We start from the raw sequence: 56,089 nt of genomic DNA on the forward strand, positions 1-56,089 counted from the left end.
CTGGATGACCCGGACGCGGCTTCGATCAACGCGGTGACCCGCCCGGCGCTGCTCAGAGATACATGCCGGTGCGCTCGCCGGCGACCTGCTTGGGAGCGTCGTTCTCACCGAAGAAGCGCTTGCCGCCGAACTCACCCTGCAGGCGGTCGTCGAGCTCGTCCGCGAGGCCGGTCATCACCTGCACGGCGAGCATGAGGTGCGTCGCCTGGAAGTCCCGGCCGAACACCGGCACCGACGCCCACACCGTGTCGTTGGTGCAGTACAGGCGGCCGATCGGCATCCGGTTCGTGAGCTCGGACAGCTTCACGTACAGCCGCTCGGTCGGCTCGATCTCGGTCAGGATCGGCGAGAACACGTCCACCAGCGGCGGGTTGTCCCGCACCCGCACGAACACCATCGCCGACCCGGACCGGATGCCGATGTCACCGTCCGGGTCGATCGTCAGCTCCTCAGGCGTCGTCTTCATCAGCCGCGCCACGACCGTGATCACCTTGTCGTGCAGCGGCAGGTCGTCCTGATCGTCGCCGACCGGACCGGGCTTGGCCCGCACCACGGCGACCGGCCCTTCCCCGTCGGTGTCCACGATCGACGCGAGCGACCGTGCCACCCCGAGTGCCGGCAACGCCGCCACCAGCCCCTGCGCATCGTGCGCGAGGTACGTCAGGAACGCCGGATGCGGCGTGCCGTAAATGTCCCGCAGTGTCCGCATGATCAGCCGGCTGAGCTGCACCGCGTCGCTCTTCGGCACCCGCACGCCGAACGCCTCGCCCGAGCCGGGCACCACCCCCGGCGGCGACCACCCGAGCGCCACGACCTGCGCGATGACCGTGCGCCCCAGCCGGTACTCCGCGGGCAGGTCAGCGTTGCCGACCGCGGTCGCGGCGAGCATGTCGCCGTCCTCCCCGGTCACCTGTACTGAATAAATAGCGTCCCCGGTGCCGGACGCGGTGGGGTCGAGCGTCAGGTCGAGCGTCGTGCCCGGGTCGAGCTGCCGCAGCGCATCGACCAGGTGGCGCGCGAAGTCGCGCCAGGCCTCGGCAACCTTCTCCTTGAGGTCCCCGCCGATGGGATCCTCGTCGTCGAACAGCGCTGCCTCGTAGTCCTGATCATCCGCCATGACCGCCTCCAATCCCCCCGGGCCTCACCCTATCCAGACGACGCGCCCTTCGGACCCCTGGGGCAGTCCGGCACTCACGTCCGCGTTGGTCTCCGCGCCACCGGGCGTCCGGTCTCGGTTGGTTTCCGGGCCGCCGGGGCGGCCGGTGTCGGCAGGGTTCCCCGGGCCAGCCACGGTTCCGGGTTCGGCTGGGCTCCGGGCCAGCGGCGGTCAGGTTCGGCCGGGCTCCAGACTGCCTGGGCGTTCGGTGTCGGCAGGGCTGCCGGGCCAGCCGCGGCTCCGGGTTCGGCTGGGCTCCGGGTTCGGCTGGGCTCCGGGTTCGGCTGGGCTCCGGGCCAGCGGCGCGTCAGGGTTCGGCCGGTCCCTGCGTCAGCGCTCGTTCACCAACGCGACCAGCCGCGCCCGGGTCGCCTCCAGGTCCGCGCCCCGCCCCACTGCCACCCCCAGCAGGAACGCGGTCAACGGCGCCCCGGGCCGGGCAACGTTGTGCGCCACGTCCCGTGCGAGGTCGAGGATCGCGGCCTGCTCCGCCGTCGTCAACGGCGCCAGCCCGAGTTCCTCACATGCCTGCGCGATCCAGCCCGTCAGCTCATCGCTTCCGCTCATCACCACTCCGCTTCTCCGGCGCACCGGCACCGGTCCGTCTCGCTTGCTGCTGCTCGGCACGCCGGAGGTCCTCGTCGGTGTCGCAGTCAAAATACGGAACGACCCCGCCACGCTCCCACCCGACTTCAGCAACGACCAACCCCTCGAACACCGCCCGCATCGGCTTCCCCACGGGATCTCCGAGCCGCTCGACCCCACCCCGCAGCGCCCCCGCCCGCCACACCCCACAGAGCAGCTGCCGCTTCCCCCGCCCGTCGACGAACACAGCCCCGTCAACCCCGTCAACCCCGTCACCAACCGCCGCGACCAGCACCCCGACCGCCTCGGCCGTGAGATGAGGCAGATCAGCCGCGAACACCCCGATCAACGCAGCCGGACCCGGGCCACCACCGACGGACGGAACGAGTCCCCGACCGGCAGACACAGACGAACCCTCGACAGCAGACGGGATCGAGGTGCCGCCGACGGAGCCGAGTGGAGCGCCGCCCGACGGCGGGAGGGCTCCATGGGTGGCTGACGCGGTCGAAGCTTCGGTGGCAGGCGGAGGCAAGGCGCCGGCTGCGGACACGGTCGAAGCGTCGGCGCCAGGAGGGTTCAAGGCGTCGGCCGCAGGCGGGATGACGGCGAGCGCGGCAGCGGTCGCGGCGGCCGGGCCTGCGCCTGGTGGGTCTTCACGGACGGTGACCACATCGGCGGGCAGTCCGGGCCGCGGCGGGCCGACGACGATCCGGAGGTCGGCGCCGGCCAGCGCGGCGAGCACGCGGTCCAGCATGGACACGCCCGCGACGGGAAGAGCCGGCTTGTCACGGCCGCCGAGGCGGGTGGCGCCGCCGCCGGCGAGGATCACCGCCGTCAGTCCTGGCCGTCCGGTAGCTGCCCGCATGAGCAGAACGTACCGTCGAGCAGGCAACCACCGGAAAACAACGCTCGCACCTGGAGGCCCGGCCATGGGACGCGTCACGCAACGGCGCACGATCACCCGGGTCACCGTCGTCCGGCCCACCGCCGCCGCCAACCCCGCGACCACCACCACCACCGCCCCCGCGGCCAGCACCATCACCCCCGCGCCAAGCACACCCGCGGCCCCCACCACCACCGCCCCCGCGGCCAGCACCATCGCCCCCGCGCCAAGCACCGCAGCGCCAAGCACCGCAGCGCCGAGTGCCGACGCGGCCAGCATCACGGCCAGCCCCGACGCAGGGCACGCGGCCAGCGCAAACGCGGACGGGGTCGTGGTCAAAGTAGGGCCGGACACGCTGGTGGCCGAGGAGCCGCTGGAGATCAGGGTCGGGGTGGTGGGCACGCCGCGGCCGCCGCTGGCGGTGACCATGCGGACGCCCGGGGATGACCTGGACCTGGCGATCGGGTTCCTGCTGACCGAAGGCATCATCACGGCGGCCGGCGACGTCCGCACGGCGCAGCTGTGCGCCGGAGATCAGGAAGCGAACACGTACAACGTCGTGGACGTGACGCTGACGGCCGGGGTGCCGACGCCGCAGGTCGATCCGGCCAGGAACTTCTACACCACCTCCTCGTGCGGGGTCTGCGGGAAAGCGAGCATCGACGCGGTGCGCACCCGGTCGCGCTTCGACCTGGCCGCCGACGACGTGCGGATCGCGCCGGCCGTGCTGGCGGCGCTGCCTGAAGCGCTGCGGGAGGGGCAGCGGGCCTTCAACACGACGGGCGGATTGCACGCGGCGGGGCTCTTCACCGCCGACGGGCGGCTGGTCTGCCTGCGGGAAGACGTGGGCCGGCACAACGCCGTCGACAAGGTCGTCGGGTGGGCGGTGCGGCAGGGCCGGCTCCCGCTCGCCGGGCACGTGCTGATGGTGAGCGGCCGGGCGAGCTTCGAGCTGTGCCAGAAGGCCTGGATGGCCGGCATCCCGGTGCTGGCGGCGGTGTCGGCGCCGAGCACGCTCGCCGTGGACCTCGCGGCGGAGGCCGGGCTGACCCTCGTCGGCTTCCTGCGCGGGCAGACCTTCAACGTTTACGCCGGCGGGCAACGCGTCGCCGGGCTGGGGCAGGACGCCGGACCGGCCGCACGAGCGGCGGCAGCGACTCCGGCGACAGCCCTCGGTCCAGGACCTCGCCCATGAGCTTGGCCGCGCGATAGGCCGGGTCGGCGTCCAGGGCCCGGTCCAGCGCGATGCGGGCACGCACCCCGTTGCCGGAGCGCCATGCCGCATACGCGACCAGCATCGCGGCGGGTGCGGCGAACGCCGGAACGCACCGGCGCACCACGTCGCTCCACAGGCGCTCGTGCAGCTCGAGGCCGGGCTCGCCGTCGCGGTCGATGCGCATCCAAGCCTCGTCGCGCAGCGGCAGGCTGTGGACGAGGAACGCGACCCAGGCGACCTCCTCGTCGGACAGCCGGTCCCCGGCGCGGGTGCGGCGCAGCGCCGCGTCGAGGGCGGCGACGCCGTCCGCCGGTGCGCCGTCGGAGCCGGCGAGACGGGCCTGGGCGTGCCGGGCGGCGCGCTCGGCCGCGTCGAGGGCGGCGCCGGTCGGCGCGGCGAGGGTGTGGACGAGTGCGGCGCGGTCGGGCAGCGCGACCATCCCGATGAGCGTGGCGGTCGCCGCGACCGCGGAGGCGGTGACGTCATAGGGCATGCCTTCGGCCGGGCAGCAGGCGGCCGAGTCGCAGATGAGGGACCGATACCGCCCGTCGTGCGCCCACAGCATCTCGCGCACGGCGACGCCGCGGCGGCGCATCGCGGCGCTGGTGGCGTGCAGGATCGGCTCGACGCGCCCGGGCGGGCCATAGCCGATCAGCACGGCGTGGTCGACGGGCTGGCGCTGGAACATGGCGGCATAGCTCTCGGCGAGGAGGTCGAGGTCCTCACCGGGGTCCGGCAGGTCGTCGCGCATGTGGAAGCGCAGCTGGCGGCCGCGCACGCCGAGGGCGACCAGGCTGTCTGACGGATGGAACCCGAACAGATAGGGAGTGCCGGCCAGGATGTCGTCGGGTGTGCGCAGGCGCAGTCTGGGCTGGGCGATGGTGGAGGTCGCGGTCGTCATGTCCCCGAGCCTGGCGGTCGCCGCCCCGCGCGGGGAACTAGCGGTTTTCGGCTGTGGACAACGTCCGTTTCGGTCCACAGCCTGAACACAGCACTTGACAGCGCCGGCTCAGTACCGGAAACGCTGCTCGTGCAGATCGATGCTGTCCCGCCAGTCCTGCCGGCCCGGGTGCAGGTCGATGGAGAGTGTCACCCTGGCCAGCGCGTCGTAGCCGGCCGCGTGCAGGCACCGGATCGCGTCGAGGTTGCGCGCCGCCGGTGAGATGCTCAGCTGGCCGAGCCCGCGCCGCCTGGCCTGCTCGGCGACGTGCTCCAGCAGCGCCCGCCCGATCCCCTCACCGCGCCGGGCCGACGCCACGACCAGCGGCTCGACCTGGCCACCGCGGCCGTCGAGGATGAGCCCGACCATGCCGACCACGCCGACGCCCAGGATCTCGGCGACCCACATGCCGGACAGGTCGAGCCGGGTGAGGTACTCCTCGAACGCGGCACCCGGATCACCGTTCACGGGTGGCGTGGCGGGGTACAGGTGCTGATGCTCCTCGGTCAGCTCCGCCCACAGTTGGCGGCACTCCCGATGGTCTGTCGGTCGGTATGCACGGATCGTCGGCTGCAGCGTCGCGACGCCGCCGCCCACGCCGCTATCTGCGCGAACAGTCACCATGTACCCATGCTTACTCCGGTGCGACGCCGCGCGACACCCACATCGCGGTATTGCACCCGAGGCGTCCGCCCCCTGACCGTTTAGCGCCTTTTGCTGCATCATGCGGATCGCGACCAGACAGTTACCGATCCGCGCAGTCAGCGATAGCATCAGAAATGGCTCGCAGCTAAACGGCGAAGGGACCGCCTGGTCGGGACGGTCCCTTCGCTGTTCGCTCAGATTTGGTTACGGCAGGCGGAATTCGCCGTCCGTGTCGACGGCCGCGATGAAGGTCTCCCATTCGGCGCGGGTGAACCGCACCGATCCGGCGTCGGGGGCGTTGGAGTTGCGGACTTCGACGACGCCGTCGACGAACCGCGCTTCGACGCACTGTCCGTTGTTACCGCTTCGGGTGGGCTTGTGCCACCGCTCGTTCAGCGCAGCCATCTGCGCACTCCTTCGTTTGTCAGGCCGTCCCAGCGATCGCGGACTCGATCAGCTTGATCGATTCGAATGGGCTGAGGGCGGCGGCTCGCAGACTTTCGAACACGTCGTGATACCGCTGGACGTCTCCGGCTTCCTGGTAGATGTCGCCGGCCATGGCTTCGGCATACACGACGCTTGGTGCACCTTGGAACTTGAGGATCGCGAAAGATCCAGCCATGCCGGCATAGGCCCCTCCGCTGAACGGAAGGATCTGGACCGTCACGTTCCTCGCCCGGCCCATGTCGGCCAGGTGCTTGAGCTGCGACCGCATGACGTCGGGCCCGCCGATGAGGCGCCGGATGACGCTCTCGTCGAGGACCGCGATGAACTGCAATGGATCGGCCTTCGTGAGCAGCTCCTGGCGCTCACGGCGGGCGTTGACGTGCGCCTGGACGGCGTCTTCCGACTCACCCGACGGGGAGGCTGCGGCGAGCAGCGCCCGCGTGTACTCCTCCGTCTGCAGCAGGCCGGGCACCACCAGCGCCTCGTAGTCCCGCATCTCGATCGCGTTGGACTCGAGGCCGATGTACCGGGAGTAGTGGCTGGGCAGGTCGCCGAAGCGGGCGAACCAGCCACGCGTCTTGCCTTCCTTCGCGAGCGCGATCAATGTCTCCGTGAGATCGCGATCATCAACGTCGTAAATCTTGAGCAACTGCTCGAGGGTGCTCCGGCGGATCCCGACCTTCCCGCCTTCCATACGGCTGATGGTGCTGGGCGAACAATCGAGTTGCAGGCCGACGTCCTCCGTCGTGAGCCTTGCCTGCTCCCTCAGTCGCCGAAGCTGTTTGCCCAACTGGAAGCGCGGAAACGTGGGGCTGTGCGCGTGGGACACCGCTCACCTCCATTACTCAAGACGAGTGTGTCCGTTACCGGGGTGTCGCGCAAGCACGTGCGTCAGTGAGCGATCGGGTTGCTCTACTCAACTTCGACGCGACGTATTGCCCCCGGAAACCTGCACATGCATTCTGAGGCGGTCAGATGGTTCCTCTGCCGGAGGGAGATCCGTCGTGATCGAAGACGACGTGATGCTGCTCGAAGGGGCGCCGCGGCTCTTCGGCATTGTCGCTGATCCCTTCGACGATGATCATCCTCAGGTCGTCGCGTGGGGCCACGAGCTGCCGGATCAGGCCGTGCTCACGTGGCGCCTGGGCAATGGGAAATCCGAGATCGCCGTCTTCCAGTCCGCGGAGGCCGCGCTCGCGACCGCCCAGCTGCTGTACCCTGCGCGCATCCTGTGGACCGCGCCCGCGGCGCAGGGGTTCTGATGGCCGTCATCTACGACCACGCCGTGACCGATGCCCGCCGCCTCGTGGCACGTCACCAGCCGGTGCGGATCCAGCAGGTCACACGCTGCGCGGCCGGCTGCGCGCACTGGCCCTGCAAGCCGTTCTCCACCGCGTGGGCAATGGTGACCCGCAACTCCAACACGCGCGCCGGCCGCTGACCCGCGCACACACCGCACCGCAATCACGCCCGTACACACCGCATCGAAACACCGATCAAGCGCATGACCAAAGGCCCGTCAGATCGACGACGAGCAGTCCGTTAGGTCTGACTGATCGGCCGACCCCGTTCGGGATCGATGACCGCCGTGGCGCCGCACCGCCTCCGGCTTTCCCTTGAGCCTGTCGTCCCAGCCCGGCCACGCCCTGTTCTGGATGGGTTCGACCACGGGCGACGGCTTCGGCGGCTTGGCGGCCGGCGGCGGGGTCGTGGTCACCGGCGCCGTGGCCGGAGGCGCCTCGGCCTCGGGAGCAGCCGCCTTGGTCGGCGTTTTCCCGGCGGTACCGATGGCGACGCCACCACCCGATCCACCCGGCGGACGGACGGTGGCATGCGACTTGGCCGCGGTGACGGGCGGCAGCGGCGCGGTCGGCTCGGCCGCCAGCGACGGCCCGCCGGTGCCGCGCAGCCCGCTGCTGGGCGTCGGCGTGAGCACCAGCGGACCGGGCGGGGGCTCCGCGACGATCGGCGTGCGGACCGGCGGCGCCGTGTCCAGCGAGGCACTGCCGGCGGCGACCACGATCAGGGTCGGCACCGAGGTGAGGGCCACCAGCAGCGCGGAAATCAGCAGCGGCCGCCGGTTCGGCGACAGTATGCGGTGGGTACGGACATCGGATTCCAACGAGCGCTCCAGTGTGCGGGGGAATGCAGTACGAAGCTCATAGGACTAACTGCCCCGCACCGGACGAGGATCTGCCCGTTCTGGAGGGATTTTTCGACCTCGGTGCTAGGGGGAACCCCAACTCCATGGTGTCGATCCACACGCCTTCTGCGATGCTGGACACACACCGGCAACGGGGCTGTAGCGTCCGCATACCCTGCGACTGAGCCTCTGAGCCGGCTCCCGGGCGTGATCCACTCACACCCACCGCGACGCGGCCGGCCTCAACAGGGCCACCGCGTAGCAGCCACCCCCGCTGCGCGGCAGGGTTACCCCCGCTGCCGACGTGAGAGACGACAGGGAGAAACGGATGGCGAAGGGCGAAGCAAAGGCCCGGACGTCAGGAACACGGGCCGCGCCTGAACCCGCGTTCGTGCAGCTGCTCACCCCCGAGGGAGACCGGGTCGAACACCCCGACTACACGGTCGACTTCACCGACGAGGAATACCGCTCGCTCTACCACGACCTCGTCGTGGTCCGGAAGCTCGACGCCGAGGCGACCGCCCTGCAGCGCCAGGGTGAGCTGGGCATCTGGGCGAGCCTGCTGGGCCAGGAGGCGGCGCAGGTCGGCTCGGGCCGGGCGCTGCGCGCGCAGGACATGGCGTTCCCCACCTACCGCGAGCACGGCGTGCTCTATTGCCGCGGCGTCGACCCGATCGCCCCGCTGTCGCTGTTCCGCGGGGTCGACCAGGGCGCCTGGGATCCGGACGAGTTCAAGTTCGGCATGTACACGATCGTCATCGGCGCGCAGACCCTCCACGCGACCGGATACGCGATGGGCGTCAGCAAGGACGGCAAGGTCGGCTCCGACGACGGCGAGGCCGTCATCGCGTACTTCGGCGACGGCGCCACCAGCCAGGGCGACGTCAACGAGGCGTTCATCTGGGCCTCGGTGTTCAACGCGCCGCTGGTGTTCTTCTGCCAGAACAACCAGTACGCGATCTCCGAACCGCTCGAGCGGCAGACGCGCGTCCCGCTGTACCACCGTGCCAGCGGCTTCGGCTTCCCCGGCCTGCGGGTGGACGGCAACGACGTGCTCGCCTGCTACGCGGTCACCCGCAAGGCGCTGGATGACGCCCGGCACGGGCAGGGCCCGTCGCTGATCGAGGCGTACACGTACCGGATGGGCGCCCACACCACGTCGGACGACCCGACCCGCTACCGCATCGCCAGCGAGGTCGAGGCCTGGCAGGCGAAGGACCCGATCAAGCGGCTGCGGGCGTTCCTGGAGAAGCAGCGCATCGCCGGCGACGACTTCTTCGCCGCGATCGACGAGGAGGCCCGGGTCGCCGCCGCCGACCTGCGCGAGCGCGTGCTCGACATGCCGGACCCGGACCCGCGCGGCCTGTTCGACCACGTCTATCCGCACGGCTCGCCGGAGCTCGACCAGCAGCGGGAGCAGTTCGACAAGTACCTGTCGTCGTTCGAGGGGAGTGGGCACTGATGGCCGAGACCCTGACGATCGGTAAGGCGCTCAACACCGGCCTGCGCCGGGCGATGGAGCGTGACCCGAAGGTCCTCATCATGGGCGAGGACGTCGGCAAGCTCGGCGGCGTCTTCCGCATCACCGACGGCCTGCAGAAGGACTTCGGCGACGAGCGCGTCATCGACACGCCGCTGGCCGAGTCCGGCATCATCGGCACCGCCGTCGGCCTCGCGATCCGCGGCTACCGGCCGGTGTGCGAGATCCAGTTCGACGGGTTCGTCTACCCCGCGTACGACCAGATCGTGTCGCAGGTCGCGAAGATGCACTACCGCTCCCAGGGCAAGGTCAGCCTGCCCATCGTCATCCGGATCCCCTTCGGCGGCGGCATCGGCGCGGTCGAGCACCACTCGGAGTCCCCCGAGGCCTACTTCGCGCACACCGCGGGCCTCAAGGTCGTCTCCTGCTCCAACCCCGACGACGCGTACTGGATGATCCAGCAGTCGATCGAGTCCGACGACCCGATCATCTTCATGGAGCCCAAGCGCCGATACTGGGAGAAGGGCCAGGTCAACGTCGACACCGCGAGCGCGCCGCTGCACGTGTCGCGGGTCGTGCGGCCCGGCGCCGACGGCACGCTGCTCGCCTACGGCCCGATGGTCCGCACCGCGCTGGACGCGGCGACCGCCGCCGCCGAGGACGGGCGCGAGCTGGAGGTCATCGACCTGCGGACGCTCTCCCCGCTCGACATGGCGCCGGTGTACGAGTCGGTGCGGCGCACCGGCCGCGCGATCGTCGTCCACGAGGCGCCCGGCAACCTGGGCCTGGGCTCGGAGATCGCCGCCCGGATCACCGAGGAGTGCTTCTACTCCCTCGAGGCGCCGGTCCTGCGCGTCACCGGGTTCGACACGCCGTACCCGGCCGCCCGCGTCGAGGAGGAATACCTGCCCGACCTCGACCGGGTGCTCGACGCCGTCGACCGCTCGTTCGGGTTCTAGGGGGGCGCGCCGTGACGGTCAAGGAGTTCAACCTTCCCGACCTGGGCGAAGGCCTCACCGAGGGCGAGATCCTCAAGTGGCTGGTACAGGTGGGCGACACCATCGAGCTCAACCAGCCGATCGTCGAGGTCGAGACCGCCAAGGCCGCGGTCGAGATCCCCGCGAAGTGGGCCGGCAAGGTCGACAAGATCTTCCACCCCGAGGGCACCACGGTCGAGGTCGGCGTCCCGATCATCGCGATCAACACCGACCCGTCCGGCGCCACGGCCGCGCCCACGCCGTCCGCGGCGTCGCTGGCCGCGGTCGAGATCGCCGGTGACGCGCCGGTCGAGCCGGGCATGATCGGCGGCCCCGCGCCGGGTGGCCGCACCGCCGTGCTCGTCGGCTACGGCCCGAAGACGACCGCCGCGAAGCGGCGGCCAAGAGCAACCGCGGCCACGGTACCGACGCAGCCTCCCGCAACGCCCGTCGCGCCGGCTCCCGTCGAAGTGGCCGCCGTCGAGGTGGCACCCGCCGCCCCGCCGCGACCCGTGCAGGGCAGCGTGCTGGCCAAGCCCCCGGTCCGCAAGCTCGCCAGGGATCTCGGCGTCGACCTCGCCGGCATCGCCGGCACCGGCCCCAACGGCTCGATCACGCGGGACGACGTGCTGTCCGTGTCGGCCGCTCCCACCGCGCCGGCGCCCGTGACAGCGACCATGACAGGGCCGGCGGCCGCGCCGCGGGTCGGCCGGGAGGAGCGGATCCCGGTCAAGGGTGTGCGGAAGCTGACCGCCGAGAACATGGTGGCCAGCGCGTTCACCGCGCCGCACGTCACCGAGTTCCTCACGGTCGACGTCACCCGCTCGATGAAGGCCCTCGAACGGCTCAAGACCAAGCGCGACTGGCGCGACGTGCGGGTCTCCCCGCTGCTCATGGTCGCCAAGGCCGCGCTGGTCGCGCTCAAGCGCCACCCGATGGTCAACTCCTCGTGGCAGGCCACGTCCGCGGGCGCCGCCGAGATCGTGGTCAAGCACTACGTCAACCTCGGCATCGCCGCGGCGACCGAGCGCGGCCTGATCGTGCCCAACGTCAAGGACGCCGACGCGCTCACCACGCGGGAGCTCGCCGACGCCCTCAACGCCCTGGTGGCCACCGCCCGGGAGGGCAAGACGTCTCCGGCGGCGATGAGCGGCGGCACGTTCACGATCACCAGCGTCGGCGTGTTCGGCGTCGACACCGGCACGCCGATCCTGCCCCCGGGCGAGTCGGCGATCCTGGTGTTCGGTGCCATCCGCGACACCCCCTGGGTGCACAAGGGCAAGATCAAGATCCGGCAGGTGACGACGCTCGGCCTGTCGTTCGACCACCGGATCATCGACGGCGAGCTGGGCTCGAAGTTCCTGCGCGACGTCGGCGCCTTCCTGGAGGACCCGGAAGGCTCGCTGCTCGCCTGGAGCTAGCAGTCCAATTCACGGCAGGTGGCCCGGCGCGGGAGTGCCGGGCCACTGTCATATCGCCGACGAACAGGGCGTTTATCGAGGCAGCGACCCTACGAATCGTCGGCGGGTGCGCCGCATCACTTGCTATTCGCTGGCTAAGGATCTTCTGCTGGGCGTGTAATGGATGGGAAGCAAGCTTCGTCCTTACACACTCTGCCGAGGAGCCAGCCGTGAGCACCTTCATGGAGCGTTACCGCGCCCGCCGCAACGCCGCCCGCCGCCGTGACGCCATCGAGCGCGCCATCGCCAAGAACCCGTCGACCGCCCTGCGCGACGAACTCCACGCCATGCTCAGCCGAAGTTAGTCCTGCGCTCGGCGCCGTCAGCCACACTCTCAGCCGCCCTGGTCCGACCCTCCCCGGACCGGGGCGGCTGCTCGTTGTTCACCTATTCTGGGGGCGCTTGCCGACGAACCTGAGCCTCCTCTCTGCCATGTACGGTTCGGGTCGACTACGGTCGCAAGGGTCTGACCACAGGAGGCACGATGACGTCCGACCAGCCCCACCCGTCCGAAGCGGACGAGAGTGCGGCGAGCGCGCCGAACTCACCCCCGCCCGGCACGGCACCGGCCGGCACCGTGCGAGCCACCGCGTCGGTCCCCATGCCGACCAGGCCTCCTGCCCAGCCGATCGCGCCGGCCACGCCTCCGACACCGGGCACGTACGGCTCACCGGTCTCCGGTGGTTCTCCGGTTTCCGGGGGTGCGCCGGTCTCCGGCGGCGCTCCGGTCTCCGGTGGTTCTCCGGTTTCCGGGGGTGCGCCGGTCTCCGGTGCTGGACAGGGTTCCGGTGGGGGCGGGGCGTCGGCGGGTCAGGACGAGCCGCCGGCCCGGCCCGGGCCGTTCCCGCCGGCCGGACCGTTCGCGCCGCCGGCCGGACCGTTCGCGCCGCCGGCCGGACCGTTCACTCCCAGCGCCGCACAGGCTTCGGCGCCGCCCGCCGGGCCATTCGCTTCCGGCGCGCAGGCTTCGGTGCCGCCCGCCGCGACGCCTCCCGCCGCCGTGCCCCCGGCCGCCGCCACGTCGCCGGCCGCACCACCCGCCGTCAGTTCCCCTGCCGCGCCTCCTGCCGCGCCCTCGGCCGCGCCCCTTGCCGCCGCGCCGCCTCCGCCGCTGCCGGCCCGCGTCCCGCCGCCGGTCACGCCGTCCGGGCCGCCCGGGAGTTTCCCCGGCTTCACACCCGCGTCCCAGGTCGCCGACGCCTCCGGCCCGCCGCCCGCCCCTGCCGCGCCGCAGGCCGTCCCCGGCCCGGCGACACACCCGGTGCCCGGCCCGGCAACGCACCCGGTGCCCGGCCCGGCCACCTATCCCGTGCCCGCCCCGGCCACCCACCCGGTGCCGCCGGCCTCCTCGGCCATGCACCAGGTGCCCCCGCCTGCCGCGGCCGCCGGCAGTGCGCAGGTGCCCGTGTCGGGTGTGCCGGCCCCGGGTCACGTGTCCGGCGGCCCCACGTCCGGTTCGGCGCAGGTGCCCGGCGCGCAGTACGGCAACGCACCCGTGTCCGCCGCCCCAGTCTCCGGCAGCGCCCGCACCTACGGCACCGCGCAGGTCTCCGGCAGCGCCCAGGTCCCGGGTGCCGTGCACCCGCCCGTGTCCGGCGCGCCGCTGTCGCCTGTCCAGCCGGCCTCGTACGGCACCGCCCAGGTCCCCACCTCAGCCCCACCCGTGTCGAGCGCCCCGCCCGTGTCGAGCGCCCCGCCGGTGTCGAGCGCCCCTCCCGTGTGGAGCGCGCCGCCCGCCACCTACGGCGCCTCCGCCTCCGCGCCGCCCGCCAACACCTACGGCACCGCGCCAGCCTCCGCTCCCCCAGCGACGTACGGCACGGCCCCGGCCTCCGCTCCCCCAGCGACGTACGGCACGGCCCCGGCCTCCGCGCCGCCCGCCAACACCTACGGCACCGCACCGGCGTCCGCGCCACCGGCCAGCACATACGGCACGGCCCCGGCGTCCGCGCCGCCGGCCAACGCCTACGGCGAAGGCGCCCAGCCCGGAGGACCGGTGCCGGCGGCGCCGAGCCTCGGCAAGATCCCGCAGGCGGGGTCGTACGCGGCCCGGGCCCAGGTCTCCGTCCCGCCCGCCACCGGCCCGACCTCCGCCCCACCGGCGACCGGCATCTACCAGGCCGCACCTCCGCCGGCCACCGGCGTGTACCAGGCCTCCGTCCCCAGCGGCGCCGGCTCGCAGCCCACCGGTCCGCACTACAGCGACCTGGTCACCATGCCGGGCGATGCCCCGCCGCAGACGTCGCCGACGGGCGGGGATCCGGGCGTACCGACGCCGGCCGCGGCCCAGAAGAGCAAGCGCAGCCTGGTCATCGGCCTCGTGGTCGTGGTGGTCGTGTTCCTGCTCGCGGTCGCGGGCACCGGCATCGTGGTGGCGCTCAACAACGCCGGCAGCACCAGCTTCGCGGTCAACTCGTGCGTCAAGCAGGACGGCGACTCGGCGAAGAAGGCCAGCTGCTCCGACAAGGACGCGTTCACCATCGTGCAGAAGGTCGAGAAGCCGGAGAGCTGCTCAGACGCCAGCCAGCCGTACGTGGTGCTGCAGCACAAGGGCCAGAAGGACGAGGTGCTCTGCCTGCGCCCCGCCGCCCAGAAGTGACGTAGCCGCCCTGGTCCGGGAGCGGATCAGGGCGCTCGGGCAGACTTAGGGTCATGACCGACCCGGCGCAGTCGCCACTGCTCAAGGCCCGCGTCCGCGCTCCCGAACTGCGGGGGCGCGGATGGTTGAACACCGACGGACTCACCCTGTCCGACTTGCGCGGCAAAATCGTCCTGCTCGACTTCTGGACCTTCTGCTGCATCAACTGCCTGCATGTCCTGGACGAGCTGCGGCCGCTGGAGGAGCGCTTCGCCGACGTGCTGGTGACCATCGGCGTGCACTCGCCGAAGTTCGAGCACGAGAAGGACGCGGCGGCGCTCGCGGCGGCGGTCGAGCGGTACGGGGTCGACCACCCCGTGCTGGACGACCCCGAGATGGACATGTGGCAGCAGTACGCGGCGAAGGCCTGGCCGACGCTGACCGTCATCGACCCCGAGGGTTACGTCGTGGCCACGATGGCCGGCGAGGGTCACGCCGAAGGGCTGGCGCGGCTGGTCGAGGAGCTGGTCCGGGTCCACGAGGCGCGCGGAACGCTGCGGCGCGGGGACGCCCCGCACAGCGCGCCGAAGTCCGGCGACGCGACGGTGCTGCGCTTCCCGGGCAAGGCGCTCGCCCTGGCCGACGGGCATTTCCTGGTCGCGGACTCGACGCACCAGTCGCTGGTCGAGCTCGACGCCGACAACGAGACGCTGATCCGCCGCATCGGCACCGGGCAGCGCGGGCGCAAGGACGGCACGGATCCCGAGTTCTCCGAGCCGGGCGGACTGTGCCTGCTGCCCCCGCACGTGGCCGGGGTCGCCGGGTACGACGTCGTCATCGCCGACACCGTCAACCACCTGCTGCGCGGCCTCAATCTGTCCACGGGCGAGGTGACCACGGTCGCGGGCAGCGGACGGCAGTGGCGCGGCACCGTGGACTTCGACGCGCACGACTCCCTCGCCGTCGACCTCTCTTCGCCGTGGGATGTCGCCTGGTACGACGACCGCGTGGTGATCGCGATGGCCGGCATTCACCAGCTGTGGTGGTTCAACCCGGTGCAGCGCACCGCGGGCGTGTACGCGGGCACGACCGTTGAGGCGCTGCGCGACGGGCTGCTGCACGAGGTCTGGATGGCGCAGCCGTCGGGGCTGTCGACCACGCCTGACGGTGCGAGGCTGTGGATCGCCGACAGCGAGTCGAGCGCGGTCCGCTGGATCGAGGACGGCCGGATGTCGACCGCGGCCGGGCAGGGCCTGTTCGATTTCGGTCACGTGGACGGCCCGGCCGACCAGGCGCTGCTGCAGCACCCGCTCGGCCTGCTCGCGCTGGCCGACGGCAGTGTGCTCGTCGCCGACACGTACAACGGCGCCGTTCGCAAGATCGCCGACGGTGCGGTGACGACCGTGGTCGACGGGCTCAAAGAGCCGAGTGATCTGGTACTGACGGCGACGGGCGACATCGTCGTCGTGGAGTCCGGCGCGCACCGGCTCGTCCGGCTGGCGCCCGGCACGCTGGCCGCGGCGGGCGTCGACGTCGCCGGGGTGCGGCACCGCACCGAGCGGCCGTCCACGATGCTGGCGCCGGGCGAGGTGGAGCTGGACCTGATCTTCGAGCCGGCGCCGGGGCAGAAGCTGGACGAGTCGTTCGGCCCGTCGACCCGCCTGGAGGTGTCGGCCTCGCCGCCGGAGCTGCTGCTGGAGGGGGCGGGGGTGACGCAGAGCCTGCGCCGCCGGCTGGTCCTGTCCCCCGACGTCACCGAGGGCGTACTGCAGGTGGTGGCGCAGGCGGCGACGTGCGACATCGACGCGGAGTTCCCCGCCTGCCACCTCACGCGGCAGGACTGGGGCGTGCCGATCCGGGTGGCCGGCGACGGCGCCACCCGGCTGCCGCTGGTGCTGCGCGGCCTCGACCAGGCGACCTGAGCCCCCGCACCACAAGCGAAAGCGCGACGGGACGTCAGGCGAACGGCATCGGCTGGATCCCCGCGGCCACCAGTGCCGCACGGACCGCCGACGCCATCGCCACCGCGCCCGGGGTGTCGCCGTGCACGCACAGCGACTCGAACGGCAGCGTGACCAGGCTGCCGTCGACGGCGACGACCTCACCGGTACGGGCCATGCGGACGGCCCGCTCGGTGACGGCGTCGACATCGGTGAGCACCGCGCCGTCGGTGCCGCGCGGGACGAGCCGGCCGTCGGGAAGGTACCCGCGGTCGACGAAGCCCTCCGCGACGACCCGCAGCCCGGCCTCGGCCGCCAGCTCGGCCAGGACCGAGCCGGGCTGACACAGCACCGGAAGGTCCCGCGACCGCGCGGCGGCGACGACGGCGGAGGCGTGGCCCGGGTCGGCGGCGGTGGTGTGGTACAGCGCGCCGTGCGGCTTGACGTAGGCGATCGGGCCGAACGCGGAGAGCGCGCCGATCTGGTACCGCAGCTCGTCGGTCAGGGTCGCGGCGTCGATGTCGACCCGGCGGCGGCCGAAGCCGGCCAGGTCGTTGTAGCTGACCTGGGCGCCGATCCGGACGCCGAGATCGACGGCGCGGGCGCAGACCCGGCGCATCGTGCTCGGGTCGCCGGCGTGGAAGCCGCAGGCCACGTTGGCGCTGGTGACGATCTCCAGCAGCGCCTCGTCGTCGCCGAGGGTCCAGATGCCGAAGCCTTCGCCGAGGTCACTGTTGAGGTCCACGGAACCGAACGGTATCGCCCGGGCGCGCCTGCGCGAGCAGCGGCAGGTCGGCGGGGTCGACGACGGCGACGACGGGGTATCCGCCGGTGGTGGGGTGGTCGGCGAGGAAGATCAGCGGCTGACCGGACGCGGGCACCTGCACGGCGCCGAGGACGATGCCTTCGCTGGGCAGTTCGCGCTGGTGGGCGCGGGTGAGTGCGGGCCCGGCGAGGCGCGCGCCGACCCTGTTGCTGTCGTTGCTGATGGTGTACGAGCCCGCGAGCAGCTCGCCGGGGTGCGTGAAGTACTCGTGGCGGGGCCCCCAGGTGAGGCCGAGCGTGATCGGCCCGCCGACCGCGGGGCGGGGTGCCACGTCGACGGTGGACGGGTCGCCGGTCGGTTCGCCCAGCGCGAGCAGGTCGCCGGCCCGGACAACGGGTGGTCCGAGCGCCGAGAGCGTATCGGTCGCGCGGCTGCCCAGTACCGGCGGCGCGGCGAACCCACCGGAGACGGTGAGGTAACCGCGCAGCCCCGCGACGGCCCGCCCGATCTCGACGCGGTCGCCGGGCCGGAAGGCGACGGGGGCGTTGATCGGCGCGGGGCGCCCGCCGACGCGCAGGGTCGCCGCGGCGCCGGTCAGCGCCAGGGTGCCGGCGCGGGGCAGCGTGGCGGCGAACGGCCCGAACGTGATCTCCAGGGCGGCGCTGGTCGGGGGGTTGCCGACGAGCCGGTTGCCGAGCAGGAGGGCCGGCTGGTCGAGGGCACCGGAGCGCGGGACGCCGAGGTGCGCGTACCCGGGCCGGCCGAGGTCCTGCAGCGTCGTGAGCGGCCCAGCAATCTCCACCCGCAGCGAATCGGTCATGCCGTCACCTCCGCTGCGCTCCGGCGCCGCCCTGACCTCGAAACTGCGCCCATGATGCCCGGCCCTCCGCTGCGCTCCGGGCCGGTCATGCCACCACGAACCTGACGGTGCGGCCGGGGGTGAGCAGGGCCGGCGGGGTCCCGTCGATGTCGAACAGGGCGACGTCGGTGCGGCCGACGAGCTGCCAGCCGCCGGGCGACGCAGTCGGGTAGACGCCGGCATATTCGGCGGCGAGCGCGACCGACCCGGCGGGCACCCGTGGGCGTGGATTTTCCAGCCGCGGCACGGACCAGGGCAGGCCGCTGAGATACGCGAACCCGGGTGCGAATCCGCCGAACGCCACCCGGAACGCCGTGCCGGTCAGGTCCGCGACGACGGCCTCCGGGGAGCGGCTGACATGCGCCGCCACCTGGGCAAGATCGGGCCCGTCGAAGGTGACCGGGAGGTCGAGGTCGTCGCCGGCGGCGGACGCGGCGGCGGGCGGCGGCCAGGCGCGCAGCGCCGCGGTGAGGGCGGTGACCGAGGGCACCCCGTCGAGCAGCACGGTCCGGGCACCGGGGACGATGTCCGTGACGTCGAGCCGCCCGGCGGCCCGTGCGGCGTCCAGCGTGGCGAACCATGCGAGCGGGTCGTCGACCTCGATCATGAGAGCCGAGGCGCCGACGGCGCGGATCTGCATGACCGTCACCATAGACAACAAACACCAGAACTGTACTTGCCAGTAACCTACGGTACCGTAACCTGGAGGGCGTGACCGTGAAGACCAAGACCCGCCTCCGCCCTGTCGATCTCGGGAAACCCAGGATGCGGGGCTGGCTGCACACCTACGCGTTCGGCGCCGCGATCGTCTGCGGCATCGTGCTGTGCTCCCTCGCGGCTGCCCGGCCGGGCTGGTCGCCGTTCGTGAGCTGCCTGGTCTACAGCTTGACCGTGTGCGCACTGTTCGGCACGAGCGCGCTCTACCACCGCCGGGTCTGGTCGCCCAAGGGCTACAAGCTCATGCGCCGCCTGGACCACTCGATGATCTTCGTGTTCATCGCCGGCACGTACACACCCTTCAGCGTGCTGCTGCTGGAGGGCCGCACGGGGGACGTGATCCTCGCCGTGGTCTGGGGCGGGGCCCTGCTCGGCGTCGGCATGAAGATGATCTGGCCGCACGCGCCGCGCTGGCTGTCGGCGCCGCTCTACATCGCGCTGGGCTGGGTCGCGGTCGTGGTCCTGCCGGACATCCTGCACTCGGGCGGGGTGACCGCCCTGGTGCTGACGATCGTCGGCGGCGCGTTCTACACGATCGGCGCGGTCTTCTACGCCCTGCGCCGGCCCAACCCGTGGCCGACGGTGTTCGGACACCACGAGTTCTTCCATGCGTGCACGCTGGTTGCGGCGATTCTGCACCACATCGCCATCTACTTCGCGTTGTACGCAAAGTAGATGGCGCCAGGGTCGTTGGCTCAGTAGGTGCGGCGACGCCGCTCTTCGATGATCTCATCCGAGGTCGGCGGGATCGCGGTGCCACCGACCGCCGTCGGCGGGGCCTGCCGCACCACGGTGCGCCGGCGGCTGTTCCAGAAGTACAGCGTGAGAAGCAGCCCGACCAGGCCCGCCAGCTGCAGGATCCAGCCGATGGTGTCGAGGTTGAACGGACCGAGGTCAGTGTCGTCCAGGCCGAACGTCAGGATCGCGCCGACGACGATCAGAAGAATGCTGCCGCCGATACCCATCGATGGCCTCCAGGCGTTGGTTTGGTGAACGTCTCTACGTCTGGTTTACCCACGGACGGCACCGGTCAATCGGCCCGCTCCGGCGGGCCGGATCGGGCACTCTTGACGGCATGACCGAGCGCACGCTGATCCTGCTCCGGCACGCAAAGTCGGTGGACCCGGATCCGTACCCGACCGACCTCGAGCGCCCGCTGAGCCCGCGCGGCCGCCGGGACGCCGCCGCGGCCGGCGAATGGCTGCGCGAGCAGGGCCTCCTGCCCGATCTGGTGCTCTGCTCGACGGCCGTGCGCACCCGCGAGACCCTGGAGGGCCTGCAGCTCGCCGCCCTTCCGGTGATGTTCGAGCACCGCCTGTACCTGGGCCCCGCGCACGACACGCTCGACCTGATCCGCGACGGCGCGCCGGACGTGTCGACGCTGCTCGTGATCGGCCACAACCCGACCCTGTCGATGCTGTCGGACCTGCTGGCCCCGGACGCGCTGCCCGATGAGGGCCTGCCGACGAGCGGGATCGCGGTCCACACGGTGCCCGGCGCCTGGCGCGACCTCGACACGGCCGCGCTGCGGACGCACCACACCGCCCGCGGCTGACCCGGGAGCCGGCCCAGCGGCACAGAAATGGCGGGAGGGCGCCATTGCCCTCCCGCCAGCTTCTCTGTGGTGCGGTTACGCCAGGAAACCTAGAACGCGTCCTCCGACAGCTCCATCGCGTCCAGCGTCGTGCCCTCGACGATCCGGCGGTCCGAGCCGATGCGGGGCAGGACCTCGCGGGCGAAGAACTTCGCGGCGGCGACCTTGCCCTCGTAGAAGGCGGTCTCGGTGGTGCCGGCGGCCAGGGCCTTCAGGGCGACCTCGGCTTGCCGCTGCAGGAGCCAGCCGACCACGACGTCGCCGAGGGCGAGCAGGAAGCGGCGGGTGTTGAGGCCGACCTTGTACAGGGCCTGGGCGTCGCCGGCCTGCGCCTCGCCGAGCCAGCCGGTGAAGATGCCGAGCATGGTCTGGGTCTCGGTGAGGGCCTTGCCCAGCGCGACGCGCTCGACCTTGAGCTGGCCGTTGCCGCCCTCGGCCGCCAGGAACTGCTGGATCTCGGCGGCGACGGTGAGCAGCGCCTTGCCCTGGTCCTTCACGATCTTGCGGAAGACGAGGTCGAGGCTCTGGATCGCGGTCGTGCCCTCGTAGAGAGTGTCGATCTTCGAGTCGCGGACGTACTGCTCCAGCGGGTAGTCCTGCAGGAAGCCGGAGCCGCCGAAGGTCTGCAGCGCCTCGTGGCCGAGCAGCTCGTAGGCCCGCTCCGAGCCGACGCCCTTGACCAGCGGAAGCAGCAGGTCGTTGACCCGCTTGGCGATCTTCGCGGCCTTCTCGTCGCCGGCGGCCTCGGCGAGGGCCACCTTGTCCTGCCAGGAGGCGGTGTACAGCACGAGCGCGCGCAGGCCTTCGGCGTAGGACTTCTGCAGCAGCAGCGAGCGGCGCACGTCGGGGTGGTGGGTGATCGTGACCCGGGGCGCGGCCTTGTCGTTGCTGGCGAGGTCGGCGCCCTGGACGCGGCTCTTGGCGTATTCGAGCGCGTTGAGGTAGCCGGTCGACAGGGTGGCGATCGCCTTCGTGCCGACCATCATCCGCGCGTACTCGATGATGAGGAACATCTGGCGGATGCCTTCGTGCACGTCGCCGAGCAGCCAGCCCTTGGCGGGGACGCCGTGACCGCCGAACGTGACCTCGCACGTGGTGGAGACCTTGAGGCCCATCTTGTGCTCGACGTTGGTGACGAAGACGCCGTTGCGGTCCTTGAGCTCTCCGGTCTCGCCGTCGAAGTGGAACTTCGGCACGACGAAGAGCGAGAGGCCCTTGGTGCCGGGGCCGCCGGCGCCGGGCGTGTCGACCGGCCGGGCCAGCACGTAGTGGACGATGTTCTCGGTGAGGTCGTGCTCGCCGCTGGTGATGAAGCGCTTGACGCCCTCGATGTGCCAGGAGCCGTCGGCCTGCGGGATCGCCTTGGTGCGGCCGGCGCCGACGTCGGAGCCCGCGTCGGGCTCGGTCAGCACCATCGTGGAGCCCCACTGGCGTTCGACGAAGAGCTTCGCCCACTTCTTCTGCTCTTCGGTGCCCTCGATCCGCAGCGTGTTGGCGAACGAGGGGCCGGACGCGTACATCCAGACCGGCGCGTTGGAGCCCAGCACCATCTCGGCGAGGGCCCACCACAGCGCCCGCGGCGCGGGGGTCCCGTCGAGCTCGGCGGGCAGGTCGAGGCGCCAGAACTCGGCCGCCATGAACGCCTCATAGGACTTCCGGAACGACTCGGGCATCTTCACCGAGTGCGTGGCCGGGTCGAAGACCGGCGGGTTGCGGTCGGCGTCCGTGTAGCTGGCGGCGAGATCCTCGCGGGCGAGCCGGTCGACCTCCGCGAGGATGCTGCGGGCGGTGTCGACGTCCAGGTCACCGTAGGTGCCCTGGCTGAGGACGCTGTCGACGCCGAGCACCTCGAAGAGGTTGAACTCGAGGTCCCGCAGGTTGCTCTTGTAGTGGCTCATCGCGGAGTGGCCCCCGTCTCTGGGTCGCTTTTGTAGATCGAGCATGGATGACCGAGGTTACCAGTCGGTAACAGCCATCTTATTACTCGCAAGTAACCTCGGGCAACCCGCCCGGACGGGTGACGGCGGTCACACGCAGCCTCACCTATCTCGGCAGGTCAGGGTGATCCCTGAGTAGCTGAGGGTGATAGATGAGTAGCCCGACGGGAGCAGGTGCGCACGACACGCCGTCACCCGCGGGTGATGCGCTCGTTGAGCGGTTACTCGCAGTCAAGAGGAGGGCACCCGCGATGATCGTCAGGATGATGGGCTCTCTGTTCGCTCCCAAGTACCCGCGGTTCTACACCGGCCGGCACCGCGCCCCGATGCGGCGTCTCATCCCGCGCCCGCGGGTTGTCATCGACTGAGACGGCTTCAGCCCACAGTCGTCGCTCCGGCGCCGCCGATCTCCCAGCTGGGGACCGTCGCCGGAGCCTTCACGCCCTGGTACTCGACCAGGACCAGCGCGATGTCGTCGTCGAGCCGGCCGCGCACCCATTCCAGCAGCGCGCTCTCCAGCGAGGCCAGCCCGTCGGCGACGGTGCCGTGCCCGAGGAGCCGCTGCGCCCGCTCCGCCGTCGGAAAGAACTGCCCGTCGCGGCGCGCCTCCGCCAGCCCGTCGGTGAAGAAGAGCAGCCGGTCGCCGGGCTCGAGCCGCTCGACGCGGGGCTTGACCACCGGCATGAAGCCCAGCGGTGGCGCGTTGGACGGCGGGTCGAGCGGGATGACCTGGCCGCGGCGCAGCAGCAGCGGCGCGGGGTGCCCGCAGTTGACGATCGTGAGGGTGCCGCCGCGCTCCTCGATCAGCGCCGCGGTCACGAAGTCCTCGTCGCCCACGGAGCGGGCCACGGCCCGGTCCAGGTCGGCGACGATGGCGCGCAGGTCGGCGCGCTCGAAGGCGACGTGCCGGTAGGAGCCCAGGACGATGCTGGCGAGCCGGACCGCGTCCAGGCCCTTGCCCCGCACGTCGCCGATGATCATGCGGACGCCGTACGGGGTGTCCACCGCCTCGTACAGGTCACCGCCGATGTCGGCGGCGGCGCTGGCGGAGATGTACCGGGCGGCGATGGTCAACGGGCCCAGCTGCGGCCCGAGCGGGCGCAGGACGGCCTGCTGCGCCACGGAGGCGAGCTTGGACAGCTCGGCGTACCGCGCGATCTGCCGCTGCCGGATGGCGCCCACGGCGGAGGCGATGCCGGCGGCGAGGATGACCGCGCCGAGGTTGAGCAGCATCACCAGGGTGCGCTCGCGGCTGTGCATGAGCTCGATCGTGCAGAACACGAGGGCGAGGACGGTCGAGGCGCTGCCGACGGCGAGGACCTCGGGCCAGGACGCGAACGCGGCGGCGAGGAACGGCGCCGCGGCCAGCAGGCCGATGTAGTTGGCGTCGACGCCGTCGGCGACCTCGGCGGCCAGCACCAGGCAGAGCAGCACGAAGGCCGCGCCGACTCCGGCGCGGGCTTCGGGAAGCAACGGTCGTTTCATAGGTCCGATCGACAGCATGCCACCAAAGGGCCGCCGGACCGCTCAAACAAACGGCCGGGATCCGGCGTTACTTGAGTACCTCGTACCGTGCGTTGATCACTCCGGCACTCACCGAAGCGATCGTGACGAACGCGCCGCGGGCGAGGTCGAGGCAGCGTCCGCTGACGAACGGCCCCCGGTCGTTGATGCGCACGACGACCGATTTGCCATTGGCCAGGTTGGTGACCCGGACCTGGGTGTTGAACGGCAGCTCTTTGTGCGCGGCCGTCAGCCCGTTGGGGTTGAAGCTCTCCCCGTTGGCGGTGCGCGAACCGGTGTCGTAGTAGGACGCCTTGCACGTGCCGGTGCCCGTCACAGCGCCGCCGGTCGCCTTGGGCGTGCTCGACGCCGACGGCTTCTTCGTCGGCGACTTCGTGACCTCCGGTGCCTTGCTGACCTGCGGCGACGCGGACGCGCTGGGCGACGGGGCGGAGGTGGCGGGCGAGGGTCGCTCGCCGCGGTCCGCGCGGTCGGCCGGACCACGGCTGCCGTCGATCGCATCGGCGGCCGTCGGCTTCGCGTCGTCCGATCTCATATTGACGGTGGCGATTGCACCACCGATCAGGGCGACCGCGGCGACAACGCCTGCGATCAATGGAGCCAGGTGACGCCGGGTCATTGCGGTATGGCGGCCGGACAACGTCAGCACCCTTCGTTGACAGCATGGCCGTGACCGAACGTATCGGCTCCTCCGGGCCTCCAGTCAAACCGAAGCGCCGTATGCGGGGGGATTTGACGGGATAGGTCCGGCCGAACGGCTGATCCGACAAGAAGCCGAACGGCCGACCCTTGCCGCGCCGTCAGACCGCCCTGATGACCGCGGCGATACGCTCCGCAGCGCCCTCGACCGGGATCTCCTCTTTCTCGCCGGTCTTGCGGTCGCGGATCTCCACCATGCCGTCGGCCAGCCGCTTGCCGACGACCACGATGGTCGGGACGCCGAGCAGCTCCGAGTCGTTGAACTTGACCCCCGGCGAGACGTCCTTGCGGTCGTCGAGCAGCACCTCGAGCCCGGTCGCGGCGAGGGCGTCGGCGAGCTGCGCGGCGCCGGCCTTGATCTCCTCGGTCTTGCCCGCGGCGACCACGTGCACGTCGGCGGGTGACAGCTCCCGGGGCCAGCACAGGCCACGGTCGTCGGCGGTCTGCTCGGCGATCACGGCGATGGCGCGGGACACGCCGACGCCGTAGGAGCCCATGGTGACGGTGACGGCCTTGCCGTGCTGGTCCAGCACGGTGAGGCCGAGCGCCTTCGCGTACTTGCGGCCGAGCTGGAAGATGTGGCCGATCTCGATGCCGCGGGCCAGCTCCAGCGTGCCGCCGTCGACGGGGCACAGGTCGCCGTCCTGGATGCGGACCGCCTCGACAACGCCGTCGGGGGTGAAGTCACGCCCGGCGACGAGGTTCATGACGTGCTTGCCGGGCTGGTCGGCGCCGGTGATCCAGCTGGTGCCGTCCACGACGCGGGGGTCGACCAGGTACCGGATGCCGGAGGAGCCCTTCTCGCCCAGGACGCCGGGGCCGATGTAGCCCTTGACCAGCGCGGGGTGCTGCTGGAACTCGGCCTCCGACATCGGCGCCACCTCGGCGGGGGCCACCTGGGCCTCCAGGCGGCGCAGGTCGACCTCCCGGTCGCCGGGCACGCCGACGGCCAGGGGCTCACGCTTGCCGTCGGGCAGCGTCAGCATCAGCATGACGTTCTTCAGCGTGTCGCCGGCGCCCCAGGCGCGGTCGTCGCGGCGCAGGTCGTCGCGCTCGTTGAACAGGTCGACCAGCGTCTCGATCGTGGGGGTGTCCGGGGTGTCGACCACCCGCGCGGCGGGCAGCCCGTCGATGGGCAGGGCCGCGATCGCGGGCGTGGTGACCGCCTCGACGTTCGCGGCGTAGTCGCCGTTCGCGCAGCGGACGAACGTGTCCTCGCCGATGTCGCACACCGCGAGGAACTCCTCGGAGGCGCTGCCACCCATCGCGCCGCTCATCGCGGAGCACACGACGTAGTCCAGGCCGAGCCGGTCGAAGATCTTGATGTAGGCGGAGCGATGCCGCTGGTACGCCTCGCGCAGCCCGTCGTCGTCCACGTCGAACGAGTAGGAGTCCTTCATCAGGAACTCCCGCCCGCGCAGGATGCCGGCCCGGGGACGGGCCTCGTCGCGGTACTTCGTCTGGATCTGGTACAGGGTGAGCGGCAGGTCCTTGTAGGAGGAGTAGAAGTCCTTCACGGCGAGGGTGAACATCTCCTCGTGCGTGGGGCCGAGCAGGTAGTCACCCCCGCGGCGGTCCTTCAACCGGAACAGGTTGGCGCCGTACTCCGTCCAGCGGCCCGTCGCCTCGTAGGGCTCCCGGGGCAGCAGGGCGGGGAAGGTCAGCTCCTGACCGCCGATGGCGTCCATCTCGTCGCGGATGACCCGCTCGACGTTGCGCAGCACGCGCAGCCCCATCGGCAGCAGGGTGAAGATGCCCGGGGCGACCCGGCGCACATAGCCGGCGCGCACGAGCAGCCGGTGGCTCGTCACCTCGGCATCCGCGGGGTCTTCGCGCAGCGTCCGCACGAACAGCGTGGACATCTTCAGCACCATCTGGGTTCCCACCCTTACTTCTCAAACAGGCCTTCGGCGACGATACCCGCACGACTGCGGTGCGTGACTATCGGGTTTTGCCGGCAAGTGCTCCCGGTTTGCCCTCAAAACCGCCGGCGGGCGGCCGATAAGCGGGGTATGCGGCCGAATGAAACCGCGCCCGACCCGGCGCTCCTGCTGCGTCCTGACCTGGCCGCGGCCGTCGCCGCCGCCCGGAACGCGGAGTTCCTCGCCCGCCGCCAGCTGCCGGCCCCGCCGCCGGTGCCGCGGCTGCCACCCCTCGGCGGCGCGCCGGAGCGGCTGCGGGTGTGCTTCCTGGTGCCGCGCACCGACGTCGGCGGCGGCGCTCGGGTGCTGTTCGAGCACGCGAACCGGCTGCTCGCCCGGGGCCACCGGGTGACGGTGCTCAGCCATTTTCCACCACCGGCGTGGTTCGACCTGCGGGCCCGGTTCCGGCAGGTGCCGTTCGGCGTCGAGCTCGCCGAGGCCGTCCCGGCCTGCGACGTGATCGTCGCCGGGTACTGGGACCAGGTCCTCGCCGCCCGCGTCCTCGGCATCGCCCCGGTCGTGCACTTCGAGCAGGGCGACTTCCACCTGTTCGAGGACGTCGACGAGACGGTCCGCGGCGTGGTGGCCAGAAGCCTGGAGGCCGCCGACGCGACGATCATCGTCAGCGGGACGGTCGCCGAGGTCCAACGCCAGCGGTACGGCGTGACCGCGACCGTGATCCCCAACGCCGTCGACCCGGCCGTGTTCCACCCGCCGGCGGTGTTCGACCGCACGCCCAGCGGCCGGCGGCCGTACCTGCTGTGTGTCGGCTGGGACGGCAACACGTTCAAGGGCATCGCCGAGATGCGCCAGGTGTGGCGGTCCGTCGTCGAGCACGGCCACGCCGTCGACGTGGTGTGGGTGACGCCGAAGCCGCCGCGGGAGCCGTTCGGCGAGGTCGCCGTCGCCCCGGACCAGGCCACGCTCGGCGCCCTGTTCCGCGAGGCCGCCGTGTACGTCTGCTGCTCGCACTACGAGACGTTCGGCCTGCCGCCGCTGGAGGCGATGGCGTCGGGCACGCCGGTGGTGACGACGCGGAACACCGGCGTCCTCGAGTACGCCCGCGACGGCGTCAACGCGCTGCTCGCCGACGTGCGCGACGTCAACGGGCTGGCCACCCAGGTGCGGCGGGTGCTGGACGAGCCCGGCCTGGCGGCCCGGCTGCGCGACGGCGGCCTGCAGACCGCGGCCGGCTACTCGTGGGACACGATCGTGCCGCGCATCGAGGACACGTACCGGCAGGTGCGGGCCGCCTGGTCCCCCGCGACCGGCGACGGCTGGCGCTTCGACCTCGGCGGGCTGCGGTTCGTCGACGCCGACGCCGAGCAGCGGCTCCGGCAGCGCGCCGCCGCGTCGGGTGCGGGTGCGGTCGCGGTGCCGGTCACGTTCCCGGCGTTCGACGGGCACCGCGCGGTGCGGTGGCGGGTCGTGGGCCGCAGGACCGGCGGCGGCACCGGCGTCAGCCGCGCCTACCTGCCGGCGCACGCCGACGCCGTGCCCGACGACCTGCCGTACGCGGGTGCCCTGCGCGACTTCGCGGCCGGCCGCTTCGACCAGGCGCTGGAAGGGTTCCTGGACGTGCACCGGCGCGGCGGGTCGGCCACCCGCCCGTCGGCCGCCCGGTGGATCGTGCTGACGTTGCTGGAGCAGGGCCACGACGAGCAGGCGGCGTCGGTGCTGTCCGGCGCCGTGGAGGCGTTCCCCGACCACAGCGACTTCCACTACCTGCACGCGATGAGCGCCCTGCTGAGCGGCCGGCCCATCGACGGCGCGGCGTACGTCGCCGCCATCGACGCCCTCGGCCCCGCCACCCACTACGACGAGTGGTTCGACGACCCGGGCACCCTCATCCGCGAGCGGCTGCTCGCACCTGCCCGCTGACGCTTTCCGCGTACGGTGGCCGGCTCTTGCGCGCCGTCCACCGCACACCCCCGTTCGGCCGTGTTGACCACCCCGAATATGCGTGCCGCCGCTTGCGCCAGGCTTGACACGCCAGCGGAGGTGGGCTCAGGCGACCCGCTACGGTGGGCCGCTGTGAGGTTCCGGCTCCTCGGTCCGTTGGCGATCGACACGTCCGCGGGCGCCGTCGTGCTGCGCCGGCGGCGGGAGCGGTGCCTGCTGGCCGTCCTGCTGCTGCACAACCACGTGCCCGTGCCGGTGGAGCGGCTGGCGTACCTGCTGTGGGACGGCGAGCCGGTGCCGACGGCACGCCAGCTGCTGCACAGCCACGTGTCCCGGGTCCGGGCCGCCCTGCGCTCCGCGGGTGCGCTGGTGAGCAGCACGGGCACGTCGTACCAGATCGACGTCGACGACGAGGAGATCGACGCGCGGCGCTTCAGCGGGATGGTCGCGGCGGCCCGCGCCCTGTCCGGCCCGGCGGAGCGCGGCGCACGGCTGCGCGCGGCCCTGGACCTGTGGCGCGGTGACGCGCTCGACGACACGGTGTCGGCCTGGCTGCGGCCCCGGCTGGTGGGCGACCTCGAAGAGCTGCGGCTGGTGGCGACCGAGGAGTGGCTGGCGTGCGAGATCGCCACCGGCCGCCACGTCGAGGTGCTGCCGGAGCTGACCCGGCTGGCGGCCGCCCACCCCACCCGGGAAGGGCTGCTGGGCCTGTGGATGCGGGCGCTGGACGGCACCGGGCGCAGCCTGGAGGCCCTTGCGGTGTACCAGCGCCACCAGCAGCGGCTGGCCCGGGAGTTCGGCCTCGACCCGGGCCCTGAGCTGCAGCGCCTGCACCTGGCGGTGCTGCGGGGCCAGCCCGGGCCCACCGAACCGGCGCCGCCGGCGCTCCCCGAACCGCCGCCGTCGGCGCTTGTCGAACCGGCGCCGCAGGGAGCGCCGGCGAGACCGTCGGGGCCCGTGCCCGCGCAGCTGCCACCGGCCGTGCGCGGGTTCACCGGGCGCGGGAACGCGCTCGCGAAGCTCGACGCGCTCGCCGCCGCGGTCGCCCCGACCGCGACCGTGATCTGCACCGTCGCCGGCACCGCGGGCATCGGCAAGACCACGCTCGTGCTGCATTGGGCGCACCAGGTCGCCGGCCGGTTTCCCGACGGCCAGCTGTACGTGAACCTGCGCGGCTTCGACCGCACCGCGCCGCCGGCCGACCCGGCCGAGGTGCTCCGGGGGTTCCTCGACGCGCTGGACGTCGCGCCGCGGCGCGTCCCGGCCGGCGTCGAGGCGCAGGCCGCCCTGTACCGCAGCCACCTGGCCGGCCGCCGGATGCTGCTGGTGCTCGACAACGCCCGCGACTCCGAGCAGGTGCGCCCGCTGCTGCCCGGCGCGGGCGGCTGCCTGGTGCTGGTCACCAGCCGCAACGAGCTGTCCGGGCTGCACACGTCGGAGGGCGCGGAGCCGCTGGTGCTGGACCTGCTGCCGCCGGCCGACGCGCGGTGGCTGCTGGCCGCGCGGCTCGGCGCCGACCGGGTCGCCAAGGAGTCCGCCGCCGTCGACGCGATCGTCGAGGCATGCACCGGCCTCCCGCTCGCCCTTGCGATCGTGGCCGCCCGCGCGGCCGGGCGTCCCGCGCTCCCGCTCGCCGGCATCGCCGCCGAGCTGCGGCAGGCCGCCGGCCGGCAGCTCGACGCGTTCACCGGCGCGGAGCGCGACGTCGACGCGCGGGCCGTGCTGTCGTGGTCGTACGCCGCGCTCAGCCCGGCGGCGGCCCGGATGTTCCGCCTGCTGGGCCTGCACCCTGGGCCCGACGTGACCGCACCGGCCGCGGCCGCCCTGGCCGGTGCGCCGGACGCCGCCGCCGCGGCACTGCCGGACCCGGACGCCGCCGCGGCGCTGCTGGAGCTGACCAGGGCCAATCTGCTCACCGAGCACGCGGCCGGCCGGTACACCTTCCACGACCTCCTGCGCGCCTACGCCGCGGAGCAGGCCGAGGCCGTCGACGCGCCCGAGGACCGCGCCGCCGCGCAGCGCCGGATGCTGGATCACTACCTGCACACCGCCTATGCCGGGACCCGGCTGCTGAGCCCGCACCGGGAGCCCTTGGAGCTGGCGCCGTCCGGGGTGCCGCCGGAGCCGCTGGCCGACGCCAAGCAGAGCCTCGCCTGGTTCACCGCCGAGCGTCCGGTACTGCTGGCGGCGATCGGCCTGGCCGCGCGGCACGGGTACGACACGCACGCCTGGCAGCTGGCGTGGGCGCTGGCCACCTTCCTGGACCGGCAGGGCCTGTGGGGCGACTGGCTGCACGCGTCGCTGACCGGGCTCGCCGCCGCCGAACGCCTGCCGGACCGGCACGGCGCGGCGCACAGCCACCGCCTCATCGCGCACGTGTACCTGAAGCTCAACCGCGCCGACGACGCGCAGCGGCACTCCGTGCGGGCCCTGGAGCTGTACGAAGAGCTCGGCGACGCGGGCCGGCAGGCGCAGGGCCACCTGAACCTCGCCGAGATCGCCGTCCACCGTGGACAGTACGAGGACGGCTTCCGGCAGGCGGCGCGGGCGCGCGAGCTGTTCCGCACCGCGGACAGCCCCACCGGCGAGGCCAACGCGCTCAACGCGATGGGCTGGCTGCACGCCCAACTCGGCAACCACCGCGAGGCCGTGGCCACCTGCCGTGAGGCGCTCGCGCTGCACCAGCGGCTGGACAACCGGCAGGGCGAGGCCGAGACCTGGGACAGCCTCGGCTTCGCCCATCACCACCTGCGGGAGTACGAGTCGGCGATCGAGTGTTTCCAGCGGGCGCTCGCCCTCTTCGAGGACACCGGCGACCGCTGCTTCGAGGCCGACACCCTGCACCATCTCGGCGACAGTCACCTGGCGCTCGGCGACGTCAAGGCCGCCCGTGACGTGTTGCACCGGTCCCTGGCCGTCTTCGAGTCGCTCGACCACCCCGACGCCGCCGAGGTCCGGGCCAAGCTGTCGGCCACCGAGGGCGGGTAGCTACCGCGGGTGGACGAGCACGCCGTGGTCGGCGGCGAGGGTGATCAGCGTGCCGGGGCTGGTCCCGGGCAGCGCCGACACGGTGGCGAGGTACGCCTCCGGCCCCGGCGGGACGAGGACCACGAGCACCCGGCAGGCCCCGCCGGCGACCCGCACCGCGACGCGCGAGCCCCGCGGCACGTACGCCGCCTGCCCGGCGCCGAGGTCCAGGTCGCGGCCGTCGACGGTGAGCACGCACCGGCCGCCGCCGAGCATCACGAACACCTGGTCGGTGCCCGGCATCGTGTGCGGCGGCGGCTCCTGGCCCGGCTCCCACGCGCACACCACGATCCCGACCGACCCCCCGGTCCGGGTCGCGTCCGCGAGCACGGCGAAGGTGTCCTCCGGGTCGACCCCGGCGACGTAAGCAGGCATGTGCGCCACGCTCGCGGGCCGTCCTGGCGCGTCGCTGGTGTCTGCCTGGTGTCGCGGTACGGTGGCGACCGTGCTGCTGGTGCGGGTGCTCGGTCCGACCGCGGTCACCGACGCCGGCGGCGGTGACCTCGACCTCGGCGCCCGCCGGCACGCCGAGGTGCTGGCGCTGCTCGCCGCGCATCACGGCCGGCAAATGCGCGCCGAGACCCTCGCCGATCTCGTCTGGCGGGGCGCGCCGCCGCCGTCCGCGTCGACGACCCTGCAGGGGTACATCGCACGCCTGCGCAAGACCCTGGAGCCGGGGCGCCCGGGTGCCGCGTCGTCGTGCATCGTGACCGTCGGCGATGGGTACAAGCTGAATCTGGAGACCGACGCGGCGCGCTTCGAGGCGGACGTGCGGCGGGCCCGCGATCGCCTCACGGTCGCCCCCGCGCAGGCCGCCGAGCTGCTGGCCGGGGCCCTCGCGGCGTGGCGCGGTGCCGCCTACGCCGACGTGCAGGACATCGACGCCCTCGCACCGGAGATCCAGCGCCTCGACGAGCTGCGGATCGTGGCCCGGGAGGCGCACGCGCAGGCGCTGCTGGCCGCCGGCGAGGACGCCGAGGTAGTGCCCGACCTGCGCAGGCTCGTCGCCGAGCACCCGCTGCGGGAGCGCGGCCCGGCGCTGCTGGCGACCGCCCTGTACCGCAGCGGCCGCCAGGCCGACGCCCTGGCCGTGCTGCGTGACCTGCGCGGGCGGCTCGTCGACGAGCTCGGCGTCGACCCCGGCCCGGAGCTCGTCACCCTGGAGAAGCGCCTGCTCAACCAGGATCCCGTCCTGCTCACCCGGCCCGCCGCGGCACCCCGGTCCCGGGGCGGCTTCGCCGGGCGCGGCCCCGAGTCCGCCGCGCTGCGCCGCGCGTGGGAGCAGGCGCGCGCCGGGGCCGTCAGCACGGTGGTCCTGCGGGGCGAGGCCGGCATCGGCAAGACCCGGCTGGTCGAGGAACTGCTCGACACCGTGGTCACCCCGTCGGGCGGCGCGGTGCGCTGGGGCCGGTGCAGCGCCGCTCCGGGGGCACCGGCGTACTGGCCGTGGGCGCAGGTGCTCGGCGGCGTGCCGACGCTGGACACCGGCATGGAGGCCGGACGGTTCGCCTTCGGACTCGACCTCGGCAAGCGCCTCGGCTCGCTCGCACCCACCGCGGTCGTCCTCGACGACGTGCACTGGGCCGACCCGGACTCGCTCATCGTGCTCGAGATCGCGCTCGACACGCTGCACGACGCGCCCCTGCTGCTGATCCTGACCGCCCGCGACGACCCGCCGCGGGCGCCCGACGAGCTGCGCCGGGTCCTCGCCGCGCTGGCCCGCCGCCGCGGCCACGCCGACCTGCGGCTGGCCGGGCTGACCCCCGACGAGGCGGCCGGCCTGCTTTCCGGTTCCGGCGCGTCGCTGGATGTGGCACGGTTGGTCGCGCGTACCGGTGGCAACCCGTACTTCCTGCGCTCCCTGGCCGCGCTCGGGCCGGACGCCGACCTGCCCGGCGACGTGCGGGACACGGTCCGCCAGCGGGTCGGCGTGCTGCCCGACGGCGGTGCCGAGCTGCTGGCCGCGCTCAGCCTCGCCGGCCGCGACCTGCCGATCGCCGTCGCGGCGGCGGCCGCCGGCCGGTCACTCGACGGGATCGAGCAGGCCCTGGCCGCGGCGCTGCGCGGCGGCCTGGTCGCCGAGTCCGCGCCCGGGCGGCTGCGGGTCGGGCACGACCTGGTCCGCGAGGCCGTCGCCGCGGACGTCGGTCCGGCCGCGCGCGTCGCCGTGCACACCCGCCTCGCCGACGCCCTCGCCGGCCTGGGCGTCGGGCTGTCGCCGGCCATCGCCGAGCACCGCCTCGCCGCGGCGGCCGGCGCGGCCGACGACCGGGCGTCCCGAGCCGCGCTCGACGCCGCCCGCGACGCGCTCGCCGGCGCCGCCCTGGACGACGCCGTCACGTGGGCCCGGCGGGGCCTCGACGCGGCCACCGACGACGCGGTCCGCGCCGACCTGCACCGGGTCATCGGCACCGCCGCCCGCCGCGCCGGCCGGCTCGAGGTCAGCGAGACGGCGCTGCGGCAGGAGGCCGGCATCGCCCGCCGCACCGGCGACTGGACCCGCTTCGCCGAGGCCGCCCTGGAGTCCGCACCCGGCGGGATCGGCGGCTACTGGGCGCTGTTCGGCATGCCCCTGCTCGGCCCCAACCCCCTGCTGGAGGAGTCGCTCGGCTACCTCGACGACCTCGCACCCGCGCTGCGCGGCCGCCTGCTGGCCGCCGAGGCGACCCAGCGCACCGGCACCGACAAGCCGGGTGCCGCGCAGTTCGCCGAGCGCGCCCTCACCGAGGCCGGCACCGATCGCGACGCCCGGGCCCGCGCGCTCGTCGCGGCGCTGCTGGCGACATGGACCCCGGACACCGCGCCGCAGCGGCTGACCCGCGTCGAGGAGCTGCTCGGGTTCTGCGCGCACGACCCGGGCCTCGAAGCGACCGCCGCCCACCTGCACCGATGCGTCCTGCTGGAGCTGGGCCGGGTCGCGGAGTCCGCACGCGCCTCCCGCCGGTTCACCGCCGTCGCGCAGCGCACCGCGGACCCCGACCTCGCACTGCTGGACACCTGGTGGGACGCGGGCCTGCACCTCCTGCGCGGCGAGTCCGCGCAGGCCCAGGCGCTGGCCGAAGCGGCGGCCGGTGCCGCGGCCCTGGCCTCACCGGCAGCGGCGACGCTCGACCTCATCTCCCGCTCCACTGTGGACGGCATCGCTGCCTGGCACGCGGGCCGGCTCACCGACGTCGTCGGTGACGCCGCCGACCTGGCCGCCGGCACCGACGCCGGGTTCCTGCTGGTCGTCGCGCTCGGCCACGCCGAGGCCGGCAACCGCGACGTGGCCCTGCCGATCATCGACCGGCTGCTCGCGGCACCCCCCGAGGGCCAGCGCCGGGCACCATGGGCCGTCATGCTCACCGCCGCGCTCGTCGCGCTGGACGAGGCCGACCGCCTGGCCATGTTGTTGCCGACGCTGGAGTCGTACGGCCAGCAGATCGTCGTCCTCTGGCCGGGCGTGGTCATCCTCGGCCCTGCCCAGCTCTACCTCGGCGGCGCCCTCGCCGTGACGGGCTCGGTCTCCCATGCCCGCCGGGCACTCACGCTCGCCCTCGAGCAGTCCTTGGCGCTCGGAGCCCGCCCTTACGCGGCCCGCGCCCGGGCGCTCCTGGACCGCCTGCCGGGCTGACTGGTCCGGGGCTGCGGCGGTACACCAGCGGCGTACCAGCGCCCCCGCCAACCCTTTGGGCAGCGGCGCATTCCGGCGCCCTCACCACCCAAAGGACTTTCTTCCATGAACGCATACACCCTGCGCCGCCTCAGCGGCCTGGCCGCCATCGCCGCCGGCCCGCTGTGCATCCTCGGCGGCCTCCTGCACCCCATCAAGGACGGTCAGGCCCACAACGTCGAGGCCCTCGTCGGCCCGCACGCCTTCGGCTCGATGGCCCTGCTGCTCGGCACAGTCCTGCTGTTGCTCGGCCTACCCGGCACGTACGGCTGGCTCGGCCCCCGCCTGGGCACCCTCGGCCTCATCGGCTTCGTCCTCTACTTCACCGGCAACGTGCTCAGCACCATCCCCCACCTCGTGGTCATGGGCTTCGCCGCCTCCGACATGGCCCACCACCACCCCGACATGATCTCGGAGAAGGACGTCATCATCGGCGCCCCCGGCTTCGAGGCCGAGCAGATCGCCTCGGGCCTGGCCCTGGTCCTGGGCCTGCTCATCTTCGGCATCGCCCTGCTCCGCGCCCGCGGCGGCGTCCCCCGCTGGCTCGGCTGGACCGGCGTGGCGGGCGCCGTGCTGCAGCTCGCTCCCCTGCGGGCGATGCCGGTGGTGAGCGGCCTGCAGATCGAACTGCTCCGCGGTGCGCTGCTGATCGGCCTGGGCCTGCTGGCGATCCGCTCCAGCCGTGAGGAGTCAGCCGCCGCTCTGGTCCCCGAGCCGGCGGCGGTGTGATCCCCAGCTTCCAGCCGGGGCGGCAGCGATGCCGCCCCGCTGCGTCTGTTCAGCGCACCGCAGGCCGCTTTCGGCGGTCGATCGGCCGGTCAGCGCACCGCCCACTGTTGAGCGCCGGTACCGTTGCAGTCGTAGATCTGCAGAGGGGTCTCGTTGGCGGTCGCGCCGGCGGCGACGTCCAGGCAGCGGCCGCTACCGACTGCTGTGATCGAGCCGTTGGGGTTGAACGTCCACTTCTGGTTGGTGCCACCGTGACAAGGCCAGATGATCACCTTGGTCCTGTTGGCGGTGCCGGCACTGTGCACGTCGAGGCAGCTGGTGCCGTACACGCGCAGTTCGCCGGCGGCGGTGCGGCTCCAGCGCTGGTTGGCACCGCCGTGGCAGTCCCAGATGATGGTGGCGGCGCCGGCGGCGGTGCTGGCCCTGTTGACGTCCAGGCAGCGAAGCGATCTGGCGTTGGTCAGGTTGACAGCCTTTGCGGTGGGCGGGCCGGCGGGCCTGAGGCTGTTCGGCACCGAACGCAGGGCGGAATACCAGGCCGCCGCCATCTTGTCGTAGCCCGCAGCGGTCGGATGAGTGCCGTCGGCGAGGTCGGACACACTCACCACGCTGTGCATATCGACCAGGTGAACGCGCGGTCCCTTGCCGGCCACGACGCCGGGAAGTGCGGCGTTGAAGGCTCGTATCCGGGTCTCGTTGGCCGAATTGCTCGATGGCACGAGCTGCGCGACGAAGATTTCCACGCCGGGTGCGTGGAGCTGGATTTTGTCGATGAGCCCGGAGAGCCGGCCCGGCGCGTTGGCCAGGCCGTGATTCTGGCTCACGTCGTTGGTGCCGACGTGCAGCAGCACGGCGTGCGGGTTGGTCGCGCGGAGCCAGTCCGCGACTCTCGCATCAATCTGGTCGATGCGCCAGCCGGTGTGCCCCTCGTGGTCACGATCGCCGAGCGACGCGGGGCCGTTGGAAGCGGATCCGACGAAGTCGACAGCGTAGCCACCCCTGACAAAGCGCTGCCACAGGCCGGTGCGATACCCGCCCGGAGTGGTGAAGCCATCGGTGATGGAGGCGCCCAGCGGCATGACACGCACGCCCCTGTTGGACTCCGCGTGCGCGGGGCTGGCGGCGGCGACGGCTACGGTGGCCGCCAGGACGGTCACGGCCGCGGCAGTGCTGATCAGACGTAAGCGGTGATGCACGGATTCCCTCCAGTGGACGGGGAACGGCCGAAGACCTGGAGCTCGCAGATTCGGGTGTCGGAGTCGGTGGTCTGGGCCGGCGTGATGGAGTTCAGACCGCACGTACCGTGCCGACGGTGCTGTTGGTGGCTCTGACCTTTTAACGGATCACGCCCATGTCCCAGTTCATCTGTGCTCGCGAACCCAGACCTGCCTCGTCCGGCCGAGCCGCAATGGAGCATGACAAGCGCTGCGATCCGCCATGGGCACAGGCTGAAGTTGCGCAGCGCCTTGAATGTCTTTCTTGAGCAGGGCATCGCCTGAGCCGGCCCGGTAGCCGGAGTGTGACCGATGATCAATACGAACCGCCGCCGCGCAGGACGGGATGCGACGGCCAACGTCGCTGCCCTTGCGAGGGTTCTGGCACGCCAGGCACCGATTGGCTGGACGCCTCCATCCGCCGTCCGTCATCGAAGAAGGGGCGCCAGGGCCGTCCCGCAGTCCACCGGAGGCGGCTGATGCCCGAGGCCCGAGCCGGGTGGGCCGCAACGCAGACACGCCAGGTCCGGACACCTATCCCGACCTGGCGCTTCAACGTCCTAGCGGGTGGAGGAGAAACGAACCCTCACTGTCAGCTTGGGAACTGGACAAGGTGATGACGGCGCCGCCCATTCGGCTGTCGCGAGTGCCGGGAGCGGCCTGGAGCAACCTCATGACGCCTGTCGTAATGGCACGCTAAAGGCACGCCGAGTTGGTCATGCCGCATCAGGCCTGGCCTGAAAACCGACTGCCAGCTCAACATCGAGCGCTCGCGCCAGACGTTCGAGGACTGGCAGCGCCGGCATGGTCCCGCCGGCTTCGAAGCGCGCGATCGCGGACTGCGTCATCGAGGCCGCCGCAGCCAGCTCGGTCTGACTCCATCCTCGGCGTTCACGGAGTTCGCGGACCGCCCGACCCAACTCGAACGCCAGCCTCGTCGACTCGTAAGCCTCGACCGCACCGGGCTCAGCCATCCGGCGGCTGCGCAGTTCATTCCAGTCGCTGCGACCGCTCATCTCTCAACCTCCTCTTCGACGGTGTGCATCTCGGCGATGCACCGCGCCAGCGCCCGCCGGGCCCGCTTGACCTCACTGGTTTCACGGTCGCGGGTCTTCCGGAACACCGTGAGGAGAATGATCCGCTCCCCCGAGGCGATCCAGTAGGTGATCCGCACGGCGGCACTGCGGCTGACGGAGTACGCCAAGGCCGAAGCGATGGCTGACATCCTCGCCGAGCGCGCCGAGACGCTCGGCGAGCCCTACTCGCGACACCTCGGCGGCAAGACACGCGAACTGCGGTTCCAACTCGACAGGTCAGCCGTCCGCATCAGCTACTGGCTCGCACCACAGACTCGGGTGGTGCTGCTGACCGTGTTCCGCAAGTCCCGCCAGGTGGAACGCGCCGAGGTCATGCGAGCTATCGCCGCTCAGCAGACGTGCGAGCTGGGACATGAGGACCATGCACCGGCGACCGAGATCTTCGAACGAAAATGGCAATGAAGCACAACGGAAGGGCGGAAGGACTATGACGGCACGTCACTCTCGCTGGGAGCGCACCGGCGCCGAGCAGCACAACTCCGCCTACGAGGAGGCACGGGCAGCACTCCTGCTCGGCCAGATGGTCTACGACCGTCGCACCGAACTCGGCCTCACCCAAGGCGAACTCGCTGAACGCGCCAGCATGACCCAACCGCAACTGTCCCGCCTGGAATCGGGTGGCGCCATGCCCACCGTGCCACTGCTGGCCAGACTCGCCGCTGCCCTCGACGCGGAACTCGACATCACCTTCAAACCTCACCGCGACGCTGCCGCCTGAGTCGCGTCAGGACAGCTGACCATCGGGCTAACGGCACGCTAATGTCCCGCAGCGAGTTCCGAGTGACCAGATATGCAAAAAGCCCTGGCTGGACTTACGTCCTGACCAAGGCCCCCGCGTCCGAGCGGGTGAAGGGAATCGAACCCTCACTGTCAGCTTGGGAACCGTACAAGTCGGCCTGCCCAAGCGCGTGAACCTCCAGGTCACGCGTGCGGCAAGCGGCCTGGAGCGGCCAGACTTCGCCTAAGGTAATGGCCCACTAATGGCCCGGCGCGTCTCGGGCTTTCGACAACTGTGCCCGCCATCCGTCGACACGCTCCCGGAGCGCCGAAACCTCGGCAGGATCGACGCCGTACTCGGCGAAATCCTCGTCATCGAATCGCATGATCGACCGTAACATCTGCTCGAAGATTGCCCGGTCAAAGCCTGCGTCAACCGCCTCGGCAAGCTCGCACAACTGCTCCAGCGTGTAGCGCTCGCTTGTGATCGCGGCATCGATGTCGAGGAAGTCGCGCGCGGCGGCACGGTTGTACAGAGCGTCCACCTTGCCGGCCATGACGTCGTCGGCGTGCAGCACCGGGCCGATGTCCATCTGCACCGGCGGCTGCGAACGCCAGTTGGCGACCAACTCGACGCGGTGGTGCTCGCTTCGCTCTGCCGGGTCTGTGAGGTAGAGCCGGGCAAAGGTCTCCGTGCGGTGGTCGATCTCCACCTCGTAACCGGCTGTCACGTAGGCGGCGATGACGACCTCGACCGCGGCAGGAAAGTCAGCCCGTCGTTGCCAGTCGGCGAAGAGATCGACGTCCTCGCTCGGACGCTGCAAGATGCCGTGGGCGGCAACGGCGTGACCGCCGGCCAACGCGAACCCATGCTGACCACCGGCCCGTAGTCCGATCTCCGCGAGCCGGCGGTGCGTAGGCGCTTTGTCGTGCATCACTAGGCAGCGGGCCGCCTTGTGGTGGCGAGGTCGGGAAACTGCTCTTCCCAGAGCTGCCGGACCTGCGGTGGCAGCACGAGATCAGGCCAGAGCCTCTGCAGCGTCGGGCCGTCGAGCCATGTCTGGAGTTCCTCGACATGTGTGGCTTCGCGAAGCACTGTCTCGTACATGCTCGCCAACCGTCGCGGGTTACCGAGGTCGTAGACAGCCCGTCCCGACCAGTTCAACCGCCGGTCAAGTCTTGCCTCACCGGTGATCGGCCCATGCAACTCGCCCAGGTCGGGCACAACGACGTAGGGACGCTGGTCCGCGTAGCGCGACCCAAGCGGCGCTCGGGCGCCATCCACACTCATTCCCGCCCCTCCATCGCCATGCGGCTCACGTCAACGGTAGTCCACCGACCAGTCGTGACGAAGTCCGCCGCGACGTCGCCACGCGAGGGCACCCGCAAGCGCGTCGAGACAGCTGACAGTGAGGTAATGGCACGCTAATGGCCCGCAGCGGTTTCGAGTGATCGGACATGCGAGAGGCCCTGGCGGGACATCTGTCCTGACCAGGGCCTCTGCGTCCGAGCGGGTGAAGGGAATCGAACCCTCACTGTCAGCTTGGGAAGCTGATGTTCTGCCATTGAACTACACCCGCGAGCGACGCCTACTGTACCGAATCTGCGGGCGTCGTGCACGGGCCATTCCGGCGGGCTCGTGGAACTCGGGCTAAGCGGTCGCGCCACAGGGTCTTCGTGGAGGTCAGTGGGGAGTCGCGCTGGACGATGAGGGCCACCTCCACGGTGAGGGCGTAGAGCTTCCAGTCGACGCGCTGGGCGGCTCGCATCTGCAGGGCGAGGGACGCCACGAGCAGGGGATCCATGACGGGGGTGGCGTGGCCGGAGAGGTAGGCCTCGTCGGAGGTGTCCTCGGCGGGGAAGCTGTGCAGGGCGTAACGGCCGTCGCGGTCGAGGTCGTGGCGCTTCGGGGAGGGCAGGATGAAGCAGTAGAGGCCGTCGTCGGTGATGACGGGCATCACGGGGTGGACGCGGGGACCGCCGTCGGGGCGGATGGTGGCCAGGTAGCCCATGCCGGGGCCGTACTGGCAGATCAGGGTGCGGATGGCCGTCGCCAGCAGGGGCTCGGCCGCGGAGAATTCAGCCCACGTCGCCATGCCTCCAAGGTACTCGTACACATGTACGAAGAGTGTGTGATTCCACGAATGAAGGACAATGACCCGGTGGGTGATGCGGACGCGTTGATCGACCTTCTCAGAGGGTTCAACATTCAGGCGGACCGGTTCCTCGAGGTGTTCACCCGGGCGCACGGGCTGCACCGGACGGATCTCAACGCGGTGGCGTACATCTGGCAGGCGGCCGAGGAGGACAAGCCGCTGACGCCCGGCGAGCTGGCGCGCACGCTGCGGCTGAGCCCGGCGGCTACGACCGCGCTGCTCGACCGGCTGGCGAAGGCGGGGCATGTCGAGCGGCGGCACGACACGGAGGACCGGCGGCGGGTACACCTCGTGATGCAGCCGCCGGCGAAGGAGCTGGCGCTGGCCTTCTTCACGCCGCTGGGGCAGCATCTGCGGGCGGCGCTCGCGGAGTTCGACGAGGCCGAGCTGGCGACCGCGGTCAGAGTCCTGCTGAAGGTGAACGAGGCGACCGCAAAGGCCGCTGACGAGGCGACGTAATAGGGTCAGGGCGTGCTGCTCTCCGACCGTGACCTGACCAAAGAGCTCGCCGACGGCCAGTTGCGGCTCGACCCGTTCGACAAGGACCTCGTCCAGCCGTCCAGCATCGACGTGCGGCTCGACCGGTGGTTCCGGGTGTTCAACAACCACCTGTACACCCACATCGACCCGGCGACGCAACAGGACGATCTCACCGCGATGGTGGAGGTCGAGGACGGTCAGCCGTTCGTGCTGCATCCGGGCGAGTTCGTGCTCGCCTCGACGCTGGAGGTGATCAGCCTCGGCGACCAGCTTGCCGGACGGCTCGAGGGCAAGTCCAGCCTGGGCCGGCTCGGGCTGCTGACGCACTCGACCGCGGGGTTCATCGATCCGGGGTTCTCCGGGCACGTGACGCTTGAGCTGTCCAACGTGGCGAACCTGCCGATCATGCTCTGGCCGGGGATGAAGATCGGGCAGCTGTGCATCTTCCGGCTGTCCTCGCCGTCGGAGCACCCGTACGGTTCGGCGATTTACGGCTCGCGGTACCAGGGGCAGCGCGGCCCGACGCCGAGCCGCTCCTGGCAGAACTGGCGCACCTGGCCGACGACGGCCTAGGAAAGGCACCTGGCCGACGACGGCCTAAGAGGTCACTCACACGGCCACGCGCCGACGCGTGGCCGCGTGAGCGGGTGCGGCATCCGGTGCCCGCCGTCGTGCCGGCCGGACCACCGTGGTGATCCAAGTCGCGTCCCGGCCGTCCGGACGACCACTCCGCGACTTCGATCAACCGCGCAAGATCACCAGTGAGCCGGCACGATGGATCGGCCACTGCGCCGGCGCGATCTGCAGTGGGCGGCCCGGAACGGAACAAATACGAAGAAGGGCGGCTCCCGAATCGGGAACCGCCCTCAGGCAACCGCAGAGCTAGGCCACGCGCCCGTACCCCGAGATCGGCGCGGTGTCGATCTTCTTCATCCGGACCACGTCGCCGGTCGTCGGGGCGTGGACCATCCAGCCGCCGCCGACGTACATGCCCATGTGGTGCATGTCGCTGTAGAAGAAGACCAGGTCACCGGCCTTCAGGTCGGCGCGGCTGACGCGCTTGGTGTCCGCGTACTGCCACTTGGTGTAGTGCCGCAGCGTGTGGCCGGCCTGCTTCCAGGCGTAGAGCGTCAGGCCCGAGCAGTCGAAGGTGTTGGGGCCCTCGGCCGCCCACACGTACTTCTTGCCGATCTGCTGGCAGGCGACCTGCGCGGCCTTCGCGGCGTCGCCGCCGGAGTATTCGACCGGGCAGGCGACAGGGCGCAGTGCGCCGGTCGCACCGCTGGTGCCATATGCCCTGGTGCGCATCTCGTTGAGCGTCTTGATCTCGGCGTTGATGGTGGTCTCCTTCGCCGCCATCTCCGCCTCGGCCGCCTTCTGCGTGGCGATCAGCTCGTCGAGGGGTTTCTTCTGCTCGTCGAGGATCTTCTTGCTGTCCAGGACGTCCTTGATGCCCTCGGCCTCGTCCTTGGCGATCATGTTGAGCATGACCAGCTGCTCGGCAAAGGTGTCTGGCGAGCCCGTGGTCATCAGGGCGTTGAAGCTGGAGACACGAGCGGTCTTGTACTGCAGCACCGAGAATGCGCTGACCCGCAGCAGCGCCGCGTCGACCTGCGCCTGCAGCGGGTCGATCTGGTTCTTGAGCTGAGCCTGCTTCGCCAGGTTGGCCTTCAGCTCGCCCTTGAGCTGGTTGTGCTGCTCGATGATGGGCTCGACTTCGTTCCACTTCTTGTCGATCTGCGCTTCGAGCTCGGCCGGAGTCGGCTCCGCGTGCGCGGCACCGGTGATCCCGACAGCGAGCGACAGACCTCCGAGCGTGGCGACGAGCAGCCGCAACAGACGGTTGGGCCGCCTCGTATGGGTCTCCACCGAGGAGATGCTCCTTCTTCCAGCCGCCTACCGGGTTAGCTGACGGGTTCGGACGGAGAAGGTCGTCCTACCGCGAGACGTCGCGGATTCACCCCGATGGCGCAGTTGGGTCCCCGGTTCAGAAATCGACTCGGCGGTGCCGTCTGGCGCACCCGTGCTGGGCGCGGACATCCATCCGACCGGAAATTACGGTATGGCGACCGCCCCCACGGAGCAAGTCAGCCCGCGATTGTTGTCCGTTTTGGCCGAAAAGTCACGCGGCTTTCGTGACGAACACGTCATCAATTGCACCGGCGAACTGATCGTTGTTCGCACTGGTGCCCTTGCCGCCAATACAGAGCGGATCCGCGTTCACTATGGACAGTGACGGGGGAATAGCCGACCGTCCCTTGACCTGACCGTCCACTGCCACCGTGAGCAGGGCGTCACGGCGTGAACACTCAACCCGGTGCCACCGGCCGTCAGCCACGGTCAGCGATGCGAGTGCTACGTAAATGGCAGGTCCGGCGGTGCCGACAATCACACAACTCGGGTAACCGGCGGCACCATCGACCTGCAACTTGAACTGACTGTCACCAACCGAGAACCCTTTTTGCACAACATTGGCGCCCTTGGAAGTCTCATCGGCCCCGACGAGCACACTTGCGCCATACGTGAACGCGCCCTGGCCCGGATTGAGGAATTCCGCGGGGCCACTCTGCAGGATGGCGCGGGCACAACTCTGCGCACCGTAATGCTCACACGGCCGGGGAAATCGCACGGCGAGTCCGCCATCGTGCGGGACCGTGGACAGCTCGCCGCCCGCGCGCCGGATCCGCAGCGGCAGGCGGCCCGCATCGTCCAGGACGGATCCCGTGATGCCACTGTCGAAGGTGTACCGCACCCCCGGATGCGCCGGTTGCCCCGACGCGGCCGGCTGCACCGCGTCGGTCGCCGCGGCCGCGCCCGACACCACCGCCGAGGCCGGCGCCCGATCGCTTGAAAGAGCGGGAGGCGGGACCGGCCCGGCCGGCTCAGCCGGCCCGCGGCGCAGCGCCCAACCGCCGGCCCCGACCACCAGCGTGACCGCAGCAAGCGTCATAAGCCGCCGCCAGCGAGGCCATGTCCGCATAACCGGCCACGTCCGCATAACCGGCCACTATGCCCGGCCAGACCGGGCAAAAGCCACGAATCACACAAGGATGACACGATCGGGGGACTGCGTCAGACCGGTGCGGGCTCCTCCGAGACGGGCTGGCCGACGACGGCGGTGAGCACGTCGTCCAGCGTGACCACGCCGATCGGCACCCGGCCGTCGCTGACCAGCACGATGTGCTGCCGCTCCCGGCGCATCGCGAGCAGCAGCTCGGCGAGGGTCCGCGTCGGCGGCACGATGCCGAGCGGGCGGATCAGGTCCAGCGGGATCGGCGCCCGCCGCTGCGGGCCGACGAACCCGATGACGTCCTTGACGTGGACGAAGCCCAGCACCCGCCGCGACGAGCGCTCGACGACCGGGAAGCGGGAATGGTTGGTGCGGGTCGCGAGGACCTCCAGCGAGGCCGGGGAGACGTCCTCCGCCACCGTGGTGATCTCCGACCAGAGGCGCAGCGCGTCACGGGCGGTGCGCTGGCTCAGCGCGAGCGCGCCGGCGATGCGGGCGTGCTGCTCGGGCGCGAGCAGCCCCTCCGTGGTGGCCTGGGCGGCGAGTCCGGCGAGCTCCTCGGCGGTGAAGACGGTCTTGACCGAGCCGGTCGTCTCGATCCGCCACAGCGAAAGGATCATCCGCGAGGCCCATTTCATGGCGACCAGCACCGGCTTGGTGGCCATGCAGAACGCGAGCATCGGCGGGCCGAGCCACAGCACCGCGCGTTCGGGCGAGGCGAGGGTCAGATTCTTCGGGACCATCTCACCGATCACGGTGTGCGCGAAGACGATGACCCCGAGCGTCAGCACGAGCGCGGCCGGGTGGATCAGCTGCTCCGGTACGTGCAGCGACGCGAACGGGCCCTCCAGCGCGTGCGCGAGTGCGGGCTCGCTCAGCGCGCCGAGGCCCAGGGTGCAGATCGTGACGCCGAGCTGGGCGCCGGCGATCATCAGCGGGATCTCGTTCATCGCGCGCAGGGCCGAGCGGGCCCTACGGGACGTGGCCGCCAGCGGCTCGATCACGGTGCGGCGCGACGCGATGAGCGAGAACTCGCTCGCCACGAAGAACGCGTTGCCCAGCAGCAGCAGGACGGTGACCAGCAGCTCAATCATCGATGTCCTCCGGCCGCACGACGCGGACCTGCTCGATGCGGCGCCGCTCGACCTCCACGACGGTGAACTCCCAGCTGTCTTCTTTCCAGATCTCCCCGACGGTCGGGATGCGGCCCAGGCGGGCCATGAGGAAGCCGGCGAGCGTCTCGTACGGACCCTCGGGCATCCGGAAGCCGGTCACCTCGGCCAGCTCGTCCTCCCGCAGCACGCCGTCCACAAGCATCGTGCGCTCGTTGCCGGGGGCGGTGAGGTCGGGCATGCCGTGCGCGGTGGTCGGCTCCTCCTCGACGTCGTGCTCGTCGGCGATCTCGCCGACGAGCTCCTCCACCAGGTCCTCGACGGTGACGACGCCGTCGGTGCCGCCGTACTCGTCCACGACGATCGCGAAGTCGGAGCCGCTGCGGCGCAGGGCCTGCAGGACGCCGTCGAGGTCGAGGCTCTCGGGCACGAAGACGGGCTCACGGGCGACCGCGCCGACCTTCGTCGTCGGCCGGCGTACCGGCGGCACCCCGAGCGCGTCGGTGACCGTCACGACCCCGGTGACCTGGTCGAGGGTCTGGACGTACACGGGAAAACGGCTGTAACCGGTCTGCACCGAGGTGGCCAGGAGGTCGGCGACCGTCGCGTCGGCTCGCAGTGAGATGACGTCGACGCGCGGGGTCATCGCCTCGGCCGCGCGCTTGTCGCCGAAGCGGATGGTCCGCTGCAGCAGCACGGCGGTCTCCCGCGGCAGCGCGCCGGCGCGGGCCGAGATCGCCGCGAGCAGCCCCAGCTCCTCGGGCGACCGGGCGCTGGCGAGCTCCTCCTGCGGCTCAACCCCGAACCGGCGCACGACCCAGTTGGCGGAGCCGTTGAGCAGGCCGATGAGCCAGAAGAACAGCTTGGAGAACATCCGCTGCGGGCCGGCGGTGGCCCGCGCCACGGGCATCGGCTTGGCGAGCGCGGCGTTCTTCGGCACCAGCTCGCCGAAGAGCATCGACAGCAGCGTCGCGACGATCAGCGCGGCGACGTGCCCGGCGCCCTGCGTCATGGTGCCGAACACGGGCTCCAGCAGCGGCTCGAACAGGTGGGACAGCGCGGGCTCGGCGAGGTAGCCGGCGAGCAGAGCGGAGATGGTGATGCCGAGCTGGGCGCCGGACAGCTGGAACGACAGCTCCCGCAGCGCGAGCCGGACGGTCCGCGCGGTGCGGTCGCCGGAGGCGGCCTGTTGCTCGATCTCGGCGCGGTCGACCGTCACCAGGGCGAACTCGGCCGCGACGAAGCCCGCATTCGCCGCGGTGAGCAGCGCGAAGGCCAGCAGGGGCAACAGGGTGGTGAACACGCGCGCGCGACGATCCCTTCGAGGTGACAGCCGATTGTTTCACGTGGACCCACACGCCGCTGACAGCGTCCGCCTCGGTATCGAGAGGCGTAGATCACCCTCCCTCTTTCGGGGTCTTTTCGCCTCCCGAAGCAGCGCGGATGCTGTGGAAACGACACAAGGAGGGCGGAATGGGAGCGGCACTGATCGGTGTCTGCATAGCAGTGATCGTCGGTTTCGCCGCTGGCAGCGCCAACACCAAGGCCAAGCGCGCCCGGCTGGACTACACGCGCACGAAGGCGCTGGTGCCAGGGGCGCGCAAGGCCGCGTGGGCGGAGAGCCTGCGAGGCTTCCGCGTGATCGCGACTGCGGCAGCGGTACTGGTGGCGCTGGCGATGGCGATGAACGTCATCGGGCAGCGCTGACTCCGACGCCTCCGAACCTAGAGCGAAAAGTCCGTTTTGTCAATTACGTCACGACGACAGCGAGCGCAGCAGTACCGACGCGACATCCACGACCTCGACGTCGTCCGGCGCGGCGCCGGCGGCCTTCTTGCCGGTGACGCCGTCGCCGAGCATCGTCAGGCAGAACGGGCACGACACGGCCACGGTCTTCGCCCCGGTCGACAGCGCCTCCTCGACCCGCTCGACGTTGATCCGCTTGCCGATCCGCTCCTCCATCCACATGCGCGCGCCGCCGGCGCCGCAGCAGAACGAGCGCTCCGCGAAGCGGTCCATCTCCACCAGGCCGGCGTCTTCCTTGGCCGAGGAGCCGGCGACCGCGCCGAGGACCTCGCGCGGCGGCGCGAAGACCCGGTTGTGGCGGCCGAGGTAGCAGGGGTCGTGGTAGGTGATCGAGCCGTCGAGCGGCTGGACCGGGGTCAGCTTGCCGGCGGCGACCAGCTGGGCCAGCAGCTGCGTGTGGTGGATGACCTCGAAGTGCCCGCCGAGCTGGCCGTACTCGTTGGCGAGGGTGTTGAAGCAGTGCGGGCAGGTCGCGACGATCTTCTTGACGCCGGCTTCGTTGAGTGTCTCGACGTTCTGCTGCGCCAGCATCTGGAAGACGAACTCGTTGCCGATGCGGCGGGCCGGGTCGCCGCTGCAGGTCTCGCCCTGGCCGAGGATCGCGAACGACACGCCGGCCTCGTTGAGCAGGGTGGCCACGGCGCGGGTGGTCTTCTTGGCCCGGTCCTCGAAGGCGCCGGCGCAGCCGACCCAGAACAGGTACTCGAAGTCGCCGCCGTCGGCCACGTTGGGGACCGTGAAGTCCAGGCCCTTGGTCCAGTCCTCGCGGGTCGACTGGGCCGCGCCCCACGGGTTGCCCTTGTTCTCCAGGTTGCGCAGCATGACGCCGGCCTCGGTCGGGAAGTTCGACTCGATGAGGACCTGGTAGCGGCGCATGTCGACGATGTGGTCGACGTGCTCGATGTCGACCGGGCACTGCTCGACGCAGGCGCCGCAGGTGGTGCACGACCACAGCACGTCGGGGTCGATCACGCCGTGCTCGTCGACGCCACCGACCAGCGGCCGGTCCTTCTCCGCCAGGGCGAGGACGTCGACCTTGGCCAGCGCCTCCTCGGTGGCGTTGGCGCCGCCGGCCAGCAGGTAGGGCGCCTTCGCGTACGCGTGGTCGCGCAGGCCGAGGATGAGCAGCTTCGGCGAGAGCGGCTTGCCGGTGTTCCAGGCCGGGCACTGCGACTGGCACCGCCCGCACTCGGTGCAGGTGGAGAAGTCGAGCATGCCCTTCCACGTGAACTGCTCGACCTGCGCGACGCCGAACTGGTCCTTCTCCGGGTCGGCCTCCTCGAAGTCGAGCGGCTTGCCCTCGCTCATCATCGGGCGCAGGGCGCCGAGGCCGGAGCCGGCGCGGCCCGGGGTCCGCTTGAAGTAGATGTTGAAGAACGCGAGGAAACGGTGCCAGGCGACGCCCATCGTGATGTTGCTGGCGATCACGATGACCCAGGTCATCGAGATGATGATCTTCACCATGGCGATGAGGCTGACCGCGGCGGCGCTGGCGGGCAGCGCGGCGCCGAGCGCGTGGCTGACCGGCGCGGCCCACACCGGCCACTCGAGCGTGTCGTTGGCGGCCTTGAAGCCCCGGATGAAGAAGCCGCAGAGCAGCACCGCGAGGATCGTGTACTCGACGTAGTACGCCTGCCACATCGTCGAGCCGGCGAAGCGGGAGCGACGGTTGGGGTTGCTCGGCAGATTGCCCAGCCGGATGCCGATCAGGACCAGAATGCCGATGAAGCCGAGCACTCCGATCCACTCGGTGACCAGGCCGTAGACGTTCCAGCCGCCGATCAGCGGCAGGCCGTGGTCGGGCACGGCGACCTCGAAGTACGCCTCGAGCACCAGCGACGACAGCGCCACGAACGCGATCATGACGAACCAGTGCGCGGCGCCGACGACGGTCCAGCGCAGCATCCTCGTGTGGCCGAGCGTCTCGGCCAGCATGGTCTTGAGGCGCAGGCTCCGGGAGTCGCCGCGGGTGGGGTCGGGTTGGCCGAGCCGTACCACGGAGATCATGCGGCGCACGGTGCGCACGACGAGCACGGTGGCCACGACGGTGATCACCGCCGCGACAGTGGTCGCGATGATCTGCACTGGGCCCATGCCGATGCCTCCAACGCCGCTGGTCCTGGAACTCGACCTTAGTCCCCTCATTACCGGCGAGTAACGTGAGGTCCGTCGCAGCAAACGCTAAGACACCGGATTGCAACGGTCACGGGTGACGCCGCAAGTTGTGACAAGTTAGCCGCACCGGGCGTCTGAGAGCGCCAAGAAGCCCCCTCGACACGTTGGCATGCCGAAGGGGCCCAGGCTGTGGAGCGGGGCTGGCGTGGAGCGGGCTAGCTCAGCGCCACTTGGAAAGGACGCCGAGCGACGCGACGAGGAACCCGAACCCGATGGCCAGGTTCCAGTACTGCAGCTTGGCAACGGCGGAGAACGCATCCACGTCGAAGAAGCCCTGCGTCAGGTAGTAGGCGACCAACCACCCGATGCCGATCACGATGAAGCTCACCGCGAGGATCGGCACCCAAACCGGACTCGGACGGCGCTTGGCGGCGGCCGTCTCCTGTGGGCGCAACTCCGCCGGCGGCGTGTACACCTTCTTCTTACGAACTGTCGACTTCGGCACGGCGCTCTCCTGGAGGGGTCGTCTGGCCAACACTATCCACGTGACGCCGCCACCTCCGCCAGCGTCGGCCTGAATAATGTTCTACGGCTAGCGTAGTCAAGTCAGCACGCGTCTGCGGGGAGGGGTCGTGGTGGAGTACACATCAGGCGACTCCTCGTGGGCTCGCGCCCTGCGCAGGCTCGGTCGCGCTATGCTGCCGCGCCACCGCAAGGACCGCCGTTTGCGCTGGTCAGTGGCGACCCCGGTGGTCTTCGGGGCGGCCGGGCTGCTCTTCTCGCTGACGGCCGCGACCGCGCACGGCACCGACCTGCGCGACGACCGCCGGCCCGAGCTGGCGAATCTGATCGCTGAAAGAAAACAGGAAATTGCCACGTCCCGTGAGAGGGCCGGCCGGCTGCGCATCGAGATCGAGGCGCAGCAGCAGGGGCAGACGGGCGCGGACACCGCGGTCGACGAGCAGCGCCGCCGCGGCGAGCGCCAGCTGGCCGCGGCCGGCCTGACCGCCGTGCACGGCCCCGGCATGGTCGTGGTGCTCGACGACGCGCCCAGGCGCCCCGACGGCAGCCGCCCCGCCGGCGCCCGCCCCGACGACCTGGTCGTGCACCAGCAGGATGTGCAGGCCGTAGTCAACGCCCTGTGGGCCGGCGGCGCCGAGGCAATGACGCTCATGGGTGTCCGGGTCATCTCCACCAGCGCGGTACGCTGCGTTGGCAACACGCTGCTGCTCGACGGTCAGGTGTATTCACCCCCGTTCGAGATCGCCGCGATCGGCGACCAGGCGCGCCTCCAGCGCTCGCTCGACGCGTCGGAGGGAGTTGCCCTGTTCAAGGACGCCGCGGACAATTTCGGTCTGGGCTATCAGGTCCGGATGGAGGCAGACGTGCAGGCGAAGGCCTATGACGGCTCCACCGCGCTGCAATCGGCGAAAGCCGGGTCCTGACGCATGAGCAACGATCAGCACCGCCCCCGCCACCGCGCGCTGGATCAGGACGACATCGAAACCAGGATGATCCCCCGGATCCGCGACGACCAGCCGCCCGCGGATGCCGGTCCGGCCGCCCCACTGACCATGCCGGTCCGGCCGGCCGCTCCGGTCCCGCCGGTGGTTCCGTTGCCGCTGGTTGTTGCCGCCCCGATGGCGGCACCCGCGGCACACGCTGTCCCCGCCGCCACGGACGCTGCGGACGCCACGGCCTACATCCCCCGGTTCACGGAGCAGGCCGAGACCACCACCGTGCTGCCGAAGATCCCCGCAAATCCGGAAAGCACCCCGAAAACCACCCCTGAGGATGAACCGGAAGCGACCCAGGACCCTGACGGCCCAAAGGGTGTCAAGGTCGTGCCGTTGCGGCCGGTCCGCACCCAGGAGGGTTATCGCAGCGTGTACTCCGAATACACGAGGACCACGTTCGGCACGGTCGTGCGTGCGGTCAGCCGGGGCACCGGCGAGCTGCTCATCACGTTCGGCCTGATCGTGCTGCTCTTCGCCGGCTACGAGGTCTGGGGCAAGTCCGCGATCGTCGATGCGCACCAGGACGAGCTCAACCGGCAGCTGGAGCAGCAGTGGGCCCAGCCGGCCGCCGACCCGACCGTGGCGCCGTCCGGGCCACCCAGCCCCGTCGCCAAGCCCGCCAACGGTGCGGTGATCGCGTCCGTACACATCCCGCGGCTGAAGAAGAAGTGGGCCGTCGTGCAGGGCGTCACGCCCGCCGACATCCGCTACGCGCCCGGGCACTATCCGGACACGGCGCTGCCGGGCCAGGTCGGCAACTTCTCGATGGCCGGGCACCGCACGCCGGCCATCTGGTGGGACCTCGACCAGCTCAAGGCCAACGATCCCGTGGTCGTCAAGACCGCCGACACCTGGTACGTGTACCGCGTGACCAGCCACGAGATCGTGCTGCCGACGGCGGTGCAGGTCGTCGCGCCGGTGCCGAACAAGCCCGGGGTCGCGCCCACCAAGGCGATGCTGACCATGACCACGTGCAACCCGAAGTTCAACAACTACCAGCGCCTGGTCGTGCACGCCGAGCTGGACCGCACGCAGCCGGTCGCCCAGGGCGACCCCGCCGAGCTGAAGGGATAGCCGCGTGTACGGATGGATCTGGCGGCACATCCCCTTCAAGCAGTGGCAGCTCAAGTCCCTGGTCTCCGCGCTGCTGATCGGTGCGTTCGCGGCGCTGCTGTGGTACAAGGTCTTTCCGGCGGTCGAGCCGATCCTGCCCTTCGACGACGTGCAGGTGGAGACGAACGACCCCGCCGGCGGGCAGCTGGAGCAGCCGCCCAGCACCGCCCCGTCGACGGCGCCGTCGACCGGGGTGCCGTCCAGGCCGCCCACGAAGACCCCGTCCGCCCCGCAGGTACTACCGAGCTAGGTGAGCCGATTGCGCGTCCTTGTCATCGACAACTACGACTCGTTCGTCTTCAACCTGGTGCAGTACCTCGGCCAGCTCGGCGTCGAGTGCGACGTGCGCCGCAACGACGAGATCACCGTCGACGAGGTCGGCGCCGCTGACCCCGCCGGCATCCTGCTCTCCCCCGGCCCGGGCACTCCCGAACGCGCCGGCATCTGCATGGCCGTCATCGAGCGGTACGCGGGCAAACTGCCCATCTTCGGGGTGTGCCTCGGCCACCAGGCGTTCGGCGCCGCCTTCGGGGCCACGGTGACCCGCGCGCCCGAGCTGCTGCACGGCAAGACGTCGCTGGTCACTCACAACGGCCAGGGCGTGCTGCACGGGCTGCCGGACCCCTTCATCGCGACCAGGTACCACTCGCTCGCCGTGGTCGAGTCGACGCTGCCCCCGCAGATCGAGGTGACGGGCCGCACCGAGTCCGGCGTCATCATGGCCATGCGTCACCGGGAGCTCCCGATCGAGGGCGTGCAGTTCCACCCCGAGTCGGTGCTGACCCAGGGCGGCCACCTGATGCTCGCCAACTGGCTGGCCGTGTGCGGCCTCCCCGGCGCGCTGGACCGGGCACCCGAGCTCGTCGCCGAGGTGGAATCCCGCCGCGTGGCAGCGTTCGCCTGAACCCATCGGAGCGTCGGCCTGGCCGACCTGGGCAGGCATGGTGGGTCGAGGGGGCTCGCTCCCTGAAAGCCGTGCATGGTGCCCGCGAGCATCCAGCGCGCGCACCCGCAGGCGGCGCCGGAATCAGGCGCCGATCACGCCACCACTCGGGCGCGCCCACGCCACGCCCGACCAGGTTGGCAACCGCTGCGCCCACGAGCCCACGCCGCCGTGAAGGTGGTGTGACTCACACCCAGAACCACCTTGCCTGTGCAAAACCCTGTGGATAACTGGCGTGTTATCCACAGGGTACGCACCGTGACAGGTGGAAAACCGGGGTGAATCCGGACTAATTGTTGGGCGAAGCGGTCGAGCTGGGCTTCGGCGAGCTCGACGGGCCGCCGCCCGCCAGGACGCCGATCCGCAGGGTGATGACATCGGTCTTCATGAGCGCCCTGCCGACCGGCTGGGACGCGCTGATGACCAGGCCGTCCTTCGCCGGGTCGGTCACCTGGGTCTCGGTCGTCTTCGGCTCGGACGTGAAGCCCGCCGCCTCCAGCGCCGCCTGCGCCTGGGCCAGGGTCTTGTTCGTCACGTCGGGCATGATCGCCTGGTTGGCCTTCGACACGTACAGCGTGACCGTCGAGTTCGGCTTCACCGGCGTGCCGGCCGGCGGGTCGGACTCGAGGACCTCGTCCTTGGGGGCCGCGCCGTCCTTCTGCACGACGGCGACCTTCAGGTTGAGGTTGGTCAGCTGCTGGCGGGCCGCCTCCAGCTGCTGGCGGGCCAGCGTCGGGATCGGGATCAGCGTCGGCTCGCCGCAGATGTCGTAGTCGACCTGGGTGCCCTGCTTGACCTCGTTGCCCTTCGGCGGGCTCTGCGAGATGACGGTGCCGGCCTTGCAGTTCTCGCTGGAGCCGGTGCGCGGGTCGCCCTCCAGCTTCAGCTGGCGCAGCGTCGCGGCCGCCTCGCTCTGGTTCTTGCCGACCAGGTCGGGCACCGACACCATCGGGTCCTGGTTGGCCAGGTAGAGCCCGATCGACAGGGCGGCGACCGCGAGCAGGCTCAGCACCGTGAGCGCCACGGCGATGCCGGTGGAGTTCTTGCGCTTCTGCCGCTGCGCGGCGCGGGCAGGCTGGCGCGAGGCCGGCGGCGGGCGGTAGGCGGTCTGCGCCGCCATCACGCTGGCCATCTCGTCCTCGGTCATGACCGGCGGCGCGGAGACCGGCCGGCCGGCCGCCGCGCGCATCACGTCGGCCCGCATCTCGCCGGCGCTCTGGTAGCGGTTGAGCGGGTTTTTGGCCAGGGCCTTCAGCACGACCGCGTCGATCTCGGGGGTCACGTCGCGGTTGCTGCTGCTCGGCGGCCGCGGGTCTTCCCGGACGTGCTGATAGGCCACCGACACCGGGTTGTCCCCGACGAACGGCGGATGACCGCAGAGCAGCTCGAAGAGCACGCAGCCGGACGCGTAGACGTCGCTGCGGGCGTCGACGGGCTCGCCGCGGGCCTGCTCCGGCGACAGGTACTGCGCGGTGCCGATGACCGCGGAGGTCTGCGTCATCGTGGTGGCGCCGCTGGCCAGCGCCCGCGCGATGCCGAAGTCCATCACCTTGACCTGGCCGGTCTGGGTCAGCATCACATTGCCGGGCTTGATGTCCCGGTGGATGATGCCGTGCCGGTGGCTGAACTCCAGCGCCGCGCAGATGTCGGCGGTGATCTCCAACGCCCGCCGGGGCATGAGCCGTCCCTCGGCCGCGAGCACCTCTTTGAGGGTGCGGCCGTTGACGAACTCCATGACGATGTAGGGAAGCTCCTCGCCCGCCGGGCCCCGCTCCTCGCCCGTGTCATACACGGCGACGATCGCGGGGTGGTTGAGCGAGGCGGCGTTCTGCGCCTCCCTGCGGAATCTCAGCTGGAAGGTCGCGTCGCGGGCCAGGTCGGTGCGCAGGGTCTTGATCGCTACGTCGCGGCCCAGGCGCAGGTCACGGCCTCGATGGACCTCGGCCATGCCGCCATAGCCAAGCAGCTCCCCGACCTGGTATCGGCCGCCGAGGAGGCGAGGCTGGGCGGTCATGTCGTGTCGTCCTTCGGTCATCGACTCTTACCTTGCCACGTCTTGCGACGAGAACCCATTCCGATCTAACCCACGCACTGGTTCCCGACGGGGACCGCCGGCGGCGTGCACGACGGCTTGGCGTTGCCGGCGGGCTGCGACGAGGTGCCGGGGGCCGGCGACTCGTCCGTCTCGGCGTCCTCGGTCGGATCCGCCGTCGGCCCGCCACCACGCGCGCTTTCCTGGAAGAACAGCGTCACCTCGGTGCCCTCGGGCACGTCACCGCACGGCTGCACGTCGAGGACCTGACCCGGGATCGGCTTCTTGTCGTCCCGCGGGACCTGCTTGACGTTGAGCTTGGCCCTCTTCAGGTCCTGAACCACCCGGCTGCGCAGCTTCGGCCCGCCGCCCCACTCGCAGGGCACCTTGACCAGCTTGCCCGTCGGCTTCGCCGACGGCGCCGCGGCCTGCGAGGTCGCCGCGACCGTCGGGCCCGCGCCAGGGTTCTCCTTGTCGCCCTTGGTGGCGTACCAGATGCCGCCGACGCCACAGAGCACCAGCAGCACCGCGGCGGCCGCACCGAGCGCGACCATCATGTTGCGGTTGCCGCCCGAGCGGTTGTTGCTCGGCGTGGGCGGCTGGTAACCGCCCGGTGCCTGGTAACCGCCGGTCTCGCCGGCGAAGAAGGCGGTCTCGTTGCTCGGCGGCGGCGGTACCCCTGCCGCACCGCGGGCGGCGTGCCCGGCCGAGGCCGCGCCGACGCCCGCGGGCGGCGGGACCGCCGCACCGGGCATGATCCGCGTGCCGCTGGCGCCGACACCCGGCGACACGGGCGCGCCACCGGAGACCGGTGAGCCCCCGAACGCGCCGGACATCGGGCCACCGGAGACCGGCGGGCCGGAGACGGGCGTGTACGCCACGGGCGAGCCGGGCGGGCCGACCGGGGACCCGGGCGGGCCGAGCGGCGCCGCCATCGGGATGCCGGGGCCCGCGCTGGTTGCACCGCCGGCGGCGCCGGACACCCGGCGCGCGGCCTGC

54 protein-coding genes, 1 tRNA gene, 1 pseudogene and 1 riboswitch (1 of these 57 cut by a window edge) are annotated in these 56,089 nt (G+C 71.4%); of the genes and pseudogenes, 24 read left to right on the plus strand and 32 right to left on the minus strand.

Annotation, left to right across the window (positions count from 1 at the left end; translation table 11 throughout):
- Positions 1–52: 52 nt before the first annotated feature.
- The 3 genes from AB0H83_RS27355 to AB0H83_RS27365 form a co-directional block, all read right to left on the minus strand.
- Positions 53–1,117, minus strand: coding sequence for a hypothetical protein (locus AB0H83_RS27355; RefSeq protein ID WP_360099290.1), 1,065 nt, complete (start codon positions 1,115–1,117; stop codon positions 53–55).
- A gap of 369 nt (positions 1,118–1,486) precedes the next feature.
- Positions 1,487–1,723, minus strand: coding sequence for a DUF6457 domain-containing protein (locus AB0H83_RS27360; RefSeq protein WP_360099292.1), 237 nt, complete (start codon positions 1,721–1,723; stop codon positions 1,487–1,489).
- Entirely contained in the window at positions 1,707–2,963 is a 1,257-nt protein-coding gene (locus AB0H83_RS27365) for an NTP transferase domain-containing protein (RefSeq protein ID WP_360099294.1), read from the minus strand. Before AB0H83_RS27365 ends, AB0H83_RS27360 begins: the two co-directional genes overlap by 17 nt.
- On the opposite strand from AB0H83_RS27365, the gene fdhD reads away from it, so the two are divergent.
- A complete protein-coding gene (gene fdhD / locus AB0H83_RS27370) occupies positions 2,956–3,819 on the plus strand; it encodes a formate dehydrogenase accessory sulfurtransferase FdhD (protein ID WP_360099296.1) in 864 nt (287 codons plus the stop codon). The genes AB0H83_RS27365 and fdhD overlap by 8 nt on opposite strands.
- Here the strand turns inward: fdhD and AB0H83_RS27375 are convergent.
- From AB0H83_RS27375 to AB0H83_RS27390, 4 genes are all read right to left on the minus strand, one after another.
- Positions 3,704–4,741 carry a DUF4192 domain-containing protein gene (locus AB0H83_RS27375; RefSeq protein WP_360099298.1) on the minus strand — a complete coding sequence of 346 codons (1,038 nt, stop codon included), beginning with the start codon at positions 4,739–4,741 and terminating at the stop codon, positions 3,704–3,706. The two genes, fdhD and AB0H83_RS27375, sit on opposite strands and share 116 nt — an antisense overlap.
- Before the next feature lie 108 nt (positions 4,742–4,849).
- Positions 4,850–5,404, minus strand: a complete 555-nt coding sequence (locus AB0H83_RS27380; RefSeq protein WP_360099300.1) for a GNAT family N-acetyltransferase — start codon at positions 5,402–5,404, stop codon at positions 4,850–4,852.
- Positions 5,405–5,629: 225 nt separating this feature from the next.
- A complete protein-coding gene (locus tag AB0H83_RS27385) occupies positions 5,630–5,830 on the minus strand; it encodes a DUF397 domain-containing protein (protein ID WP_033359839.1) in 201 nt (66 codons plus the stop codon).
- Positions 5,831–5,849: 19 nt separating this feature from the next.
- Positions 5,850–6,701: a helix-turn-helix transcriptional regulator gene (locus tag AB0H83_RS27390; protein WP_360099302.1), complete on the minus strand. Its 852-nt coding sequence runs from the start codon at positions 6,699–6,701 to the stop codon at positions 5,850–5,852.
- A gap of 175 nt (positions 6,702–6,876) precedes the next feature.
- On the opposite strand from AB0H83_RS27390, the gene AB0H83_RS27395 reads away from it, so the two are divergent.
- Together AB0H83_RS27395 and AB0H83_RS27400 are read left to right on the plus strand one after the other, a co-directional pair.
- Positions 6,877–7,134 (plus strand): hypothetical protein, encoded by a 258-nt coding sequence (locus tag AB0H83_RS27395; RefSeq protein WP_360099304.1) that lies wholly within the window; start codon positions 6,877–6,879, stop codon positions 7,132–7,134.
- A complete protein-coding gene (locus AB0H83_RS27400) occupies positions 7,134–7,313 on the plus strand; it encodes a hypothetical protein (protein WP_360099306.1) in 180 nt (59 codons plus the stop codon). The genes AB0H83_RS27395 and AB0H83_RS27400 overlap by 1 nt, the downstream gene beginning before the upstream one ends.
- A gap of 78 nt (positions 7,314–7,391) precedes the next feature.
- Here the strand turns inward: AB0H83_RS27400 and AB0H83_RS27405 are convergent, their stop codons facing one another.
- Positions 7,392–7,892 (minus strand): hypothetical protein, encoded by a 501-nt coding sequence (locus AB0H83_RS27405; protein WP_360099308.1) that lies wholly within the window; start codon positions 7,890–7,892, stop codon positions 7,392–7,394.
- Between the two features lie 451 nt (positions 7,893–8,343).
- On the opposite strand from AB0H83_RS27405, the gene pdhA reads away from it, so the two are divergent.
- The 6 genes from pdhA (at position 8,344) to AB0H83_RS27435 (ending at position 16,432) form a co-directional block, all read left to right on the plus strand.
- A complete protein-coding gene (gene pdhA / locus AB0H83_RS27410; protein ID WP_360099310.1) occupies positions 8,344–9,477 on the plus strand; it encodes a pyruvate dehydrogenase (acetyl-transferring) E1 component subunit alpha in 1,134 nt (377 codons plus the stop codon).
- Entirely contained in the window at positions 9,474–10,454 is a 981-nt protein-coding gene (locus tag AB0H83_RS27415; protein ID WP_360099469.1) for an alpha-ketoacid dehydrogenase subunit beta, read from the plus strand. Before pdhA ends, AB0H83_RS27415 begins: the two co-directional genes overlap by 4 nt.
- An 11-nt stretch (positions 10,455–10,465) precedes the next feature.
- Entirely contained in the window at positions 10,466–11,893 is a 1,428-nt protein-coding gene (locus AB0H83_RS27420; RefSeq protein ID WP_360099312.1) for a dihydrolipoamide acetyltransferase family protein, read from the plus strand.
- Between the two features lie 209 nt (positions 11,894–12,102).
- On the plus strand, positions 12,103–12,237 hold the full coding sequence (locus AB0H83_RS27425; protein WP_260709950.1) for a hypothetical protein: 135 nt from the start codon (positions 12,103–12,105) through the stop codon (positions 12,235–12,237).
- Positions 12,238–12,902: 665 nt separating this feature from the next.
- Positions 12,903–14,531 carry a hypothetical protein gene (locus AB0H83_RS27430; RefSeq protein WP_360099314.1) on the plus strand — a complete coding sequence of 543 codons (1,629 nt, stop codon included), beginning with the start codon at positions 12,903–12,905 and terminating at the stop codon, positions 14,529–14,531.
- A 53-nt stretch (positions 14,532–14,584) separates the two neighbouring features.
- A complete protein-coding gene (locus AB0H83_RS27435) occupies positions 14,585–16,432 on the plus strand; it encodes an NHL domain-containing thioredoxin family protein (RefSeq protein WP_360099316.1) in 1,848 nt (615 codons plus the stop codon).
- A gap of 34 nt (positions 16,433–16,466) precedes the next feature.
- Here AB0H83_RS27435 and AB0H83_RS27440 read toward each other — a convergent pair whose 3' ends face one another.
- The 3 genes from AB0H83_RS27440 to AB0H83_RS27450 all read right to left on the minus strand — a co-directional run bounded on the left by AB0H83_RS27440 (position 16,467) and on the right by AB0H83_RS27450 (position 18,715).
- A complete protein-coding gene (locus AB0H83_RS27440; RefSeq protein WP_360099318.1) occupies positions 16,467–17,195 on the minus strand; it encodes a 5-oxoprolinase subunit PxpA in 729 nt (242 codons plus the stop codon).
- A complete protein-coding gene (locus tag AB0H83_RS27445; protein ID WP_360099320.1) occupies positions 17,179–18,036 on the minus strand; it encodes a biotin-dependent carboxyltransferase family protein in 858 nt (285 codons plus the stop codon). Before AB0H83_RS27445 ends, AB0H83_RS27440 begins: the two co-directional genes overlap by 17 nt.
- Before the next feature lie 85 nt (positions 18,037–18,121).
- Positions 18,122–18,715, minus strand: a complete 594-nt coding sequence (locus AB0H83_RS27450) for a carboxyltransferase domain-containing protein (RefSeq protein ID WP_360099322.1) — start codon at positions 18,713–18,715, stop codon at positions 18,122–18,124.
- A gap of 125 nt (positions 18,716–18,840) precedes the next feature.
- Between AB0H83_RS27450 and AB0H83_RS27455 the strand changes: the two genes are divergently transcribed.
- A complete protein-coding gene (locus AB0H83_RS27455; protein WP_360099471.1) occupies positions 18,841–19,467 on the plus strand; it encodes a hemolysin III family protein in 627 nt (208 codons plus the stop codon).
- Positions 19,468–19,487: 20 nt separating this feature from the next.
- On the opposite strand, the gene AB0H83_RS27460 is transcribed toward AB0H83_RS27455, so the two are convergent.
- On the minus strand, positions 19,488–19,757 hold the full coding sequence (locus tag AB0H83_RS27460) for a DUF6458 family protein (RefSeq protein ID WP_360099324.1): 270 nt from the start codon (positions 19,755–19,757) through the stop codon (positions 19,488–19,490).
- Between the two features lie 110 nt (positions 19,758–19,867).
- On the opposite strand from AB0H83_RS27460, the gene AB0H83_RS27465 reads away from it, so the two are divergent.
- On the plus strand, positions 19,868–20,347 hold the full coding sequence (locus AB0H83_RS27465; RefSeq protein WP_360099326.1) for a histidine phosphatase family protein: 480 nt from the start codon (positions 19,868–19,870) through the stop codon (positions 20,345–20,347).
- Positions 20,348–20,436: 89 nt separating this feature from the next.
- On the opposite strand, the gene AB0H83_RS27470 is transcribed toward AB0H83_RS27465, so the two are convergent.
- The 4 genes from AB0H83_RS27470 to AB0H83_RS27485 all read right to left on the minus strand — a co-directional run bounded on the left by AB0H83_RS27470 (position 20,437) and on the right by AB0H83_RS27485 (position 26,420).
- Positions 20,437–22,284: an acyl-CoA dehydrogenase gene (locus AB0H83_RS27470; RefSeq protein WP_360099328.1), complete on the minus strand. Its 1,848-nt coding sequence runs from the start codon at positions 22,282–22,284 to the stop codon at positions 20,437–20,439.
- Between the two features lie 414 nt (positions 22,285–22,698).
- Positions 22,699–23,808, minus strand: coding sequence for a PP2C family protein-serine/threonine phosphatase (locus tag AB0H83_RS27475; protein ID WP_360099330.1), 1,110 nt, complete (start codon positions 23,806–23,808; stop codon positions 22,699–22,701).
- Between the two features lie 67 nt (positions 23,809–23,875).
- On the minus strand, positions 23,876–24,496 hold the full coding sequence (locus AB0H83_RS27480) for a septal ring lytic transglycosylase RlpA family protein (RefSeq protein ID WP_360099332.1): 621 nt from the start codon (positions 24,494–24,496) through the stop codon (positions 23,876–23,878).
- A gap of 151 nt (positions 24,497–24,647) precedes the next feature.
- Positions 24,648–26,420, minus strand: coding sequence for a proline--tRNA ligase (locus tag AB0H83_RS27485; protein WP_360099473.1), 1,773 nt, complete (start codon positions 26,418–26,420; stop codon positions 24,648–24,650).
- A gap of 138 nt (positions 26,421–26,558) precedes the next feature.
- Between AB0H83_RS27485 and AB0H83_RS27490 the strand changes: the two genes are divergently transcribed.
- Positions 26,559–28,349 carry a glycosyltransferase family 4 protein gene (locus tag AB0H83_RS27490; protein WP_360099334.1) on the plus strand — a complete coding sequence of 597 codons (1,791 nt, stop codon included), beginning with the start codon at positions 26,559–26,561 and terminating at the stop codon, positions 28,347–28,349.
- A 153-nt stretch (positions 28,350–28,502) separates the two neighbouring features.
- On the plus strand, positions 28,503–31,358 hold the full coding sequence (locus tag AB0H83_RS27495; protein WP_360099336.1) for a BTAD domain-containing putative transcriptional regulator: 2,856 nt from the start codon (positions 28,503–28,505) through the stop codon (positions 31,356–31,358).
- Here the strand turns inward: AB0H83_RS27495 and AB0H83_RS27500 are convergent, their stop codons facing one another.
- Positions 31,359–31,772, minus strand: coding sequence for a cupin domain-containing protein (locus tag AB0H83_RS27500; RefSeq protein ID WP_360099338.1), 414 nt, complete (start codon positions 31,770–31,772; stop codon positions 31,359–31,361).
- A 70-nt stretch (positions 31,773–31,842) separates the two neighbouring features.
- On the opposite strand from AB0H83_RS27500, the gene AB0H83_RS27505 reads away from it, so the two are divergent.
- Both AB0H83_RS27505 and AB0H83_RS27510 read left to right on the plus strand, forming a co-directional pair.
- The gene (locus AB0H83_RS27505; RefSeq protein WP_360099340.1) at positions 31,843–35,010 is read left to right on the plus strand and encodes a BTAD domain-containing putative transcriptional regulator; all 3,168 of its coding nucleotides are present in this window, start codon (positions 31,843–31,845) and stop codon (positions 35,008–35,010) included.
- Between the two features lie 105 nt (positions 35,011–35,115).
- The gene (locus AB0H83_RS27510) at positions 35,116–35,778 is read left to right on the plus strand and encodes a hypothetical protein (RefSeq protein ID WP_360099342.1); all 663 of its coding nucleotides are present in this window, start codon (positions 35,116–35,118) and stop codon (positions 35,776–35,778) included.
- 89 nt (positions 35,779–35,867) lie between these two features.
- On the opposite strand, the gene AB0H83_RS27515 is transcribed toward AB0H83_RS27510, so the two are convergent.
- From AB0H83_RS27515 to AB0H83_RS27525, 3 genes are all read right to left on the minus strand, one after another.
- Positions 35,868–36,974 carry a ricin-type beta-trefoil lectin domain protein gene (locus tag AB0H83_RS27515; RefSeq protein ID WP_360099344.1) on the minus strand — a complete coding sequence of 369 codons (1,107 nt, stop codon included), beginning with the start codon at positions 36,972–36,974 and terminating at the stop codon, positions 35,868–35,870.
- Positions 36,975–37,708: 734 nt separating this feature from the next.
- Positions 37,709–38,008 carry a helix-turn-helix transcriptional regulator gene (locus tag AB0H83_RS27520; RefSeq protein ID WP_360099346.1) on the minus strand — a complete coding sequence of 100 codons (300 nt, stop codon included), beginning with the start codon at positions 38,006–38,008 and terminating at the stop codon, positions 37,709–37,711.
- Complete coding sequence (locus AB0H83_RS27525; protein ID WP_360099348.1) at positions 38,005–38,166, minus strand: hypothetical protein; 162 nt, start codon at positions 38,164–38,166, stop codon at positions 38,005–38,007. Before AB0H83_RS27525 ends, AB0H83_RS27520 begins: the two co-directional genes overlap by 4 nt.
- Here AB0H83_RS27525 and AB0H83_RS27530 point away from each other — a divergent pair.
- Entirely contained in the window at positions 38,156–38,491 is a 336-nt protein-coding gene (locus tag AB0H83_RS27530) for a type II toxin-antitoxin system RelE/ParE family toxin (RefSeq protein ID WP_360099350.1), read from the plus strand. The two genes, AB0H83_RS27525 and AB0H83_RS27530, sit on opposite strands and share 11 nt — an antisense overlap.
- A 25-nt stretch (positions 38,492–38,516) precedes the next feature.
- Complete coding sequence (locus AB0H83_RS27535; protein ID WP_360099352.1) at positions 38,517–38,807, plus strand: helix-turn-helix transcriptional regulator; 291 nt, start codon at positions 38,517–38,519, stop codon at positions 38,805–38,807.
- Positions 38,808–39,066: 259 nt separating this feature from the next.
- Here the strand turns inward: AB0H83_RS27535 and AB0H83_RS27540 are convergent, their stop codons facing one another.
- The 4 genes from AB0H83_RS27540 to AB0H83_RS27555 all read right to left on the minus strand — a co-directional run bounded on the left by AB0H83_RS27540 (position 39,067) and on the right by AB0H83_RS27555 (position 40,902).
- Entirely contained in the window at positions 39,067–39,741 is a 675-nt protein-coding gene (locus AB0H83_RS27540) for a nucleotidyl transferase AbiEii/AbiGii toxin family protein (RefSeq protein ID WP_360099354.1), read from the minus strand.
- Positions 39,742–39,743: 2 nt separating this feature from the next.
- On the minus strand, positions 39,744–39,914 hold the full coding sequence (locus tag AB0H83_RS27545) for a hypothetical protein (protein WP_360099356.1): 171 nt from the start codon (positions 39,912–39,914) through the stop codon (positions 39,744–39,746).
- A 401-nt stretch (positions 39,915–40,315) separates the two neighbouring features.
- Positions 40,316–40,386, minus strand: a tRNA-Gly gene (locus tag AB0H83_RS27550).
- 9 nt (positions 40,387–40,395) lie between these two features.
- Positions 40,396–40,902 (minus strand): pyridoxamine 5'-phosphate oxidase, encoded by a 507-nt coding sequence (locus AB0H83_RS27555; protein WP_360099358.1) that lies wholly within the window; start codon positions 40,900–40,902, stop codon positions 40,396–40,398.
- 66 nt (positions 40,903–40,968) lie between these two features.
- Here AB0H83_RS27555 and AB0H83_RS27560 point away from each other — a divergent pair, with 66 nt between their 5' ends.
- Positions 40,969–41,421 carry a MarR family transcriptional regulator gene (locus tag AB0H83_RS27560; RefSeq protein WP_360099360.1) on the plus strand — a complete coding sequence of 151 codons (453 nt, stop codon included), beginning with the start codon at positions 40,969–40,971 and terminating at the stop codon, positions 41,419–41,421.
- Positions 41,422–41,433: 12 nt separating this feature from the next.
- Positions 41,434–42,015 (plus strand): dCTP deaminase, encoded by a 582-nt coding sequence (dcd, locus tag AB0H83_RS27565; protein WP_360099362.1) that lies wholly within the window; start codon positions 41,434–41,436, stop codon positions 42,013–42,015.
- A 309-nt stretch (positions 42,016–42,324) separates the two neighbouring features.
- Here the strand turns inward: dcd and AB0H83_RS27570 are convergent, their stop codons facing one another.
- The 4 genes from AB0H83_RS27570 to AB0H83_RS27585 form a co-directional block, all read right to left on the minus strand.
- Positions 42,325–43,311: a C40 family peptidase gene (locus AB0H83_RS27570; protein ID WP_360099364.1), complete on the minus strand. Its 987-nt coding sequence runs from the start codon at positions 43,309–43,311 to the stop codon at positions 42,325–42,327.
- An 8-nt stretch (positions 43,312–43,319) separates the two neighbouring features.
- Positions 43,320–43,457, minus strand: a riboswitch (cyclic di-AMP (ydaO/yuaA leader).
- Between the two features lie 107 nt (positions 43,458–43,564).
- A complete protein-coding gene (locus AB0H83_RS27575; protein ID WP_360099366.1) occupies positions 43,565–44,392 on the minus strand; it encodes a LamG-like jellyroll fold domain-containing protein in 828 nt (275 codons plus the stop codon).
- A gap of 122 nt (positions 44,393–44,514) precedes the next feature.
- On the minus strand, positions 44,515–45,546 hold the full coding sequence (locus tag AB0H83_RS27580; RefSeq protein WP_360099368.1) for a hemolysin family protein: 1,032 nt from the start codon (positions 45,544–45,546) through the stop codon (positions 44,515–44,517).
- Positions 45,539–46,867 carry a hemolysin family protein gene (locus AB0H83_RS27585; RefSeq protein ID WP_360099370.1) on the minus strand — a complete coding sequence of 443 codons (1,329 nt, stop codon included), beginning with the start codon at positions 46,865–46,867 and terminating at the stop codon, positions 45,539–45,541. Before AB0H83_RS27585 ends, AB0H83_RS27580 begins: the two co-directional genes overlap by 8 nt.
- A 170-nt stretch (positions 46,868–47,037) precedes the next feature.
- Between AB0H83_RS27585 and AB0H83_RS27590 the strand changes: the two genes are divergently transcribed.
- Complete coding sequence (locus AB0H83_RS27590; RefSeq protein WP_360099372.1) at positions 47,038–47,271, plus strand: hypothetical protein; 234 nt, start codon at positions 47,038–47,040, stop codon at positions 47,269–47,271.
- Between the two features lie 48 nt (positions 47,272–47,319).
- Here AB0H83_RS27590 and AB0H83_RS27595 read toward each other — a convergent pair whose 3' ends face one another.
- Together AB0H83_RS27595 and AB0H83_RS27600 are read right to left on the minus strand one after the other, a co-directional pair.
- Entirely contained in the window at positions 47,320–49,464 is a 2,145-nt protein-coding gene (locus AB0H83_RS27595; RefSeq protein ID WP_360099374.1) for a (Fe-S)-binding protein, read from the minus strand.
- A gap of 241 nt (positions 49,465–49,705) precedes the next feature.
- The gene (locus AB0H83_RS27600; RefSeq protein ID WP_360099376.1) at positions 49,706–49,990 is read right to left on the minus strand and encodes a cell division protein CrgA; all 285 of its coding nucleotides are present in this window, start codon (positions 49,988–49,990) and stop codon (positions 49,706–49,708) included.
- Positions 49,991–50,120: 130 nt separating this feature from the next.
- On the opposite strand from AB0H83_RS27600, the gene AB0H83_RS27605 reads away from it, so the two are divergent.
- Genes AB0H83_RS27605 through AB0H83_RS27620 form a run of 4 tightly spaced genes read left to right on the plus strand, consistent with a single transcriptional unit; the run spans position 50,121 to position 53,019 of the window.
- Positions 50,121–50,930, plus strand: coding sequence for a DUF881 domain-containing protein (locus tag AB0H83_RS27605; protein ID WP_360099378.1), 810 nt, complete (start codon positions 50,121–50,123; stop codon positions 50,928–50,930).
- 3 nt (positions 50,931–50,933) lie between these two features.
- The gene (locus tag AB0H83_RS27610; RefSeq protein WP_360099380.1) at positions 50,934–52,076 is read left to right on the plus strand and encodes a class E sortase; all 1,143 of its coding nucleotides are present in this window, start codon (positions 50,934–50,936) and stop codon (positions 52,074–52,076) included.
- A gap of 58 nt (positions 52,077–52,134) precedes the next feature.
- Positions 52,135–52,365 (plus strand): hypothetical protein, encoded by a 231-nt coding sequence (locus AB0H83_RS27615; RefSeq protein ID WP_360099475.1) that lies wholly within the window; start codon positions 52,135–52,137, stop codon positions 52,363–52,365.
- A 9-nt stretch (positions 52,366–52,374) separates the two neighbouring features.
- The gene (locus tag AB0H83_RS27620; RefSeq protein WP_360099382.1) at positions 52,375–53,019 is read left to right on the plus strand and encodes an aminodeoxychorismate/anthranilate synthase component II; all 645 of its coding nucleotides are present in this window, start codon (positions 52,375–52,377) and stop codon (positions 53,017–53,019) included.
- 328 nt (positions 53,020–53,347) lie between these two features.
- Here the strand turns inward: AB0H83_RS27620 and pknB are convergent, their stop codons facing one another.
- Positions 53,348–55,072 (minus strand): Stk1 family PASTA domain-containing Ser/Thr kinase, encoded by a 1,725-nt coding sequence (gene pknB, locus AB0H83_RS27625; protein ID WP_360099477.1) that lies wholly within the window; start codon positions 55,070–55,072, stop codon positions 53,348–53,350.
- A gap of 1,001 nt (positions 55,073–56,073) precedes the next feature.
- Positions 56,074–56,089, minus strand: a pseudogene (locus AB0H83_RS27630) (serine/threonine-protein kinase); its annotated part runs 785 nt beyond the window's last position; the annotation flags it as partial.

Source organism: Dactylosporangium sp. NPDC050688 (assembly GCF_040654515.1).
In the GTDB taxonomy this organism is placed as follows: Bacteria; Actinomycetota; Actinomycetes; order Mycobacteriales; family Micromonosporaceae; genus Dactylosporangium.

Excerpts from the sequence above, each read along its gene's own strand:
- AB0H83_RS27355 (WP_360099290.1), bottom strand. The coding sequence starts at position 1,117 with ATGGCGGATGATCAGGACTACGAGGCAGCGCTGTTCGACGACGAGGAT.
- AB0H83_RS27360 (WP_360099292.1), bottom strand. The coding sequence starts at position 1,723 with ATGAGCGGAAGCGATGAGCTGACGGGCTGGATCGCGCAGGCATGTGAG.
- AB0H83_RS27375 (WP_360099298.1), bottom strand. The coding sequence starts at position 4,741 with ATGACGACCGCGACCTCCACCATCGCCCAGCCCAGACTGCGCCTGCGC.
- AB0H83_RS27380 (WP_360099300.1), bottom strand. The coding sequence starts at position 5,404 with ATGGTGACTGTTCGCGCAGATAGCGGCGTGGGCGGCGGCGTCGCGACG.
- AB0H83_RS27385 (WP_033359839.1), bottom strand. The coding sequence starts at position 5,830 with ATGGCTGCGCTGAACGAGCGGTGGCACAAGCCCACCCGAAGCGGTAAC.
- AB0H83_RS27400 (WP_360099306.1), top strand. The coding sequence starts at position 7,134 with ATGGCCGTCATCTACGACCACGCCGTGACCGATGCCCGCCGCCTCGTG.
- pdhA (WP_360099310.1), top strand. The coding sequence starts at position 8,344 with ATGGCGAAGGGCGAAGCAAAGGCCCGGACGTCAGGAACACGGGCCGCG.
- AB0H83_RS27435 (WP_360099316.1), top strand. The coding sequence starts at position 14,585 with ATGACCGACCCGGCGCAGTCGCCACTGCTCAAGGCCCGCGTCCGCGCT.
- AB0H83_RS27445 (WP_360099320.1), bottom strand. The coding sequence starts at position 18,036 with ATGACCGATTCGCTGCGGGTGGAGATTGCTGGGCCGCTCACGACGCTG.
- AB0H83_RS27450 (WP_360099322.1), bottom strand. The coding sequence starts at position 18,715 with ATGCAGATCCGCGCCGTCGGCGCCTCGGCTCTCATGATCGAGGTCGAC.
- AB0H83_RS27455 (WP_360099471.1), top strand. The coding sequence starts at position 18,841 with ATGCGGGGCTGGCTGCACACCTACGCGTTCGGCGCCGCGATCGTCTGC.
- AB0H83_RS27460 (WP_360099324.1), bottom strand. The coding sequence starts at position 19,757 with ATGGGTATCGGCGGCAGCATTCTTCTGATCGTCGTCGGCGCGATCCTG.
- AB0H83_RS27465 (WP_360099326.1), top strand. The coding sequence starts at position 19,868 with ATGACCGAGCGCACGCTGATCCTGCTCCGGCACGCAAAGTCGGTGGAC.
- AB0H83_RS27470 (WP_360099328.1), bottom strand. The coding sequence starts at position 22,284 with ATGAGCCACTACAAGAGCAACCTGCGGGACCTCGAGTTCAACCTCTTC.
- AB0H83_RS27475 (WP_360099330.1), bottom strand. The coding sequence starts at position 23,808 with ATGAAACGACCGTTGCTTCCCGAAGCCCGCGCCGGAGTCGGCGCGGCC.
- AB0H83_RS27485 (WP_360099473.1), bottom strand. The coding sequence starts at position 26,420 with ATGGTGCTGAAGATGTCCACGCTGTTCGTGCGGACGCTGCGCGAAGAC.
- AB0H83_RS27490 (WP_360099334.1), top strand. The coding sequence starts at position 26,559 with ATGCGGCCGAATGAAACCGCGCCCGACCCGGCGCTCCTGCTGCGTCCT.
- AB0H83_RS27500 (WP_360099338.1), bottom strand. The coding sequence starts at position 31,772 with ATGCCTGCTTACGTCGCCGGGGTCGACCCGGAGGACACCTTCGCCGTG.
- AB0H83_RS27510 (WP_360099342.1), top strand. The coding sequence starts at position 35,116 with ATGAACGCATACACCCTGCGCCGCCTCAGCGGCCTGGCCGCCATCGCC.
- AB0H83_RS27520 (WP_360099346.1), bottom strand. The coding sequence starts at position 38,008 with ATGAGCGGTCGCAGCGACTGGAATGAACTGCGCAGCCGCCGGATGGCT.
- AB0H83_RS27535 (WP_360099352.1), top strand. The coding sequence starts at position 38,517 with ATGACGGCACGTCACTCTCGCTGGGAGCGCACCGGCGCCGAGCAGCAC.
- AB0H83_RS27540 (WP_360099354.1), bottom strand. The coding sequence starts at position 39,741 with ATGCACGACAAAGCGCCTACGCACCGCCGGCTCGCGGAGATCGGACTA.
- AB0H83_RS27545 (WP_360099356.1), bottom strand. The coding sequence starts at position 39,914 with ATGTACGAGACAGTGCTTCGCGAAGCCACACATGTCGAGGAACTCCAG.
- AB0H83_RS27555 (WP_360099358.1), bottom strand. The coding sequence starts at position 40,902 with ATGGCGACGTGGGCTGAATTCTCCGCGGCCGAGCCCCTGCTGGCGACG.
- AB0H83_RS27575 (WP_360099366.1), bottom strand. The coding sequence starts at position 44,392 with ATGACGCTTGCTGCGGTCACGCTGGTGGTCGGGGCCGGCGGTTGGGCG.
- AB0H83_RS27580 (WP_360099368.1), bottom strand. The coding sequence starts at position 45,546 with ATGATTGAGCTGCTGGTCACCGTCCTGCTGCTGCTGGGCAACGCGTTC.
- AB0H83_RS27590 (WP_360099372.1), top strand. The coding sequence starts at position 47,038 with ATGGGAGCGGCACTGATCGGTGTCTGCATAGCAGTGATCGTCGGTTTC.
- AB0H83_RS27595 (WP_360099374.1), bottom strand. The coding sequence starts at position 49,464 with ATGGGCCCAGTGCAGATCATCGCGACCACTGTCGCGGCGGTGATCACC.
- AB0H83_RS27610 (WP_360099380.1), top strand. The coding sequence starts at position 50,934 with ATGAGCAACGATCAGCACCGCCCCCGCCACCGCGCGCTGGATCAGGAC.
- pknB (WP_360099477.1), bottom strand. The coding sequence starts at position 55,072 with ATGACCGCCCAGCCTCGCCTCCTCGGCGGCCGATACCAGGTCGGGGAG.